This window comes from Sinisalibacter aestuarii (genome assembly GCF_027923545.1).
GTDB classification, from domain to species: domain Bacteria; phylum Pseudomonadota; class Alphaproteobacteria; order Rhodobacterales; family Rhodobacteraceae; genus Sinisalibacter; species Sinisalibacter aestuarii.
The window spans coordinates 54,828-110,809 of sequence record NZ_BROH01000016.1; the positions used below are offsets into that span (position 1 = coordinate 54,828).

Consider the following 55,982-nt stretch of genomic DNA (forward strand, 5'->3'; position numbering starts at 1 on the left):
CATCAGCAGGATCACGGTGAGCAGGCCAAAGGATCCTTCGATCAGTTGGCGCATTCTGAGCGGCAGCGAGTCGAGCAGGATCGTGACCTTGATATGCTCCTGGTGCTTTTCGGAGAAGGCGAAGGCGAGAAGCGTGAGCGCGGGCATCCACCAGTTCTCGGTATATTCCAGCGTGCCGTGCAGCGGTGTGTTGAAAAAGGCGCGCCCGACCACGTCGATCAACACGTTGACGGCGAGCAGCACCAGCGCCGTGGCCGCGCCGAAGGCGAAAATATCGCTCATCCGGTCGATCACGCGCAGGATGGCGGGCAGACGCCCGGCTTGGCCGGGCTCATCGCGATGCTGCGTCTTGGGCATGTGGCGCCTGCTTTCCCACCCGGCAGTTCAGACAAGACTCCGCCCGCCCGGATGCACCGGGCGGGCGGGGGAATGATAGCTTATTTCATCAGTGTCGAGGTGACTTCTTCGTTGTACCTGGCGAAGAAATTCGCGAGGTCGACATCCCGCAGACCGGCGAAGGCCTTGAGGATGGCTTCCGGCGTGCGCTCGGTCACCATGTAGCCGTCGGCTTCCAGCGCCGCGGTCCAGTAGTCGATCCGGGCGAGGTAATCGTCGATCACCTGCTGCGGGTTTTCGACCGCGCCCGGCGCGGTTCCGGCGAGGGCGGCAACGGCCTCGGCGCGCTGGGCGGCGGCGACGGGTTCGATCTCCGACACGTCGTTGGTGTGGATCTCTTCGGCAGCCGCGATCAGATCGCCGGCCTGGGCCTCGATTTCGAGATAACCCATCCAGATCTCATAGGCGGCCTTGGCGTTGGCCTCGGTGATGAAGTTCTGCAATTCCACCGGGAAGCCATCCCAGATGTCCTTGTTCATCACCCAGGTCGACGACTGGAGCTGCGCCATCGTCACCGGCACGAATTCCGGTGCCACGTCTTTCAGGACAAGGCCGTTCACGTACTGGTTGGGGTTGATCACCATGCAGTCGAACACGCCGCGCTGGAGGCCCTCATAGGCTTCGTTCCAGGCGATGGACACCGGCGTCATGCCAAGCGCCTCGACCGTGTCGGACCAGACCGCACCGATGGCGCGGGCGCGTTTGCCCTCCGCATCGGCAAGCGAAGAGATCGGCGTGTTGCAAAGCAGGTTATATGCCGGGGTCGAGGTGCCTTGCAGCACCACCACGTTATGGCGGGCATATTCCTCGGTGAGCGCGGGCAGGGTCAGCACCGTTTCCAGCGCCGTCGCGCCACCGGCGGCCACGTCATGCACCGTCGAGCCGCTGAGCGCCCCGCCGAGGCCGAAGAGCCATGAGCCCACGGGCAGTTCCTGCGGCATGTAGGACGGGATGATCAGGCCGATATCGGCCACCCCGTCGCCCACGCCCTGCAGCGTGTCGAGCGCGTTGAGCAGCGACGACGACCAGTAGTTCTCGAAGGTGATCTTGCCATCGGTGAACGCGGTGATGCTTTCCTCCCACGCCACCATGGCCTTGCCGAAATTGGCCGTCTGGTCGCCCGAGAAATCGGCGAGCTTCAGCGTCATCGGCTCAAGATTTGCCAGCCAGTCGTCCTGCGCGAGCGCGGCGCCCGCGCCGAGCAGGCCGTATGCGGCCACCACTGCGGCCGACGCCGTGGTCAAGCCTAGGTGTTTCGTCATTCTATCCTCCCGCCGGCGGTGCCGGTCCTTTTGTCCGGTCGCGCCTTCCGATGCGCGACAAGCGGAGCCTTAAGTCTCCTACCATATGGGACAATGTTATGACGCATTATCTCAACGCCAATTGTCCTGCGGGCATTTTACTGCAGATTTGAGCGAGAATATCAAGCGTAACCCGGCTTTATTGTCGTGTCTGGCTTGATTTTGGCCTTGCGGCACGGGCTTTCTCGAAAATGAGGGGAGCACTGGCGGAAATATGTTCCATTATGTGGGCATAATTTTCTGCCAGCCGAGTGTGCGAATCTCTCGCGGCCCCTGACAGGCCGCCAGCGCACCGGGCGATGCCGTGCGGGGATCAGGGGGCGGTCAGGAACGGGTCGGATGCAGCGGCGCGCATTGCGGCGTGGTATTCGCCGATCAGTCGTTCGCTCAGCGCCCGCGCGCTGGGCAGATCGTGAATGCCGCCCACACCGTGCCCCGCCGACCAGACCGTTTTCCAGGCCCGCGCCTCGTTCTGCATATCCATCTCGCCATGCGCGGGCAGATTGTCGGGGTCGAGCCCCGCCGCGACCATCGAGGGGCGCAGGAAGTTGGCGTTCACCCCGGAGATGTTCGGCGTATAGAGGATATCGGCGGCGCGGCTGTCGACGATCATGTTTTTATAGGCCGGCTGCACCATCGCCTCCTGCGTGGCGAGGTAGCGCGTGCCGAGATAGGCCATGTCCGCCCCCATGAGGCGGGCGGCGGCGATCTGCGCGCCGGTATTGATCGCGCCGCCAAGCACGATGGTGCCGCCGAATACCTCGCGGATCTCGCTGACCAGCGCGAAGGGGCTGAGCGTGCCGGCATGCCCGCCCGCCCCGGCGGCGACGGCGATGATTCCGTCCACCCCGGCTTCGGCGGCCTTTTCGGCGTGGCGGCGGTTGATCACGTCATGAAATACCAGCCCGCCATAGGCATGCACCGCCTCGACCAGTTCCGCGACCGCCCCGAGCGAAGTGATGATCAGCGGCACCTTGTGGGCGATGGCGGCGTCGAGGTCGGCCTGCAGGCGCGGGTTCGACTTGTGCACGATCAGGTTCACCCCGTAGGGCGCGGCCCCTTCGGTGCGGCGCGCGTCGATTTCGGCCAGCCAGTCGGCGAAGCCTTCGGTGGTGCGTTGATTGAGGGCCGGAAAGGTGCCGATGACACCCGCGTTGCAGGTTTCGACCACGAGGTCGGGCCCGGAGGTGAGAAACATCGGCGAGGCGATGGCGGGCAGCCGCAGGCCTTTGAAGGCGTCAGGAAGGGGCATGGTGAGCCTCGTTCGGCGGGGTGAGTGGCGGCAGGGCGGCGGCGAGCGCCAGGAAGTCGGGGGCCTGGCCGAGCCTGCGCAGAAGATGCGCGCGTTTGACGTAATGATGCGCGGGCGCCTCGGCGGAAAAGCCGATACCGCCATGCACCTGAATGCAGATGCGGGCATTGTCGAGCGCGACCCGGCCCGCGAGACGGCGCAGCGCGGCGGCCTGAAACGCGGCGTCAGCCCGCCCGTCGCGCAGGGCGATCGCGGCCATGTCGAGCTGAGCCGAGACCATTTCGGCGCCGATGGCCATATTGGCGCAATGATGCTTGATCGCCTGAAACGCCCCGATGGGCTTGCCGAATTGCTGGCGCACCATGGCATAATCGACGGCCAGATCGCGCGCCGCCTCGGCGCCGCCAAGAAGCTGGGCCGAGATCAGCACATCCGCCGTGGCGCGCGGCTGCGCCGCATCGCTGGCGGCGATCTCATGCACAGGATCGGTGAAGGAAATGGCAAGGCCGTGGCCGAGTCCGTCCGCCGGAGTCTGCGCCGTATCGGCGATCCGGGCAAGCCGCAGCGTGTCGCCGTCGAAGATCAGGGCAAGCTCCGCCGCCGCGCCGTCGATCAGCATCGCGCGGCCCCGGTTGGGCAGGGCGCAGCAGACGGACATGCTGCCGTCGATGATGGCGTCTGCAATCTCGTCGGGCGCGAGCCGCGCCGCCAGCGCCGCCGCCAGCGCATTGGTCGAGATCAGCGCCCGGCCAAACAGGCTGTGCAGCAGGGCCTCCTCAACCAGCGAAAACCCGGTGCCGCCGCGCTCCTCCGGCAGTGCCAGCGCATAGGCGCCAAACGCGGCGATTTCGGCAAGGTCGTCGGGGCCGCCATCCTGCAGCCGGCTCACCGGGTAGGCGGCCTGCAGCATCGCCTCGGCGGCGTCGAGGATCTGGCGCTGGTCTTCGGTCCGGTTCAGATCGCAGGTCATGGTCACTCCCGCGGCAGGCCGAGGATGCGCTCGGCGATGATGTTGCGCTGAATCTCGGCGGTGCCGCCGGCAATGGTTTCGCTGTAGGCTTCGAGGTAGTCGTAGCTCCAGCGGTTGTCGCACAGGGCGTCGGGGCCGAGAATGTCCATCGCCGTCGCGTAGACGCGCTGGGCCAGCTCACCGAAATGCAGCCGCATCATCGAGCCGTCGAAGGGGGTGGCCGGGTCGCGGAACATTGTCCGGTAGGTCATCGCGCGCAGCGCCGCCGCCTCCGCGCGCAGATCGGCGAGGCGCTCTGCCATCGCGCTGCCCGCAAGCGGGGCGGCCATCGCGATCAGGTCTTCCACCTTGATCGACAGATCGAGCTGCAGCCCCATCGCCGCCGTCCTGCGCTCGAAGCCGAGCGTGGTCATCGCCACGCGCCAGCCCTCGCCCAGCCCGCCAACCACATTGGCGAGCGGGATGCGCACATCGTCATAGAACACCTCGGCGAAATGCGTGGCCCCGGCCATGTTCTCGATCGGGCGCACGGTGATGCCGGGCGTTTTCATGTCGCAGATCACCCATGACAGGCCCTTGTGCCGCTTCGATCCCGGCTCGGTCCGGATCAGCAATTCCTGATAATCGGCGATGTCGGCGAAGCTCGACCAGATCTTCTGGCCGTTCACCACCAGCTCGTCGCCCTCGACCACGGCGGAGGTTTTGAGCGAGGCGAGGTCGGACCCGGTTCCCGGCTCGGAGAAGCCCTGGCACCAGATCACCTCGCCCGCGAGGATCCTGGGCAGGTGAAAGGCCTGCTGCTCCGGCGAGCCGCAGGCGATCAGCGTTGGCCCGGCATGGTTGACGGCAACGAAGCTGCAATCGAGCACCGAGGGCGCGCGGGCCGCCACATATTCCTCATACCAGGTGATGAGCCTTTCGGGCGTCAGCCCTTGTCCGCCGAACGCGGCGGGCCAGGCGATCCCCGACCAGCCACCGGCATGGCAGCGCTTCAGCCAGTCGAGCGCATAGGCGCGCGAGGCCGGTCCATCATGCGGGGCGGGGCCGGCGGGTATGTTTTCGCCGAGCCAGGTGCGCGCCGCCGCGCGGAATTCCTCGTCTTCGCTGGTGAATTCGATCTGCACTTATAGCCCCCGCGCGGTGATGCGGTGCTGACCCTGGCTGTTGTTCAAGCGCATCTGCTGCCCCTCATTCCGGCGGTCCGGGCCGTCGCGGCCCCATCGCGCGGGATCCTGCTGGCGCGGGGCTTTTTCGTCAAGGATTTTACACATATGTTCTACATATTGGGATGTCGATTGCGGCCCATCCGCGACCGGGATTCCCAGGATGCGTATGCGACGATACTTTCTGGAGGATGAAAAATAAGTCATATTTTACGGATGTATCAGAACGTCCTGTGCCGGCATTCAGTTTGGCCTATGGCCTGCGTTCTGTCCCCATTGCTTCTGCATCGCGCTGGGTTTCTCTCGACAATTGTAAAAAAGTTCCATAATTCAGGACAATGAGCCACCGCCCGTCATGGGTGGCCTGCGACCATATTCATCTACCGCCCCCGGTCTTCGCAGGGTAGACCTTGGGCCGACCGACATTTATCAGACCGGGCTTTCGCATGGATGACAACAGCGCAAAACAGGATGGCACCCAGGCAATCCGCCGGGCGGCAACGCTGCTCAAACAGGTGGCGCAGAACGGCGGCACCGGCGTCAAGTTGCGCGATCTGACCGAAACCACGGGCCTGAGCCGCTCCACCGCGCACCGTATCCTGAAGGCGCTGCTCGACGAGCATCTGCTGGAATACAACGATACGTCCAAGCGCTACACGATCGGTCCGCTGGCCTTTGAGCTCAGCCTTGCCTCGGGTCTGCGCGAGCGCGAGATCATGCAATGGGCCCCGGTGATCGACGAGTTCCGCAACCAGACCGGCGCGACGACCTACCTGATGGGTCGCAGCGGTTCGGAATCGGTCTGTCTGCACAAGGCGGAGGGCACGTCCGTCTTGCGGGCGATCCCGGTGCAGCCGGGGCAGCGCCGCCTGCTTGGCGTCGGGGCCGGGGCAACGGCCCTGCTGGCTCAATGCTCGGACGAGGTGATCGAAAGCACGCTGCAGGCCCTGCGCCCCTATCTGGACGAATACCCGAACCTGTCGCCCGAACAGATCCGCCGGAACGTGGCGCGGGTGCGCGAGACCGGGTTTTCCGAAAGCCGCGGATCGGTGGTCGATGGTGTCTATGGCCTCGCGATGGCCTTGCCCGGCACCGGCGAGTCCGCCACCCTCGCGATCTCGGTCGCGGTGCATCAATCCTTTGCGACGGAGGAAAAGATCGCCACCTGGAAGCGGCTGATGACGAGCCTGCGCAAGACCGCCGAAAAAATGCGCGCGGCGCGGATTTAGGGGCGGCGCGGGACGATGAGCCTTACGGATGTGACGGCGGCACCCTGCGATCCGGAGGCGCTCGAACGAGCGATTGCCGCGCTTGAAGCGACCTTTGGCGACAGGCTTTCGCGCAAGCCGGGCATCCGCACCCAGCATGGTCATACCTCCACCTATATGCCGAACCAGCCGCCGGATGCCGTGGTCTTCACCCGTTCGACGGAGGAGGTTCAGGCGGTGGTGCGGATCTGCGCGGCGCATAAGGTGCCGGTGATCCCGTTCGGGGCGGGCACCTCGCTGGAAGGCGGGCTGAACGCGCCGCTGGGTGGCATCAGCGTGGATCTGTCGGGCATGAACCGGATTATCGCGGTGAACGCGGAGGATCTCGATGTGATCGTCGAGCCGGGGGTGACCCGCGAGGATCTCAACGCCTATCTGCGCGATACCGGCCTGTTCTTCCCCATCGACCCCGGCGCCAATGCCTCGATCGGCGGCATGGTCTCGACCCGCGCCTCCGGCACCAATGCCGTCCGCTACGGGACGATGGCCGATAACGTCAGGAACCTTACCGCGGTGCTGGCCGATGGCAGCATCGTCAAGACCGGCCAGCGCGCGCCGAAATCCTCGGCGGGCTACGATCTAACCCATCTGCTGATCGGTGCCGAAGGCACGCTGGGCATCATCACCGAGATCACCCTGCGCCTGCACGGTATCCCGGAGGCGATGGCGGCGGCGATCTGCTCTTTCCCCGGCGTGGGCGCGGCCTGCGAGGCGACGACGCTGTGCCGGCAGGCGGGCATTCCGATTGCGCGGATCGAGCTGATGGATACCGGCTGCGTCCAGGCGGTGAACGCCCATGCCGGGCTGGGCCTGCCGGAACAGCCTCTGCTGTTGCTCGAATTCCACGGCACGCCGGCAGGGGTGGCGGAGCAGGCGGAGTTGTTTGGCGAGCTGGCGGCCCATGTCGGCGGCTCGGGGTTTGACTGGGTGGAGCGCCCCGAGGCGCGCAGCCGGCTGTGGAAGGCGCGCCACGAGCTTTACTTTGCCATGCAAACCATCGTGCCCGGCAAGCGCCCGATCCCCAACGATGCCTGCGTGCCGATCTCGCGCCTGGCCGAATGCGTGACCGAGACCGCCGCCGATATCGCCGCGTCGGGCCTGTTCGGGCCGATCCTGGGCCATGTGGGCGACGGCAACTTTCACGTCGCGCTCTATGTCGACATGGACGATGCCGACGAGATCGCGCGCGCCGAGGCGATGCTAGAGCGCCTGTCCGAGCGCGCCATCGCGATGGATGGCACCTGCACCGGCGAGCATGGGATCGGCCAGGGCAAGCGGCGCTATATGCGGCGCGAACATGGTGCGGGAGTGGATATGATGGCCCGGATCAAGCGCGCGCTCGATCCGGATAACATCCTCAACCCGGGCAAGATCCTGCCCGATTAGGTCTTTTTCGGCACTCGCCCGGAATGGGTGAAGCCGGGGTCGACAAAGCTGCGCTCGGCGGTGAGCGCCTCTTCCGACAGATATTTCGTGGTCGACCAGCCGCCGTCAACGGCGAGCACCTGGCCGTTGATCCAGCCGGAGGCGGGCGAGGAGAGAAAGAAGATCGCTTCCGCCACGTCTTCGGGCAGCCCCATGCGCGGGGCAGGCGTCATCTCGTCATTCATCCGCCGCACGCTGTCCAGCTCGGTGCGCCCCTCGGTCATCGGGGTGCGGATCACGCCTGGCGCGACGGCATTGGAGCGGATACCGGCGGACCCATATTGCGCCGCCATGTGTTTGGTAAGGCCGATCAGCCCGGTCTTGGCCGCCGAATAGGCGCCGCCGCGCAGCCCGCCGAGCAGCCCGTAAGTGGAGCTGACATTGACGATGGTTGCCTCGTCGCCAAAGACCGTCAGCGCCTCGCGGCACATGCGGAAGGGCGCGCGCAGCATCAGGCCGAGATAGTAGTCGAGCGTATCGTCGTCGGTTTCGTGCACCGGCTTTGGAGCGCCGATCCCGGCATTGTTGACAAGGTGGTCGAGCCGGCCAAACCGTTCCATCGCAAGGCCGACCGCACGCGCTGGCGCGTCGTCGGCCATCACGTCGAGCGGCAGCGTGACGAGCGGCGCGGCGAGGCCGGCGCAGGCGGTTTCCATCTCCGAAAGCTTGCCCGGATCGCGCGCTACGCCGATCACGGCGACGCCCGCGCGCAGAAAGGCTTGCGCCGTGGCGAGGCCGAAGCCGGTAGAGGCCCCGGTGATGAGTGCAACCCGCATTTTGTCCTCCCTCCGGATTCATGCGCGAGCGTATCATGGAATCGCTTGACGCGATAATTCTCATATAGTGGAACGAAAAGTCAGACAACTATCCGCCCAGACTGTAGATTATGCCTGTATTTCAAACACGGCAATCCTCATATCTTTTATTTGTTGACAGTTTTTGGGTTGATTTGCAGATTGAGTGGCAATGATCGTGACCGAAAAATTGTCCCAATATGCGGTAAAAGGGGGATCAATTGGAATTTGGCTGGACAGACCGGGAGCGTGCGTTCCGCGCGCGGGTGCGCGACTTTCTGCACCGTGAGCTGCCGGCCGATTTCGACCGGATCGCGCGCCATGGCCCCGGCTCGCGGGAGCAGACCGAATTCAGTCTCGACTTTTGCCCGAAACTCGCTGAAGCCGGGCTTCTGGTGCCGCATTGGCCCGCCGAATGGGGCGGCCATGACGGCACGGTCTGGGAGCATTTCATCCTTGGCGAAGAGATGTGGGCCGCCGGTGAGCCGCGCGGTGCGCAATACATGAATGTCAACTGGATCGGCCCGACGATCATGCGTTACGGCAGCGAGGAACAGCGCCAGCGCTATATCCCGCCGATGGCGGCGGGCAAAGCGATCTGGTGCCAGGGGTTTTCCGAGCCCAATGCCGGGTCGGACCTTGCCGCGCTGCGCACCCGCGCCGAACGCGATGGCGATCACTACGTGATCAACGGCTCGAAGATCTGGACCTCTTACGCCGGGCTCGCCGATACCTGCTTCCTGCTCGCCCGCACGTCGGGCAAGCCCGGTGACCGCTCCGGCATCGCCATCCTGCTCGTGCCGATGGACACGCCCGGCATCGACGTGCGCCCGATCCCGAGCCTGATCGGGCATGGCGACATTCATGAGGTATTCTTTACCGATGTGCGCGTGCCGGTGACCGCCCGGCTGGGCGAGGAGGGGGCTGCGTGGTCGATCATCACCTATTCGCTGGCCAATGAGCGGGTGGGCATTCCGCGCTACGAATTGTCGGCCCGCGCGCTCGACGGCATGGTGCGCGAGTTGAAGGCGCGCGGAGAGTTTGGCGGCGATCACGTGCGCCAGCGCGCCGGACGGGCTGCGGCGGCCTGCGAGGCGGCGCGGATGCTGGTCTATCGCGCGGTCGACACCCGCGCGCGCGGCCAGAAGCTCGGCACCGAGGCGAATATTGCCCGGATCGCGGTGATCAAGGCCGATGCGGCCGTTTCGGATTTCGGCCTCGACTTTCTGCCCGACACCTATTCCGGCGAGGATCATCCGCTGAACCTTGCCCATCACGAGCGGGCCATCGTCGCGGGCATCGCGGCGGGAGCCGCCGAAATCCAGCTTGAGATCGTGGCGCGCCGCCATCTCGAATTGCCGCGCGGGGCCTGACATGCGCTTCGAAGCCAATGAAGATCAGACCACCTTCCTGTCGGTGCTCGACCAGATGATGGCCTCCGACGCCGCACTCTGGCGCCATTCGCCCGACTGGCGGCGCTACGATCTGGCGCCGGAACTTGACGGGATGCTGGAGGAAAACGGGTTTTACGAGGCGATTGCCGAAGAGACGCTGGGCGCGATCGCGGCGGTGGCGCTGATCGACCGGGCCGCGCGCCTGCCGGTCACGCTCGAAGTGGCGGCCTCGTCGATGCTGCACGCCGCTCATGCCCCCGATCTGCCCCGGCCCGTGGCGGTGATCGACGGGCCGCTGGACCGCGCCACGCGCTTCTTGCCGGTGGCGAAATCGGTGATCCATATCGCCGATGGCGGCGTGCGTGCCGCGCTGCTGCCCGAGGGGGCGGTTACGCCGACCGAAAGCATCTTCGCCTACCCGATGGGCGTTCTCTCCGGCGCGGCGCTTGACTGGCAGGCACTGCCGGTCAGCCCGGAGGCGGCGCGCGACCAGTGGCGCATTGCCATTGCCGCCGAGATCACCGGCGCCCTGCAGGGCGCGCTCGATGCGGTGCGCGCCCATGTCGTCGACCGGCGGCAATTCGGCCGGCCGCTGGGCAGTTTCCAGTCGATGCAGCATCGGCTCGCGGAAGACGTGGCGGCCATCGAGGGCGGCTATTGGCTGGTGATGCGGGCGGCGGAAGATTTCGATCCGGTCGCCGTTGCCGCAGCACTTGGATATGTGCAGGACGCGGCCACCGCGATCGTCTATGATTTTCACCAGTTCATGGGGGCGATGGGGATTACGTTGGAACATCCGTTGCACCGCTGGAGCTATCGCCTCCGGCTGTTGAAATCGGCTCTCGGCGGGGCCAGCGGCAATCTCGGCCTGCTCGCCGAGCGCCGCTGGGGTGCGGCATGAGCGCCTTGCCGCAATTCTACGGCCTTGAGCTGAGCCGCCGGGGCCGGCTTCTGGAGATCGCCTTCAACCGGCCCGAGGTGCTGAATGCGATTGATGCCGGGCTGCACGCGATCTTGCCCGAGGCGCTGCACTTCGCGGCGGAAGACCCGCTATCCGATGTGATCCTGCTCACCGGGCGGGGCAAGGCGTTTTCAGCCGGGGGCGATCTCGACCACATGGAAGAGATGATCGCCGACCCGTCGCAATTCGTGGCCGAGGCGCATGACGCCAAGCGCATCGTCTTTGCGCTGCTCGATATCGAAAAGCCCGTGGTGGCCCGGGTCAACGGCGCTGCCGTCGGCCTCGGCGCGACGCTGGCGCTGTTTTGCGATGTGATCTTCGCCGCCGAACAGGCCAAATTCGGCGATCCGCATGTGGGCGTCGGCCTTGTCGCCGGCGATGGCGGGGCGATCATCTGGCCGCAGCTCATCGGCTTCGCGCGGGCCAAGGAATACCTGCTCACCGGCGATCTGCTGACCGCGCCCGAAGCGGCGGCGCTGGGGCTGATCAACCATGCCGTTCCGGCCGGTGAGCTCGATGCCGCCGTCGATGCCTTCTGCGACAAGCTGCTCGCGGGCCGCCAGCAGGCGATCCGCTGGACCAAGGCGGTCACGAATATCGAGCTGCGCCGGATCGCGACGGCGGCGATGGATGCCGGGATCGCCTATGAGACCGCGAGCCAGCGGATGCCCGACCACGCCGAGGCGGTGGCCGCGCTGAAGGCCCGGATCGCGCAAAGCTCGAAGGGCTGACGCGGCGGGGCGGCCGCGCCCCGGATACGGGAGGAATTGGGGCAATGACAGGGCTGGAGGAGAGAGCGCGGCAGCTGCGCGAACGGCACGGCGGGCAGCCGGTCGGCCCCGCGCGCAATCTTGCGCATATCGCCCGGCAACAGGCCGAGGCCGATCCGGATCGTGTGGTGATCATCGACGCGGAGCACCGGCTGACCCGGGCCGGGATGCTCGACAAGGCGCTGCGCCTCGGCGCGGCCCTGCGCCAGCGCGGCATCGGGGCCGGGGCGGCGGTGGCCTTTCAACTGCCGAACTGGTGGGAAGCCTGCGTCATCAACCTTGCCTGCGCGCTTTACGGCTACCGCCTCGTGCCGCTCCTGACGATCTACCGCCGGGCGGAGCTGGACGAGATCCTGCCCGCCTGCGAGGTGGCGGCGGTGTTTATCCCCGAAGCGCTGGGCCGCACGGATTACCCGGCGCTTTATGCCTCTCTGGCCTCGCCGCCCGCCCATATCTTTACCGTGCGGGGCGAGGGAGACCAGTTCGCCGCGCTTCTGCAGGCGGAGCCGGGCGCGCCCGAACCTGCGCCGGACGACGACGCCAAGATGGTGCTGTTCACCTCTGGCAGCACCGGGCACCCGAAAGGTGTGATCCACAGCCATGCCTCGATTGCCGCGATCATCGAGGCGGGGGCGGCGCTGTGGTCGATCGGGCCGGAGGATACGTTCTACGTGCCGTCGCCCATCGGCCATATCGGTGGCTCGATCTACGCCTTCGAATTCCCCTGGATGACCGGCTGCACCACCGTGCTTGCCGAGCGCTGGGATCCCGATCTGGCGGTGCGCGAGATCGAGGCGCATGGCGCCACCTTCATGGCCGGGGCGACGCCCTTTCTCTCCGGCCTGATCGCCGCCGCCGGCCGCGCGGGAACGTCGCTTCCCAGCCTGCGCCGCTTTATCTGCGGCGGCGCCAGCGTGCCGCCCGAGCTGATCCGCAGGGGGCTGGACGCCTTTCCGGGCGCGGTGGTTTCGCGCGCCTATGGCTCATCGGAAATCCCGATCCTCTGCCCCGGCATCCGCAGCCGCGACGAGGCATTCCGGCGTGCCGACACCGATGGCGAAATCGCCGCCGATCTCGTGGTGCTGGATGCGGCGGGCAGGCCGGTGCCGGAGGGGATGCCGGGCGAGATCGCGGCGGCGGCGGACCGGATGTTTCTGGGTTATCTCAACCCTGCCGATGATGTCGGGGCCTTCACCGGGGACGGGCGCTTTCTCATGGGCGATCTCGGGCGCATCGTGGACGGCAAATACATCCAGATCACCGGGCGCACGAAAGACATCATCATCCGCAAGGGCGAAAACATCAGCCCGCTCGAAATTGAGAACGCGCTCGCGCGCCATCCGGCGTTGCGGCAGCAATCGGTGGTGGGCGTGCCCGATCCGGAGCGGGGCGAGATGGTGGTGGCGGTGGTCGTGCCGAAGGAGGGCGCGCGGTTCACCTTCGCCGATATGATCGCCCATCTTGAAGCCCTCGGGATGGCGAAGCAGAAATTTCCCGAGCGGCTGGAAATCGTCGAGGCGCTGCCGATGAACTCGGTCGGCAAGGTGCAGAAACAGGCGTTGCGCGCGACGCTGACACAGACCGGGCAACCGGAGGGCAGGGCATGAGCGCGGCCCCGGTTCTGACAGGTTACGCCGGGGGTGTGGGGTGGATCACCTTCAACCGGCCCGAGGCGATGAATGCGGTCGATGTGCCGATGGCCGTGGCCTTCCGCGACGCGGTGCGCGCGCTGAACGCCACGCCGGGGATCAAAGTGATTGTGCTCACCGGTGCGGGGCGGGCCTTCATGGCGGGCGGCGATCTGGCCTCGTTTCGGCGCACCGACGACAAGCCAGGTTTCGCCCATGAGCTGATCACGCCGATCCATGAGGCGCTGGTGGCGCTGGCCGAAGGCCCGGCGGTGTCCATCGCCTCTGTCGGCGGTGCGGCGGCGGGGGCGGGGATGAGCGTGGCGCTGGCCGCCGATCTGTGCGTCGCGGCCGAGAATGCGAGCTTTACCACCGCCTATGCCGGTGTCGCCGCGCCGGGCGATTGCGGGATCACCTGGGCGCTGCCCGCGATGGTTGGCCCACGCAAGGCGATGGAGTTGATGCTGCTCTCGCCGCGCCTCAGCGCCGCCGAAGCCGCCGCGCTGGGGCTGGTGAACCATGTGGTCGCCGACGATGCGCTGGAAGCGGAAACCGACAGGCTCGCCGCGCGGCTGGCGCGGGGTCCGGCCTTTGCGATGGGGCAGATCAAGGCGCTCATCCGCCGCCCCGCCGCCAGCTATGCCGCCCATCTCGATGCCGAGCGCGCCGGTTTCGCCGCCTGTGCCGGTGAAGCCGATTTCGACGAGGCGCTGGCGGCGTTCTTTGCCCGCCGCGCGCCCGATTTCCGGGCCGAGTGACATGACGGATCGGGCAGGCCCGGCTCAAGCCCGGCAAGCCATTGACGAACAGAGGAGAAATCTGGATGGGTGAAGCATATATCGTTGCCGCGCGGCGCACGGCGGGCGGGCGGCGCAAGGGCCGGCTGCGCGGCTGGCATCCGGCGGCGCTCGCCGCCCGTGTGCTGGAAGATCTCGTCGCGCAAACCGGGATCGACCCGGCGCTGATCGAAGACGTGATCATGGGCTGCGTCAGCCAGGGCGGCGAACAATCCACGCAAGTGGGCCGCAATGCCATCCTCGCCTCGTCGCTGCCCGACAGCATCCCCGCCGTGACCATCGACCGGCAATGCGGCTCGTCGCAGCAGGCCGTGCAATTCGCGGCGCAGGCGGTGATGTCGGGCACGCAGGACATCGTGATCGCGGCGGGTGTCGAGAGCATGACGCGCGTGCCGATGGGCTCGCCGGTGACGCTCTACAAGGAGGCCGGGATTGGCACCGGCCCTTATCCGGACGCGGTTGAGGCGCGCTATGGCACGCGCAACATTTCGCAGTTCATCGGTGCCGAGATGATCGCGGAAAAGCATGGTTTCAGCAAAGAGCGGATGGATGCCTTCGCGCTCGAAAGCCACCGCCGCGCGGCGGCGGCCACACGCGCCGGGGCCTTTCGCGCCGAGATCATCCCGCTGCAGGGGCTCGACGAGACCGGCGATCCGGTGCTTCACGACACCGACGAGGGCATCCGCTACGATGCGACGCCGGAGAGCATTGCCGCCGTCCGGCCGCTGACCGAGAAGAACCTGATCACCGCCGCTACGGCGAGCCAGATGTGCGATGGCGCGTCGGGCGTGATGGTGGTGTCCGAACGGGCGCTCAAGGCGCACGGGCTGGTGCCGCTTGCGCGCATTCACAGCTTTTGCGTCACCGCCGGCGATCCGGTCATCATGCTCGAAGAGCCGTTGCGCGCCACCGATGTGGCGCTTGAGCGAGCCGGCATGTCGCTCGGCGAGATCGACCTGTTCGAGGTCAACGAAGCGTTCGCCTCGGTGCCGATGGCCTGGCTCAAGCATACCGGCGCCGACCCCGACAAGCTCAACGTGAATGGTGGCGCCATCGCGCTTGGCCACCCGCTCGGCGGCACCGGGACCAAGCTGATGTCGACGCTGATCCACACCCTGCGCGCGCGGGGCGAACGCTACGGGATGCAGGCGATGTGCGAAGGCGGCGGCATCGCCAATGTGACCATTCTGGAGGCGTTATAGGCCCAAGACCGTGGCCAGTGGCGTTAGCCCGTGCTCCAGGCGCGCGGCTGGCGCATCCCGGCGATCTTGCAGGCCTGCTTGACGTAACCATAGGGAAACAGATCGAACAGCGCCTGCTTGGCGCCGCTCTTGTCGAGGCCAAGCCGGTCGCCCAGAAATTTCAGCACAAATCGCGCATCGGCGGCGATGCCGTGCTCGTCGAGGTAGTCCCGCATGAAGCCGATGACATGCCAGTGCAGCTCGGTCAGGGCGATGCCCTCGCGGTCTGCCGCGATCTCGGCAAAGTCCCGCGTCCAGTTTTGCGGCTCTGTCAGGTAGCCTGCTTCGTCAATCGCGACACGTCCGGCCGGAAGCGCCAGATAGGAAATGGTATCGGGTCGGGTCCGCATCCTGTTGGGTTCCTTTCTTTTTCTGCCCGCGACCGGCTAACCGGGTGCGGGCGGGTCTTCGCAACATCCCGGTCGCTAATGCATCTCGTCGGCAAGGTGGGTGAGGGCCCAGTCCTCAAGCTCGGCAATGTCGGGCGGCAGCGCCTCGGCCAGACCGCCCGTGAATTCCTGAAATGCCGCGAGGTTGAGCGGCGTCATGCCGACCAGCACCGGAATATCGTGCGCCAGTGCCTCGGCGATCGCCGACCGAAAGCCGCGCCCCTCGGCCTCCTGCTTGCCGAACCTGTTGACGATCAGCATGTCCGCCCCGCGGCTCAGCCGGTCTTCGACGATGCCCACCGCCGTTTCCAGCGCCCCGGGGTCCAGCCGGCAGCCGACCGCGCCGGCGCCGAGATCCTGCGAAATCCGGATCACCGGCCCCTCGGGAAGCACCCTCAGATCGACATCGCAGCGGCAATCATGCGCGCGCTGGATGTTGGCCTGAACCGTGCCGCAGATTCTGAGGCCCCGGCTTTCCAGGTGCCAGGCCAGCTCGGAGAGAAGGCGGTCCGTGTCGCTGTCGTCGGAGCGCAGCGTGTAGGCGATGGGCACGCCGGGCTCCTGCATATGCCGTTCGCGGCGGCGGTCGCTAGCCTGCGTTGCGCCGGGGAGTGCGAGGGATGGCGCCAGGCGTGCCCCGATGTGCCAGATGTCATGTGTCATGGATGTCGTCTCCGTTCCGGTCGAGGCCGCGGCGCGCTTTCATCCGCAGGCGCAGGGTTGAGATATCGTCCGGCGTCAGCCTTGCGCGGGCGAGCGGGATCAGGATCGCGTTTTCGAAGATCAGGTGGCGGTGCAGATGGGCGGCGAAATTGCGCAGCAGGTGCAGGCTGGGCGCGGTCACGCCGGTGTCGCCCGCTTCGAGGGCGTCGAGCGTATCGAGGGCATCGGGCAACAGGTAGAGCGCCGTATCGTGTTCGGCATCCAGACGGGTCCGGAGCCGGCCGATCTCGTCTTCGGGTTCGCACCGGCTCTGCATCAGCGGCAGCAGATCGCCGCCCTCGTCGTCGATCAGGAAAGGCAGTTCGGACCGCACGAAGGCCGAGACCTGGGCGATGATCTCCGGATGCGTTGCGGGGCGGTCGGCGATGTATTCGATCAGGGTGCACATGTTGCGGATCCGCTCATGCTCTTCGACGATGAAGTCGAGCGGGGTATCGAGCAGTCCGGGATCGGTCGGTCCCGGAACCTGATGGGGTGGGGTGGGAGGCGCAAGATCGGCCATGGCATACCCGCCCGTCAGGCGGCCCCGAGATCCGCGCCGGTGATCCGGGCCGTTGCGACCAGATCGTCGACGAATGAGCGTGCGGCCCGCGCCCAGGCGGCCTTTTCCATCGCATCGGATATCTTCTGGCGCACCGCCGTGAAGGGCAGAACCGCGCCCGGCGCGGCGGCGTCCAGCCGGATGATATGCCAGCCGTGGCGGGTGAGCACCGGGTCGGACGTGATCTCGCCCTCCGTCATCCCACGCAAAGCGGCTTCAAATTCGGGCACGGTGTCGCCCGGGCCAAGCTGGCCGAGCGCGCCGCCCGAGCTTTTCGAGCCGCAATCGCTGTGTTCGCGGGCCAGCCGCGCGAAGCCACGCGGGTTGGCGTGGGCCTGTTTGGCCAGGTTTTCTGCATTCAGGGCGGCTTTGGCCGTCGCGGTCTCGTCACGCGGATCGCAGGCCACGAGGATATGCGACACTTCCCAGAGCGGCGGCGCGCGGAACCGCGACGGATCGCGCTCCCATTCGGCGCGGATTGCCGCCTCGCTCGGTGGTTCGACCGAAATTTCGGCTTCGAGAAGGCCCCGGATCAGGGCCTCCTCGTTGGTCTCGATCCGGCCCGGCCCGACCTCGGCGGGGGCGGGTGCGATCCCCCGCCGCCGTGCCTCCTGCAACAGCAGCGTGCGCACCGCCACCGCGTTTGCCGCCTTGCGCCAGGCGATGCCGGGCTTGCCCTTGGGCGCCGCGTGGTTCTGTACTTCCGCCGCGACCGCCGCATGCGGCACGGTTTCGCCATTCACGATGAGATCGGGGAAGAGGGGGGCGGTCATGCCGGTTACTCCGCGGGGTTGGATTTGGCCGATTTGCGCGCCGGCGGCAGCGGCGTTTTGCGGCGCGAGCGCACGATCTGGTAGCCGGGCCGCGCGAACAGGTAGCGCAGCGGCACGAACAGGCCGGAGACGATGTGCACGAGGCGGGTGAACGGGAAGACGAGGAAGATCGTCAGGCCGAGAAACAGATGCAGCTTGAACACCAGCGCCACATCGGTGATGTAGCTTGCCGCATTCGCGTCGAAGGTGACGATGCCCTGGACCCACGACATGAGCTTTACCATTTCGTGCCCGTCGAGATGGCCGAGCGAGACCACCACCGTGGCCAGCCCCAGCACAAGCTGCGCCAGCAACATCACGAGGATCGCGATATCCCAGACGCTGGAGGTCTGGCGGATGCGCGGATCGGTCCAGCGGCGGTGCAGGAGCATCCCGCCGCCCACCAGCGCCATCACCCCGGCCACGCCGCCGAGGCTCACGGCCAGAAGCTGCTTGGCGCTGTGGCTGACCCCCAGCGCATCGAACACCCAGATCGGTGTGAGCAGCCCGATCAGATGGCCGAAGAAGATCACCAGCATCCCGACATGGAACAGGATCGAGCCCAACACGAGCTGTTTGCGGCGCAGGAGTTGCGACGACGAGGTTTTCCAGGTGAACGGGTCGCGTTCATAGCGCGCGACCGTTCCCATGATCCCGACACCGAGGGCGATATAGGGATAGATTCCGTAAAGAAAATAGTGCATCTGGGCCTCCTTCACGCGCCGGGGCTGTCCGGGGCGGGGTTGATGGCGTGATCCATGCGGGCAAGCATGTCGCGACCGACCGGGCATCCGGCATTGGGGTCGGGACCGAAGCGCACCTCGCTTTCCTCCCAGACCTCGTCGAGAGCGGCGAGGTCGTTCGGGTCGATTTCCGGCTGTTCGAGCAACTCGGCCACCGCGTCGCGATCGGCGCGGGTTCCGGCAAGCTGCAAAAGAGCGGCGAACACGGCACCATATGTGCTTTCTCTGCGAGAAAGCCGCGCTTCGAGGGCCTCGAAGATATGGGCCGCGTCCGCCAAGGTTTCCTGTACGTCTGCGAAGGGACGCGTCGACAGGAATTCGAGCAGCACCGGCAGGTGGTCGGGCAGTTCCGAGGTGGCGGGCTCGAAGCCCGCCTCCCGGTAGGTTTCAACGAGCGACACCATCGCGCCGCCCCGGTCGCGGCTCTCGCCATGCACATGTTCGAACAGGTTGAGCGACAGGGTCCGGGACCGGTCGAACAGCGCGACGTAGCGCTCTTCGAGGTCGTAGATATCGTCGGAGGCGAGTTCGCCCACCAGCGGCAGCAGATCGTGGCGCACCGCGGCGGTGATCCTGGGTTCGGCGGCCAGCACGCCGCCGATGTCGAGCATCGCCGCCTGAAGCTCCCGCGTCGGGTAGCTCAGGATCAGCGACAGGGCTTTCAGCGTCCGGTCCATCAGCGCAACTCCTCGGGCATTTTCAACGGTTTCTTCGAGCCGCCGAACAGCGAGCCGGTCGAAATCCCGGTCGAGCAGGCATTGCCATCGGTAAAGCTGCAGCCGCCCCGGAGATCGTAGGCATCCTCGACTTGTTCGCGGTGGGTGGTCGGGATCACGAAGCGGTCTTCGTAATTGGCCAGCGCCATGATCCGGTACATGTCTTCGATCACCCGGCCCGACAGACCGACGCGGGCGGCAATCCCTTCGTCGATCACGCCGTCGACGGTTTTCGCCCGCATATAGGCGCGCATCGCCAGCATCCGCTCAAGCGCGTGCGCCACCGGCTCCTCGTCACCCGCCGTGAGCATATTGGCGAGATATTTCAGCGGGATGCGCAGATTTCGCACGTCCGGCATCGCGCCGTCCATGCCGATCGCGCCGGCTTCGGCGGCGTTCTGGATCGGGCTGAGCGGCGGGATATACCACACCATCGGCAGGGTCCGGTATTCCGGATGCAGCGGGAAGGCGACCTTCCATTCCATCGCCATTTTCCAGATCGGGCTGTCCTTCGCGGCCTTGAGCCAGTCTTCCGGAATGCCGTCGGCGCGCGCGGCCTCGATCACGCCCGGGTCGTTGGGGTCGAGGAACACGCCAAGCTGGGCGTCGTAAAGGTCGGTCGTCTCGGGGGCGTTGGCCGCCTCCTCGATCTTGTCGGCGTCATAGAGGATCACGCCGATATAGCGGATGCGGCCAACGCAGGTTTCCGAGCAGACCGTGGGGTTGCCGCTTTCGATCCGCGGATAGCACAAGGTGCATTTTTCCGACTTGCCGGTCGACCAGTTGTAATAGACCTTCTTGTAGGGGCAGCCGGAGACGCACATCCGCCAGCCACGGCACTTTTCCTGGTCGATCAGAACGATGCCGTCTTCGTCGCGCTTGTAGATCGCGCCCGAGGGGCAGGAGGCGGCGCAGGCGGGGTTCAGGCAATGCTCGCAGAGCCGGGGGAGATACATCATGAAGGTGTTCTCGTATTCCCCGTAGATCTCCTTCTGCACGCCCTCGAAATTGTAGTCTTGCGACCTTTTCGAGAATTCACCCCCCAGAATCTCCTCCCAGTTCGGCCCTTTCTCGATCTTCTCGATCCGCTCGCCGGTGATCTTCGAGCGCGGCCGGGCGGTCGGGAAGGCCTCCATCTCGGGGGCCGATTTGAGGTGGTCGTAATCGAAGTCGAACGGCTCGTAGTAATCGTCGATCTCCGGCAGGTCGGGATTGGCGAAGATATTGGCGAGGATGCGCCACTTCGCGCCCTGCTTGGGCTGGAGCTTGCCGGATTTCGTCCGCTCCCAGCCGCCATTCCAGCGTGCCTGGTTCTCCCAATCGGTCGGATAGCCGGTGCCGGGCTTGGTTTCGACGTTGTTGAACCAGGCGTATTCGACGCCGTCGCGGCTGGTCCAGACGTTCTTGCAGGTGACGGAGCAGGTGTGGCACCCGATGCATTTATCGAGGTTCAGCACCATGCCGATCTGTGCGCGCACTCTCATTCTGCGGCCTCCTTCGAGGTGGCTTCACGGTCGAGCCAGTCGACCTTTTTCATTTTCCTGACGACGACGAATTCATCCCGGTTCGCCCCCACGGTGCCGTAATAGTTGAAGCCGTAGGATTGCTGGGCATAGCCGCCAATCATGTGGGTGGGCTTGAGAACGGTGCGGGTCACCGAGTTGTGGATACCGCCACGCTTGCCGGTCTTTTCCGAGCCGGGCGTGTTCACGATCTTCTCTTGCGCGTGATACATGAACGTGGTGCCGTCCTTGATCCGCTGGCTCACCACCGCCCGCGCCGTGAGGGCGCCGTTGGTGTTGTAGAGTTCCACCCAGTCGTTATCGACGATCCCGGCCTTCTTCGCGTCGTTCTCGGAGATCCAGATCACCGGGCCGCCGCGGTTGAGCGTCAGCATCAGAAGGTTGTCGGTATAGGTCGAGTGGATGCCCCATTTCTGGTGCGGGGTGATGAAGTTCAGCGTGAGCGTGTCCGCCGCATCGCGCACCTCGGGGGTGATGGTCTTCAGATCCACCGGCGGGCGGTAGGACATGAAGCCCTCGCCGAAGGCGCGCATCCACAGGTGATCCTGATAGAGCTGCTGGCGCCCGGTGAGCGTGCGCCACGGGATCAGCTCGTGGACATTGGTGTAGCCCGCATTATAGCAGACCTTCTCGCTTTCGAGCCCCGACCATGTGGGCGACGAGATGATCTTGCGCGGCTGCGCGGCGATATCGCGGAAGCGGATCTTTTCGTCTTCCTTCGGCAGCGCCAGATGGGTGTGGTCGCGGCCGGTGGCCTTGCCCAATGCCTCCCATGCTTTCACCGCCACCTCGCCGTTGGTTTCCGGCGCCAGCATCAGCACAACCTCGGTCGCGTCGATATCGGTGACGATCTTGGCGCAGCCCTTGGCCGGGCCGTCTTCCCAGACGCCGTTGAGGTCGCGCAGGTTCTGCACCTCGTGCCCGGTTTGCCACGAGATGCCCTTGCCGCCATTGCCGAGCTTGTCCAGCAGCGGCCCGAGTGCGACGAAGCGGTCGTAGATCGCGGTATAGTCCCGCTCCACGGCGATATAGTTCGGCGCGGTCTTGCCCGGGATCAGCTCGCATTCGCCGGCTTTCCAGTCCTTCACCTGATCCTGGGCGATCTCGCCCGGCGTGTCGTGCAGGATCGGCAGCGCGACGATATCGGTCTCCCGGCCGAGGATCTCCGGCGCCACCTCCTGGAATTTCTTCGCGATCGCCTTGAAGATTTCCCAATCCGACTTCGACTCGTAAGCCGGATCAACCGCCGCCTGCAGCGGATGGATGAACGGGTGCATGTCGGAGGTGTTGAGATCGTTCTTTTCGTACCAGCTCGCGGTCGGCAGAACGATGTCGGAATAGACCGCCGTGGTCGACATCCGGAAGTCGATCGTGGTGAGCAGGTCGAGCTTGCCGCGCGGCGCCTCGTCGTGCCAGGCCGCTTCCTTCGGAAGCTGGCGGCCCTCTTCGCCAAGGTCTTTGCCCATCACGCCATTGTCGGTGCCGAGCAGGTGCTTGAGAAAATACTCATGCCCCTTGCCCGACGAGCCGAGCAGGTTCGACCGCCACACGAAGAGGTTGCGCGGCCAGTTTTCCGGTGCGTCGGGGTCTTCGCAGGACATTTCCAGTGCGCCAGACTTGAGCTGTTCGGCGATGTAGGGCGCTACCTCCGTGCCCGCCGCCTTCGCGGCTTTCGCCACGTCCAGCGGGTTGGTCTTGAGCTGCGGCGCCGATGGCAGCCAACCCATCCGCTCGGCGCGGATGTTGTAGTCGATCATGCTCACGTCCCAGTCGCCCTCGGGGGCGGTGGGCGAGAGGATTTCGCCCGAGGTGAGCGTCTCGTAACGCCACTGGTCGGTATGGGCATACCACGCGCTGGTCGAGTTCATGTGGCGGGGCGGGCGGCCCCAGTCGAGCGCGAAGGCGAGCGGCAGCCAGCCGGTTTGCGGGCGCAGCTTTTCCTGCCCCACATAGTGGGCCCAGCCGCCGCCGGACTGCCCCACCGCACCGCACATCACCAGCATGTTGATGACGCCACGGTAGTTCATGTCCATGTGGTACCAGTGGTTCATCGCCGCGCCGATGATGATCATCGACTTGCCGTTGGTCTTCTCGGCGTTCTGCGCGAATTCGCGTGCGACATGGACGATCTTGTCGGCCGATACGCCGGTGATCTTCTCGGCCCAGGCCGGCGTTCCGGGGATGTCGTCGGCGTAATCCGCCGTCACCCAGTCGCCGCCAAGGCCCCGGTCGAGGCCGTAATTGGCGCAGAACAGGTCAAACACCGTGGCGACGGCGATTTCGCCATCGGCGGTCTGCACCTTCTTCACCGGGATGTTGCGGGTGAGCACGTCGGGATGGTCGGCATCTGTCGCGAAAGCGGGCGTCGCATCGCCGCCGAAATAGGGGAAATCGACCCCGACCACGTCGTCATGGTCTTCGTCGAGGATCAGCGACATTTTCAGCCGGGTCTCGGCCTCCTTGGCGCGCTCTTCGAGGTTCCATTCGCCCTGCTCGCCCCAGCGGTAGCCGATCGAGCCGTTCGGCGCGACGATGCCGCCGGAAATCTCGTCGATGGCGACGGTCTTCCATTCGGGGTTGTTGTCTTCGCCCAGCTTGCCGTCGAGATCGTCGGCGCGCAGGAACCGGCCCGGCACCAGCTTGCCGTCTTTCTCTTCGAGCTTCACCAGCATCGGGAAGTCGGAATATTTGCGGGTGTAGTCCTCGAAATACTCCACCTGCCGGTCGAGGTGGAACTCGCGCAGGATGACATGGCCAAAGGCCATCGCCAGCGCGGCATCGGTGCCCTGCTTCACGTTGAGCCAGACATCACCGAACTTGGCGGCTTCGGAATAGTCGGGCGAGATCACCGCCGACTTGGTGCCGCGATAGCGCGCCTCGGTGTAGAAATGGGCATCGGGCGTGCGCGTCTGCGGCACGTTCGAACCCCAGATCAGCAGATAGCCGGCATTGTACCAGTCGGCCGATTCCGGCACGTCGGTCTGTTCGCCCCAGGTCATCGGGCTGGCGGGCGGCAAATCGCAGTACCAGTCGTAGAACGACATGCAGGTGCCGCCCAGAAGGCTGAGATAGCGGGTGCCGGCGGCGTAGGAGATCATCGACATCGCCGGGATCGGCGAGAAGCCGAAGATACGGTCGGGGCCGTATTGGCGGACCGTATAGGCGTTGGCGGCGGCGACGATCTCGGTCGCCTCGTCCCAGGAGGCGCGCACGAAGCCGCCCTTGCCCCGGGTCTCGACGTAAGAGGCGCGCAGGATCGGATCGGACTGGATCGCGGTCCAGGCCTCGATCGGGGTTTTCGTCCTGCGCATCTCGCGCCAGATCTTCATCAGCCGGCCCCGCACCAGCGGGTTCTTCACCCGGTTGGCGGAGTAGAGATACCAGCTATAGGAGGCCCCCCGGGCACAGCCGCGCGGCTCGTGATTGGGCAGATCGGCGCGGGTGCGCGGATAATCCGTCTGCTGGGTTTCCCAGGTGACGATGCCCGACTTCACGTAGATTTTCCACGAGCATGACCCGGTGCAGTTCACCCCATGGGTCGAGCGCACGATCTTATCGTGGCGCCAGCGGTTTCTGTAGGTGTCTTCCCAGTCACGGCTCTCGCGGGTGACCTGGCCGTGACCGTTGGAAAACCGCTCCAGCTCCTTGGGCTGGAGGAAGTTCAGTCTGTCGAGCAGGTGGCTCATGTGGTTTCTCCTGTGGCGTGGATCCGGGGCAGCGGTCGCCGCCCCGGATCGAAGCAGGGTTTCAGACGGGTTTGGGGCTGAGGGCGGCGGGCTTGCCGGCGCGCTCCAGATCGTAGAGCAGGCCACCGCGGCGGGTGTAGAAGGCCCAGGTGATCACCAGGCAGATCGCGTAGAAGATCAGGAAGCCCCAGAGCGCCCCGACCGGCGACCCGGTCATCGCGATGGAGGTGCCGTAGGCCTTCGGGATGAAGAAGGCGCCATAGGCGGCGATCGCGCTGGTAAAGGCGATGATCGCGGCGCTCTCACGCTCCGACTGGCGGCGCAGCGCCTGGCCTTCCAGTTCGGGCATCAGCCGGGGCACTTCGCGGCCCATGATCGCGGGGATCATCTGGAAGGTGGAGGCGTTGCCGACCCCGGTGAGGAAGAACAGCGCCATGAAGGCCGCGAAGAAGCCTGCAAAGCTGCCCGCGCCGAGCGACGCGATCACCCCGAACACCGCGATCAGCATTCCCGCGAAGGTCCAGAACGTGACCCGTCCGCCGCCGAAGCGGTCGCTGACCCAGCCGGTGCCCGCCCGCGACAGCGCGCCGACGAGGGGGCCGAGGAACACATATTGCAGCGCGTTCACTTCCGGGAAAGCGAGCTTGGTCAGCAGCGGGAAGCCGGCGGAGTAGCCGATGAAGCTGCCGAAGGTTCCGGTATAGAGGATGCACATCAGCCAGTTATGCGTGCGGCTGAAGATGATCGCCTGCTCGCGGAAGCTGGCCTTGGCGTCGGCGATGTCGTTCATGCCGAGCCAGGCGGCGGCCGTGGCCAGCAGGATGAAGGGCACCCAGACGAAGCCCGCATTCTGCATCCAGAGCTCGCCACCGTCCGACAGGGTCTGCGGTGCGCCACCCAGCGCGCCGAACACGCCGGCGGTGATGACGATCGGCACCAGGAACTGCATGACCGAGACGCCGAGGTTGCCCAGCCCTGCGTTCAGCGCCAGCGCGTTGCCCTTTTCGGCTTTCGGGAAGAAGTAGGCGATATTGGCCATCGACGAGGCGAAGTTTCCGCCGCCGAAGCCGCACAGCAGCGCGAGTGTGAGGAAGATCAGGTAGGGCGTGTCCGGGTTCTGGACCGCGTATCCGATCCCCATGGCGGGCAGCAGCAGCGACGCGGTGGAGAGTGTCGTCCACAGCCGGCCCCCGAAGATCGGCACCATGAAGCTGTAGAAGATCCTCAGCGTCGCCCCCGACAGGCCCGGCAGCGCCGCCAGCCAGAAGAGCTGGCCCGTGGTGAAGTCGAACCCGATGGCGGGCAGGCGGGCGACAACCATCGACCAGACCATCCAGACCGAGAAGGCCAGAAGAAGTGCCGGGATCGAGATCCACAGGTTGCGGCGGGCGACCTTGCGGCCCTTTTCCGCCCAGAACGCCTCGTCCTCAGGTTGCCAGTGATCCAGCACGCGCGGCATTTCCGTCCGGCCGGGGATGTGGACTTCCTGCAGTTCCGGCACCGTCGGCAGGCTGTCGAGTTCGCGGCTGAGGGCAGAGCGTTCCATCGCCCGCACCGACAGGTGCATCCAGGTCAGCATGATCGCGACCAGCGCGAAGAGGATGACGAAGCAGGATGTGTAGATGCCGGTCAGGTCCAGCGCGGCGCCGAAGATGATCGGCATGACGAAGCCGCCGAGACCGCCGATCATGCCGACAAGGCCGCCGACGGCGCCGACATGGTGCGGGTAGTAGACGGGGACGTGCTTGTAGACCGCCGCCTTGCCGAGGCTCATGAAGAAGCCCAGCCCGAACAGGATGGCGATGAAGGGCCAGAAATCCAGCTCGGTCGAGAAGGCGATCGCGCCGTCCTTGCCTTGAACGATGTAATCGGTTGGCGGGTAGGACAGCATGAACAGGAAGAGAAGCGAGAAGCCGAAGGTCCAGTAGAGCACCGTGCGCGCCCCGAACTTGTCGGACAGATGGCCGCCATAGGCCCGGAACAGCGAGGCCGAGAGGCTGAAGGAGGCCGCCGCCATGCCGGCGGTTTTCACGTCGACGCCGTAGACGTCGATCAGATAATGCGGCAGCCAGAGCGCGAGCGCGACGAAGCCGCCGAATGTGAAGAAGTAGTAGAGCGAAAACCGCCAGACCTGGAGGTTTTTCAACGGCGCGAATTGCTCGGCGAGGGAGGGCGCGCGCATCGACTTCGCCCGCCGCTCGACCAGAGCGGGATCGTCCTTGGCGAAGATGAAGAACGCGATGCCAATGAGCGCGAGAGCGGCCGCCCAGACATAGGCGACCCCGTGCCAGCCGTAGGCGACCATGACGAAGGGCGCGACGAACTTGGTCACCGCCGCGCCGACATTGCCGGCGCCGAAGATGCCGAGGGCGGCGCCCTGATGGCCGGCGTCATACCACCGGCTGACATAGGCGACGCCGATGATGAACGACCCGCCCGCGAGACCGATGCCAAGGGCGGCGACGAGGTACATGGTATAGGTGCTGGCAAGGGTCAGCATCCAGGTGGCCAGTGCCGTGAGCAGCATCTGCGCGGAGAAGACGATGCGGCCGCCGTATTTCTCGGTCCATACACCGAGGAAAAGGCGCGTCACCGAACCGGTCAGGATGGGCGTGGCGACGAGCAGGCCGAACTGGGCCTCGCTCAGTCCCAGTTCCTGTTTGATCCTGACGCCGATGATCGAAAAGATCGTCCAGACCGCGAAGCAGGCAGTGAATGCAAAAGTGCTGAGCCCCAGGGCGCGGTTCTGGTCCGACCGTGTGACTCCGTCGAGCGTATGCATAGGCTTGTCCCCAAATCTTGGTTTTGCGCGTGTCTCTCGTCGTTGGACGGCTTGAGAGAGCGATGGGCGATGCCCGGCGCGATCAACTTGATCGAGGTCAAAAACGACAACTTTTTGTTGCAAAATAAATAATTTAGCGAATTTCGTCATGCCAGGGGTGGGGCGGTGTCAAATGGTCGCGCCGACTGCGTCAATCAGATATTTGACATTGCCGAACAATTGGCTTGATATTTGTCAACCGCAACACCCCCGGTGAGATATGCCCGAATCCTACTACCCTGAATTGCGCCGGCTGGACCTTTTCGCACGCATGGAGGATGCGCGTTTCGACGATCTCATGCGCGCTTCCTATGTCCAGAATTTTCCGCCGCAGGTTGAACTCATCACCGAGGGCGATCCCAGTGACTTTCTGCATGTGGTCCTGAGCGGGTCGGTCGAGCTGTTTTCGCGCTGGAACGGGCGCGAGACCAGCATACAGGTGGTCTGCCCCGTGACCACCTTCATCCTGGCCGCGACGATCAAGCTGGCGCCCTACCTGATGTCGGCCCGCACGCTGGAGAAGAGCCGTATCGTGCTTCTGCCGAGCCAGGATGTGCGCCGGGTCTTCGCGGAGGACGCCGAATTCGCCCGCGCCATCGTTACGGAACTGGCCCAATGCTACCGTGTCATGGTCAAATCGCAGAAAGACCTGAAGCTGCGCACCTCGCTCGAACGGCTTGCGAACTACCTGCTGCGCCAGCAGATCCGCGCAGACGGCGCCGCGGTCTTCGAGCTGACCCTTGAGAAACGCCGGCTCGCCTCGTTTCTGGGCATGACGCCGGAGAATCTGAGCCGGGCCTTCAAGGGGCTGCAGCCCTACGGTGTCGAGGTCGACGGCAACCGGATATCCATCCACAATCGTGTGGACCTGGAAGGCTTCGCAAAGCCCAACCCGCTCATTGACGATTACACGACGTAACGGGCAGCCACCTGCCCACGGCAAGCGTGGACATGGGACGGGCGCGATGCTTAACTGATGCCAGCGGCGGGAGGGAGCTGTGACGCGCGACATTCCAACCAGCATCGACGAGACCATCGCATTGTTGCAGGGGCAGGATTACGTCTGCGGCCGCGATCTCGGCACTGTCGCCTTTCTCGCGCTCAAGCTCGGCAAGCCGCTGTTTCTCGAAGGCGAAGCAGGCGTGGGCAAGACCGAGATTGCCAAGGCGCTCGCCACGGCGCTCGGGCGGCGGCTGATCCGGCTGCAATGCTATGAGGGGCTCGATGCCTCCAGCGCCATCTACGAGTGGAACTTTTCGGCCCAGATGATCGCCATCCGCACCGCCGAGGCCACCCATATGGCCGACCGCGACGCGCTGCAGGACGAGCTTTTCACCGGCGATTTCCTGATCAAACGGCCCTTGTTGCAGGCGCTGGAGCCGCATCCCGAAGGGCCGCCGGTGCTGCTGATCGACGAGGTCGACCGGACCGATGAGCCGTTCGAGGCCTTCCTGCTGGAAGCGCTGAGCGATTTTCAGGTGACGATCCCGGAAATCGGCACGATCCGGGCGGAGGAGCCGCCGATCGTCATCCTCACCTCGAACCGCACCCGCGAGGTGCATGACGCGCTGAAGCGGCGCTGCCTCTACCATTGGGTCGACTACCCGGATTTCGAGACTGAAGTGGCGATCCTGCGCGCCCGCATTCCCGATTGCGCCGAAGCGCTCTCGCGCGAGGTGGTGGCCTTCGTCAGCCGGCTGCGTGGCGAAGATCTGTTCAAGAAGCCCGGCGTGGCCGAGGCGATTGACTGGGCGCAATGCCTGATCGCGCTCGACGTGCTCTCGCTCGATGCCGAACTGGTCAGCAACACGCTGGGCGCGCTGCTCAAGTATCAGGATGATATCGCCCGGATCGCCGGGTCGGAGGCGGCGCGCATTCTTGAGGAGGCACGCCTTGGCCTCGCCGCGGAGTGACCCCACGCCGGGGCGGCTGGCCGAGAACGTGACGCATTTCGTCCATGCCCTGCGCCGCGCCGGGGTGAAGGTGGGTAGTTCGCAACTGCACACGGCGCTGGAGGCGGTGCAGGCCGCCGGCTTCACCCGGCGCGACGATTTCTACTGGGTGCTGCGCGCAACCCTGATCACCCGGCCCGAGCAGTTCGAGACCTTTCACCAGGTCTTCCGCATGTTCTGGCGCACGCCCGATTACATCGAGAAGATGATGGAGATCATGCTGCCCGTCTTGCAGACGCTGGCGCCCGACCGGGGGCTGCCCAAGGCGGCGGAACGGCGCGCGCGTGAGGCGCTGGAGGAGAGCGACGGCGCCGGCGAGCCGCCCGCCGAGCGGCAGGAGCGGCAGGAGCTGGAGATGGATGCGCGGCTAAGCTGGTCGCAGGCCGAGGTGATCCGGGCCAAGGATTTCGAGCAGATGTCGGCCGAGGAAATCGCCCGCGCCAGCACCGCGATCCGGAGCCTCGCGCTGCCCGCCCCGCCGCTCAGAACGCGCCGCATGGTGGCCGCTGCGCACGGCGCGCGGCCCGATATGCGCGCGATGCTGCGCCGCTCGCTGCGCCGTGGCGGCGAGGTCGACCGGCTGATGCATCACCGCCCCGGCACACGCCCGCCCGGCCTTGTGGTGTTGTGCGACGTATCGGGGTCGATGTCGGTCTATAGCCGGATGATGATGCATTTCCTCCACGCGCTGACATGGACGCCCAATTCAGGCTGGGGGCGGGTGCACGCCTTCACCTTCGGTACACGGCTGACCAACATCACCCGCGCGCTCGCGCACAAGGATGTGGACGAAGCGCTTGAGGCGCTGGGCCGCGAGGTGTCGGACTGGGAGGGCGGCACGCGGATCGGCGAGGCGCTGCACAGCTTCAACCGCGACTGGTCGCGCCGGGTGCTGGGGCAGGGGGCGGTGGTGATGCTGATCACCGACGGGCTGGAGCGCGGCGATCCCGACCAGCTTGGGCGCGAGGCCGAGCGCCTGGCGCTTTCCTGCCGCCGGCTGATCTGGCTGAACCCGCTGTTGCGCTGGGAGGCGTTCGAGCCGAAGGCGGGCGGCATCCGGGCGCTCTTGCCGCATGTCGACAGCTTTCATGCCTGCCATTCGCTCGACAGCATCGCCGATCTGACCCGCGCCCTCGCCACGGGCGGGGGAATGCGGCCGGCGCGCTAGGCGCGTGTTGCATCGAATCGGATAGCCGCGTTTTATCGTCTCATGTGCTGATTTGTCGCGATGGAGGGAGGCCGCGTGGACATCACGGGCGAATACAGGATCGCGGCGCCGCGCGTGACGGTCTGGGAGGCTCTCAACGACGAGAACGTGCTCAAGGCATGTTTGCCCGGCTGCGAAGAGATCGCCCGCACCTCGCAGACCACACTGACCGCCAAGCTGGTGCAGAAGATCGGGCCGGTGAAGGCCAAGTTTGACAGTGCGATCGAGCTGTCCGACATCGTGCCGCCGGAAAGTTACAGGATTCAGGGCGAGGGGCAGGGCGGCGTGGCCGGCTTCGCCAAGGGCGCCGCGAATGTGACGCTGGAGGAGGACGGCGACGAGACGATCCTGCGCTATAGCGCGCATGCCCAGGTCGGCGGCAAGCTGGCCCGGCTCGGCAGCCGGCTGATCGACGCCACCGCCAAGAAGGTGGCGGGCCAGTTCTTCGACAATTTCCACAGCTATCTGCACCCTCAGGAGGGTGCCGCACCGCCGGAGGGCTGATCGCACCGGCGGCGGTGTCAATGAACGCGGGCGACAGACCCGCTCACAGGGAGGAATGTTATGACCGAAGTAACCATGACGGTGAACGGCAGGAAGGTCCGGCGCGATGTGCCGGACGAGACCTTGCTGTCGGAATTCCTGCGCGAGAGCCTGCGCCTCACCGGCACCCATGTCGGCTGCGACACCACGCAATGCGGCGCCTGCGTCGTGCATGTGAACGGCGCGGCGGTGAAATCCTGCTCGGCGCTCGCGGTGGCGCTCGACGGCGCCGAGGTCACCACCATCGAGGGGCTGGCGCCGAATGGCGAGCTGCACCCGATGCAGAAGGCGTTCAACGACAATCACGGGCTGCAATGCGGCTTCTGCACGCCGGGCATGATCATGACCAGCGTCGATATGGTCGAAAAGGCCAAGGCAGCGGGCAAGACGCTGACCGAGGCGGAAATCCGTCACGGGCTCGAAGGCAATATCTGCCGCTGCACCGGCTATCATAACATCGTCAAGGCCGTGGCTCAGGCCGCGCAAGAGATGTGAGCGGGAGGAGGATGACATGAACGTAGGAATCGGAGCCCGCGTCAAACGCAAGGAAGACAAGCGCTTCATCACCGGCAAGGGCAAGTATACCGACGATGTGCGGGTGGAAAATCAGGCCTATGCGGCCTTTGTCCGCTCGCCGCACGCCCATGCGAAGGTGAAGGGCATCGACAAGTCGGCGGCGCTGGCGATGGAGGGCGTGATCGACGTGCTCGATGGCGGCCAGCTGACCGGCGACGGTATCGGCAACATCATCTGCGGCTGGGCCGTCACCTCGAAGGACGGCAGCCCGATGAATATGGGGCCGTGGTCGGCGCTGGCCACCGACCGGGTGCGCTATGTCGGCGACGCGGTGGCGGTGGTCATCGCCGAGAGCCAGGCGCTCGCCCGCATCGCCGCCGAGGCGGTGGAGGTGGAGTACGAGGTGCTGCCCGCCGTCGCCTCCGCCGCGAAGGCGCTGGCCGCAGGCGCGCCGCAGGTTCACGACAACGCCCCCGGCAACCTGATCTTCGACTGGGAGATCGGCGATGCGGCGGCGACCGACGCGGCGCTGGCGGGTGCCGCCCATGTGACCGAGATCAGCCTGACCAACAATCGCCTCAGCCCGAACCCGATGGAACCGCGCTCGGCGGTGGCGATCTACGATGCGGCGGAGGAGCATTACACCCTCTATACCACCAGCCAGAACCCGCATGTGGCCCGGCTGGTGCTGAGCGCCTTCTACAACGTCGCGCCCGAGCACAAGTTGCGGGTGATCGCGCCGGATGTGGGCGGCGGCTTCGGCTCGAAGATCTACATCTATCCCGAGGAGATCACCTGCCTTTGGGCCTCGATGAAAACCGGCCATTCGGTGAAATGGACGGGCGACCGCGCCGAGGCGTTCATGACCGACGCCCACGGGCGCGATCACGTCTCGACCGCGCGGATCGGCTTCGATGCGAACAACCGGATCACCGGCTTCAAGGTCGACACGATTGCCAATTTCGGCGCCTATATGTCGCTGTTTTCTTCGGCGGTGCCGACCTACCTTTACGCCACGCTGCTCTCGGGCCAGTACGACATCGCCAATATTCACGCCAATGTGCGCGCGGTCTACACCAACACCGTGCCGGTCGATGCCTATCGCGGCGCCGGGCGGCCCGAGGCGTGCTACCTCGTCGAGCGGATCATGGAAACGGCGGCCCGCGAGCTGGGGGTGGACCCGGCGGAGCTGCGCCGGATCAACTTCATCCGCGCCTTTCCGCACCAGACGCCGGTGATCATGAATTACGATATCGGCGATTTCGAAGCCAATCTCGATCAGGCGATGGCGGCTGCCGATGTGGCGGGCTTTGCCGCCCGCAAGGCCGAAGCGGCGGGGCGCGGCAAGCTGCGGGGGCTTGGCTACAGCTCCTATATCGAAGCCTGCGGCATCGCCCCATCGGCGGCGGTGGGCTCGCTCGGCGCGGGTGTTGGCCTGTGGGAGAGCGCCGAGGTCCGGGTGAACCCGGTGGGCACCATCGAGATTCTCACCGGCTCGCATTCACACGGCCAGGGCCATGAGACGACCTTTGCCCAGATCGTCGCCGAACGCTTCGGCCTGCCGATCGAGAACGTTGCCATCGTGCATGGCGACACCGACAAGGTCCAATTCGGCATGGGCACCTACGGGTCGCGCTCCGGCGCGGTCGGCATGTCGGCCATCGTCAAGGCGATGGACAAGGTCGAGGCCAAGGTGAAGAAGATCGCCGCCCATGTGCTGGAAGCCAGCGAAGACGATATCGTCATCGAGGGCGGCGAGGTGAAGGTGGCGGGCACCGACAAGGCGATGGGCTGGCACGAGGTCGGTCTGGCCGCCTATACCGCCCACAACCTGCCGCCCGAAATGGAGCCGGGGCTGAAGGAAAGCGCCTTCTACGATCCGGCCAACTTCACCTTCCCGGCAGGCACCTATATCTGCGAAGTCGAGGTCGATCCCGAGACGGGCACGGTCGAGATCGTGCAATTCACCGCCTCGGACGATTTCGGCACGATCATCAACCCGATGATCGTCGAGGGGCAGGTGCATGGCGGCATCGCCCAGGGGGTCGGTCAGGCACTGCTCGAACAGGTGGTCTATGACGACGACGCGCAGCTCATCACCGGCAGCTTCATGGACTACGCCATGCCGCGCGCCGACGATCTGCCGTCCTACAACGTCAACCATGCAAGCACGATCTGCCCCAACAACCCGCTGGGGATGAAGGGCTGCGGCGAGGCCGGGGCCATCGGCTCGCCGCCCGCCGTGATCAACGCGATCACCGACGCCATCGGCAACAACAATCTCGCCATGCCCGCGACGCCGCTCGCCGTGTGGAAAGCTATCCAGGCGGCCGGATAAGGGAGGACCAGCCATGTATCCGCTGAAATACCACAAGCCGGCCGCACTGGCCGATGCCATCGCTGCCCTCGGTGCGGGCGAAGAAGCCAAGGTGCTCGCCGGCGGGCAGACCCTGCTTGCGACGATGAAACAGCACCTCGCGGCCCCCACCGATCTTGTCGACATTCGTGGGCTGTCGCTCTCGGGGATCAGTGCTGCGGGCGGAGACGTTACCGTCGGGGCCACCACCACCCATGCGGAGGTGGCGGCGAGCGGCGAGGTGCATCCCGCCGTTGCCGTGCTGGCCGCCGGGATCGGCGATCCGCTGGTGCGCAACATGGGCACGATTGGTGGCTCCATCGCCAATAACGACCCGGCGGCGGATTATCCGGCGGCGGTGCTCGGCATGGGCGCCACCGTGGTGACCAATACTCGTGAGATCGCGGCAGACGACTACTTCGGGGGTCTGTTCACCACCGCGCTGGAGGAGGGGGAGATCATCACAGCCGTGCGGTTCCCCAATGTCGAGCGCGCGGGTTACGCCAAGTTCAAACAGCCCGCCTCACGCTTCTGCCTCGTCGGTGTCTTCGTCGCCAAAACGGCGGATGGCGCGCGGGTGGCGGTGACCGGTGCGGGCGAGGACGGGGTGTTCCGCCACGAGGGGCTGGAAGCCGCGCTTTCGGCCAACTGGTCGCCCGAAGCGGTGGAGGCGGTCACGGTCTCGCCGGATGGCCTCATGTCCGACATTCACGGCGATGCCGAATACCGCGCCAATCTGATCAAGGTCATGGCCCGGCGCGCGGTCGCCGTGAGCTGAGCGCCTGAGAGACACACCGCGCCCGCATCACCGGTGCGGGCGCGGTATGCTTGCGCCACCCGGCCGACGCGGTGCGCCGGTTGTCGACGCGCGATAGAAAGGGGAGAACATGACCAGCCACATCCGGCTTGAGATCACGCCCGCGGCGGCGATGGGGTTGGTGCAGGGCGCCCTCGACCACGCCCGCGCAAATGGCTGGGAGGTGGCGGTGGCGGTCGTCGATCCTTACGGCTACCTCGTCGCCTTTGGCCGGAGCGACAATGCCTCGCCGCCGGTGGGCGAGTTTGCCATCGACAAAGCCTACACCGCCGGCACCTTGCGACGATCGTCCAAATCCTTCGGTGAGCGTATGGCCTCCAGCCCGAGGCTCAGCCTTGGCCTGGGCAGCCGGCCACGCCTCATGGCCTGGGGCGGCGGCGTTGCGGTGGTTGAGGGCGAGACCTGTATCGGCGGGCTCGGCGTGTCGGGCGCGCAGGAGCACGAGGATATTGCCTGCGCTGAGGCGGCGCTGCGCGCCTTGGGGCTGGGCGCCGGTTAGCGTCGGGGCGGGATCACAGCTCGACGCAGACCAGCCGCAGGATCGTTTCGATGTTGAAGCGCAGCCGTTCGTCGAGCGCGTCGGCGGCCATCAGATCGCGCTGAAACACGATTGAGCCGGTGAACCGGTTGGTGAGGTAGTAATACCCGATGGCGGCAATGGTGATGTTGAGCTGAACCGGGTCGATGCCGGGGCGAAAGGCGCCTTCGGCGGTGCCGCGCTCAAGCAGCCGGGCGACCATGTCGACAAAACGGCGGCTGACCTTCTCGATCATCTGCGACTTCTTCAGGTGCCGCGCCTTGTGCAGGTTCTCGCTGTTCACCAGCGTGATGAATTCGGGGTTCTTGAGGTAGTAAGTCCAGGTGAACCGCACCAGCTTTTCCAGCGCCTCGCGCGGCGGGATGTTGTTGAGTTCGAGTTTCTGCTCGGCGGTCCTGATATCTATATAGGCCTCTTCGAGCACGATCTGGAACAGATCTTCCTTGTTGCCGAAGTAGTGGTAGATCATCCGCTTGTTGGCTTTCGCCCGGTCGGCGATGACGTCGACCCGCGCGCCGGCAAGCCCGTTCTTGGCGAATTCCTTTTTCGCGGCGGCCAGAATGCGTGCCTTGGTTGCCTCGGCATCGCGCTGTTTTGCTGGTTTGTCCAAAATCCGGCCTCACTTGGTTATCGTCACTGTGCCCGCGGAGTTCTAGCCGATTGGCAGGGGCGTGGTCAAAATCAGAGTTTTGCCGGCTCATCGCGCCAGCCTCACGACGAATACTGCCATAGGGCTTGACGATTCGGCAAACAAGGAAGTAACTAGTTAGTGCGTTAGTCTGCGGAGGTGCAGACTTGCTTCAACAAGAATGCGCCGATTTGCCGGGGGGCGAGTGCCCTGCGCGAATATCGACCCGGCACCTTGAAACGGGAGGACCTACATGTCGTTTATCAAGAAGCATATTGAACAGGAGAAGCTGAACCGGCGGAATTTTCTGTTCGCATCCGCCGCCGGTCTGGGCAGTTTTGCTGCGGCCGGGATGTTCGGACCCGGCATGGCCCGCGCGGCAATCACCGATCCGACGATTGCCTGGAGCTACCGCAACCGCACCAACCCGTACTGGAATGAAATCGTATCGGGCGGCGAGGCCTTCGTGCAGAGCCTCGGCATGTCGAAGGACGCGCTGACCCACCTGATCAACGAAGGCTCTTCGGAGAAAGCGCTTGCCGATGTGAAGGCGCTTCTGGCGCGCACCAACGGCCAGCTCGCGCTCGCCATCGACACCAACGATGCGCCGAACTGCCGCCCCGTGGTCGAGGCCGTGGCCGAGGCGGGCGGCTATGTCTCGACGATCTGGAACAAGACCGACGATCTGCACCCGTGGGACTTTGGCGACAACTATGTCAGCCACATGACCTGGTCGGACGAAAAGCCCGCCGAGGAAACCGCGCGCATCCTGCTCGAAGCGATGGGCGGCAAGGGCGGGGTGGTCCATCTGGGCGGCATCGCGTCGAACAACCCGGCCATCGAGCGCCTGCAGGGCCTCAGGAACGCGCTTGTGGATTATCCCGATGTCGAGCTTCTGGCCGCCGAGCCGGCCGACTGGGACACCCAGAAGGCCAATCAGGTCATGTCGGGTTTCCTCACCCGCTTCGGCGACGAGATCACGGGCGTGCATTGTGCCAACGATACCATCGCCTATGGTGTGATCGAGGCGCTGCGGGCCGAGGGCATCGAGGATATGCCGATCGTGTCCTATGACGGCAACCCGCAGGCTGTGCAACTGGTGGCCGAGCGCAAGATCCTCGCGACGGTGTTCACCAACCCGCACTGGGGTGGGGGCATCACCGCGTCGCTGGCCTATCACGCCGCGACGGGTGCGTTCAAACCCTCCGAGGAGCCGAACGAGCACCGCGAGTTCTACGGGCCGACGATCATGGTCACGCCCGAAGATGCGGCCGAGTTCAAAGCCAGCTACCTCGACAGCGTGCCGAGCTATGACTGGGCCGATTTCTGGGGGCCGACCAACGGCCAGATCCAGTATAAGTAATGGATAACAAAGTGCGCGGCTGCCAAGGTGGCCGCGCACCCGTCTGACAATTCCGCCATTCAAGCCTGGGAGGAGCGTGTGAACGGTATCCTGAAACGGGAGGCCCTCGTGAAGTGGGCCCCGCTGATCGTTCTGCTGGTCCTGATCCTGTTGTTCACCGTGCTGGAGCCGCGCTTCTTTTCGGTGCGCAACCTCGCACGGATCGCAATCTCGTCGACCCCGGCCCTGATGGTCGCTCTGGGGGTGACCTTCATCATCATCATGGGCTCAATCGACCTGTCGATGGAGGGAACGGTCTCGGTAACCGCCGTGGTCTTCGCCTTCGCCTTTCTGGCCTTGGGCGGTACGGTTCTGAGCTGGGCCTGGCTGGCGCTACCGCTGGCTATTCTGGTTGGTGCCGTCGTCGGTTTCATCAACGGGCTCGTGCACGTCAAGCTCAGGATCCCCTCGTTCATGGCATCGCTCGCGATGGGGTTTGTCGGCACCGGGTTTGCCCTGCTGCTCACCGGCGGCGATCGCATCCGGGTGGAAGACGAGGTGTTTCGCGGCCTGCTGACGGAGCGGTGGCTGGGCTTTCCCGTCATGGTCTATGTGGCGGCCTTGTTCCTGCTCATCGGCTGGTTCATCCAGGCCAAGACGACGCTTGGCCGCAACTTCTATGCGGTCGGCGGCGGCGAGGAGCTTGCTCATGCCTCGGGGCTGAACGTCAACCGTGTGCGCATCCTGGGCTTTACCCTTGCCGGCATGTTCTACGCCGTCGGCGCGCTGATGGCGGTGGGGCGGATCGGCATCGCCGAAACCGCGACGGGCAACAACTTCATGTTCATGTCGATCACCTCGGTGGTTGTCGGCGGCACCGCGCTCTGGGGCGGGATCGGCGGGGTCTGGAACACGCTGGTGGGGGTGCTGATCGTCAATGTGATCGGCAACGGCATGGTGGTGATCGGGCTGCCCGGCTACGTCCAGGACGCCGTGCTCGGCCTTCTGGTGATCGTCGCGGTGGTGCTGTCGACCGACCGCAAATCCATCAGCTTCGTGAAATAGGGGCGGGTCATGTACAAGCTGAACAAGGTCGACAAGAAATTCCCCGGCGTCCACGCGCTGAAGGCGGTAGATTTCACCATTGGCCGGGGCGAGATCGTGGGGCTGGTCGGCGAGAACGGTGCCGGCAAGTCTACCCTGATGAAAGTGATCTACGGTGCCTACCAGCCGGATGGCGGCACCATCACCATCGACGGCACCGCCGTGCGGTTCGCCAACCCGCGCCAGGCGATGGCGCATGGCATCGGCATGGTGTTCCAGGAGCAATCGCTGATCACCAACCTCACGGTGATGGAAAACATCTTTCTCGGCTTCGAGAAGCAATTCGTGAAATTCGGGGTGATCGACTGGAAGGCGATGGCCGAGGCGGCGCGGCGCCAGCTCGCCAAGGTCAAACTCGATATCGACCCCGCGACGGTCACCTCCAACCTATCCTTCGCGCAGCGCCAGCTTGTCGAGCTTGCCAAGGTGCTCACGCTGGAAGAGCGGATCGACGGCGATCTGGTGATCCTGCTCGATGAACCCACCAGCGTGCTTGCGCGCGAAGAGGTGGAGCTTTTGTTCAGGCTGGTGCGTGAACTGACCAGCCGGGCGTCGTTCATCTTCGTCAGTCACCGGATGGACGAGGTGCTGGAACTGTCGGACCGGATCTACGTGATGAAGGACGGCGCCGTTGTCGACGTGGTAACCCACGACGAGGCGAATATCGACAAGATCCAGCACAAGATGGTCGGGCGCGACGTCGACAAGGAATATTACCGCGAGCAATTGCAGAAGCCCTATGATGCCGAACGGGTTCTCGTCGGGTTCGACAAGGTCTCGGTGCCCGGCAAATACAGCGACGTGAGCTTCGATCTTCACCCCGGCGAGGTGCTTTGCCTCGTCGGCACCGAAGGATCGGGCCGCGAATGCATCCTGCGCACGATCTTCGGGCTGGAAAAGCCGAGCGCCGGCACGGTCCGGATGAAGGGTGGCGTGCAGACGACCTTCAAGGCGCGCCGCGCGGTCGAAAATGGCGTTGGCTACGTGCCGCGCGAGCGCAAGGTCGAGGGCATCGTCGGCGGCATGAACGTTTACGAAAACATGACGCTCAGCCAGATGAAGAACTACGCCTCCGGCGGCATCCTGCGGATCCGCGAGGAGAAAGAGCTGGCGCGCAAATGGGTCGACCGGCTCGCGATCAAGACACCCTCGGTGTTCAAGGATTGCGGCGGGCTCTCGGGCGGCAACCAGCAGAAGGTGGTGCTGGCCAAGTGGCGCTCGGGCGGGTCCGACATCATCCTGCTCGATCACCCGACCCGCGGCCTCGACATCGGCGCCAAGGAAGACGTCTACGACATGATCCGCGAGATGTGCGACGCGGGCGCCGGCATCATTCTCGTGGCGGACACGCTGGAAGAGGCGATTGGCCTCAGCCACACGATCCTCGTTCTCAAGGATGGCGAAGTGCAGAAAAGCTTCCGCGGCGAGCCGGGGAACAAGCCCTCGCTGTTCGACCTTGTCCACTACATGACCTGAGGCAGAGACATGAGCCTAGACCGCATCAAACCGCATCTGCCCTGGATCACGCTCCTTGTGCTCGTGGCCATTGTCGGGGGTGCCGACAGCAACTTTCTCAAGCCCCATAACCTGATTTCGATGGTGGCGGACATCATGCCGCTCTTCATCATGGCGCTGGGCATGACCTTTGCGATCTATATCGGCGGGATCGACCTTTCGGCGCAATCCGTCGCCAATATGACCACGGTTATCGCGACGGTGGCGCTGCCGACGCTCGGGATTTCCGCCGCAGTCGTCTGCGTCGTTGCCGGGCTGGCCTTCGGCATGGTGTCGGGGTTCATCACCACGCGGCTGTTGGTGCCGTCCTTCGTTTCGACGCTGGCGGTGGGCGGCGTGGCCTATTCGCTGGCGCAATACCTCTCCGGCCAGCGTGCGCTCTATATGGATGCGACGCTGCGCGACGGCTCGTTCGGCTGGATGGTGGGCAAGAGCTTCGGGATCCCGCATGAGATTTTCGTCGGCGGCGTCCTGTTGCTGGCGATGCTGTTCCTGCAGACCCGCACAACCTTCGGCCGGGCGCTGAAGGCGGTGGGCGCGGGCGAGCTTGCCGCCGTCGCCTCGGGCCTCAACGTGACGCGGATCAAGGTCATGGCCTTCGCCCTGTCGGGGATGCTGGCCGCCATTGCCGGGCTGTTGTTCTCGGTCAAGCTGTCCGGCGGTTCGCCGACGCTCGCCAACGGCTTTCTGCTGCCCGCAATCGTCGCGGTGCTGGTAGGTGGCACGCCTCTGACCGGCGGTGTTGGCGGCGTCGTCAACACGCTGATCGGCACGCTCATCGTCGCGGTCATCCGCTCGTCGATGCTGTATTTCGAGATCGACGCGACGATGCAGCAGATGGTGTTCGGCATCATCCTGATCGCGGCCATCGCGATGACCATCGATCGGTCGAAACTGAGGATCGTGAAATAGGATCGCGTCAATGGCCAATATGATGAAAGCGGCGGTCCTCGTCGAGCCGGGCCGGTTTGAGATCGAAGAGCGCCCGGTGCCCGAACCTGGCCGGGGCGAGGTGCTCATCCGGATCTCGCGGGTCGGAATCTGCGGCACCGATATCCACATCTTCAGGGGCCACTACGCTGCCGGGAACCTGCCGATGGTGCCGGGCCACGAATTTACCGGAACCATCGCCGCGCTCGGGCCGGATGTGAGCGGCCTCGATCTCGGCGCCAGCGTGGTGGTCGACATGAATATCGGCTGCGGAACCTGCTACTGGTGCCGGCGCAACGAGGTTCTGAACTGCCCCGATATGCAACAGATGGGGATCACGATGGACGGGGCCTTCGCCGAATACATGGCGGTGCCCGCCCGCCTTGTCATCCCCGCGCCCGCCGATGTGCCGGGCGAGGTGCTGGCCCTGACCGAGCCGCTGGCCTGTGTGGTGCGCGCGGCGCGCAAGGCGCGGATCACCTTTGGTCAGTCGGTCGTGGTGCTCGGGGCCGGGCCGATCGGCAATCTGCATGTACAGCTTCTGCGCACCATCGGGGCGGCTCCGATTATCGTCTTCGACATATCCCGCGACCGGGTCGATATGGCGCTGGAGGCGGGCGCGGATTATGGCGCCACCGGGATGGAGGAGCTTGGCGGGATCGTGCACCGGGCGACGGGCGGGCGCGGCGCCGATGTGGTGATCGAAAGCGTTGGTCTGCCTGCGCTCTACGAGGCGGCGGCGGGGCTGATGCGCAAGGGCGGGCATCTCGCCGCCTTTGGCCTCACCGGGCCCGATGCGACCCTTCCCGTCAATATCCTCGATACAATCCTGCAGGAAAACTCGATCAAAGGGTCGGTCGCGGGGATGGGCGAGGATATGCATGACGCGCTGACGCTGCTTGTGCATGGCCGCATCCGCACCGAGCGTTTTACCGGCGCGGCCTACGGTCTGACTGATATCCAGGCCGCGTTCGACACCCTGCCCAACCGCCCGCGCGACCTCAAGACGCAGATCGTCATCGGTTGACATCGCAGCGGATATGTAACCAAATAGTTACCAATGCCCCGGCGGGGCCAGCACCGGAGTAGGATATGGATCAGATCAGCACCAGACTTTCGCCCCCGGAGGCGCCCCGCGAATTTGGATTTTTCATGAATGGCGCCTGGGTGCCCGCGGGGGATCGGGAGCTGTTCGACCGCCAGTCGCCGGCACATGGCGTGCCGGTGACGCGGGTGCCGAAATGCACGGTTGAGGATCTCGACGCTGCCGTCGATGCGGCGCGGCGCGCCTTCGACGACCGCCGCTGGTCGGGGCTGAACGGGCAGGCGCGCGCGGCTGTGCTTCTGCGCACCGGCGCGCTGATCCGCGAGCGCGCCGACGAGATCGCCTATTTCGAAACACTCGAAAACGGCAAGCCGATCAGCCAGGCCCGCGCCGAGGTGCTGGGCTGCGCCGACATGTTCGAATATGCGAGCGGCCTTGCGCGCAGCCTGCATGGCGACAGTTTCAACAATCTCGGCGACGGGCTTTTCGGGCTCGTCACCCGTGAGCCGGTGGGCGTTGTCGGGTTGATCACGCCGTGGAACTTTCCCTTCCTGATCCTGTGCGAGCGGGTGCCCTATATCCTCGCCTCGGGCTGCACCATCGTGGCCAAGCCCTCGGAAGTGACCAGCGCCACCACGCTGATCCTTGCCGAAATCCTCAGCGATGCGGGGCTGCCGGACGGTTGCATGAATGTGGTGACCGGCGCGGGCAGCTCCATCGGTCAGGCGCTGATCGAGCATCCACGGGTCGATATGCTCTCCTTCACCGGCTCCACGGCGGTGGGGCGCCGGGTGGTCGAGGCGGCGGGGAAATCGAATTTCAAGAAGCTCGGGCTGGAGCTGGGCGGCAAGAACCCCCAGATCGTCTTCGCCGATGCCGACCTTGAAGATGCGGCCGACGGCGTGGCCTTCGGCATCGGGTTCAACACCGGCCAATGCTGCGTGTCGGGGTCGCGGCTGATTGTCGAGCGGTCGGTTGCCGATGACTTCGCCCGGATGGTGCAGGCCAAGTTCGACAAGGTACGGGTGGGCGATCCGCTCGACGAGGCGACGCAGATCGGCGCGATCACCACCGAGGCGCAGAACGCGACGATCATGTCCTATATCGAGCGGGGGCAGGCCGAAGGCGCGCGGCTGATTTGCGGCGGCGCGCAGCTCGATATGGGGCGCGGCCAGTTCATCGTGCCGACCCTGTTCGGCGACGTGACCCGCGACATGTCGATCGCGCGGGAGGAGATCTTCGGACCCGTGCTTACCATCATGCCCTTCGACACGATCGAGGAGGCCATTGAGATCGCCAACGACACCGATTACGGCCTCGCCGCCAGCGTCTGGACCAAGAATATCGACAAGGCGCTGACGGTCACGCGGCAGGTGCAGGCGGGCCGGTTCTGGGTCAATACCACGCTTGCGGGCGGGCCGGAGCTTCCGCTCGGCGGATTCAGGCAATCCGGCTGGGGGCGCGAAGCCGGGATCTATGGCGTGGAGGAATACACCCAGGTGAAATCGGTGCACATTGAGATCGGCAAGCGTGACCACTGGGTGAAGTGATGGCAGATCAGGGCTACGACTACGTTATCGTCGGCGGCGGCTCGTCCGGCTGCGTGCTGGCCAACCGCCTGACCGAAGACAGCGCCGTGAAGGTGCTGCTTCTTGAGGCCGGGGGCAAGGACAGCCACCCCTATATCCACATGCCGGTGGGGTTCTCGAAACTCACCGCCGGGCCGCGCACCTGGGGCTTCAACACGGTGCCGCAGAAACATGCCAACAACCGCGAAATTCCCTATGCGCAGGGGCGGGTGCTGGGGGGCGGCAGCTCGATCAACGCCGAGGTGTTCACCCGTGGCCATCCCAGCGATTACGACCGCTGGGCAAACGAGGAGGGCGCCGAGGGCTGGGCCTTCAGGGATATTCAGAAATATTTCATCCGCTCCGAGGGCAACACCATTCTGGCGGGCGACTGGCACGGCACCGAGGGCCCGCTGGGCGTATCCAACCTGCAAAATCCGCAGCGGATGACGCGCGCCTTCATCCGCGCCTGCCAGGAGTTGGGCATTCCCTACAATCCCGATTTCAACGGCCCGGTCCAGAAGGGCTGCGGCGCCTATCAGGTGAATGTGGTGAACGGGCGGCGCTGCTCGGCCGCCGTGGGCTATCTGCGGCCGGCGATGACGCGCCCCAACCTGACGGTGCAGACCGGGGCATTGGTCAGGCGGATCGTGTTCGAGGGCAGCCGTGCGGTTGGTGTGGAATATTCGACGGGCGCAAGCGCCACGATCGCGCGCGCCTCGAACGAGGTTCTGATTACCTCCGGGGCGATCGGCTCGCCGAAGCTGATGATGCTCTCCGGCATCGGCCCCGCCGCGCATCTGCGCGCGCTGGGCATCGAGGTGGTGCATGATCTGCCGGGGGTGGGCGAAAATCTGACTGACCATTTCGGCATCGACATCGTGGCCGAGCTGACCGGGCATCAGAGCCTCGACAAGTATCAGAAAGTCCACTGGATGATGTGGGCCGGGCTGCAATACGCTCTGTTCCGCACCGGGCCGGTGACCTCGAACGTGGTCGAGGGCGGTGTGTTCTGGGATCGCAACCCCGACAACCCGGTGCCCGATCTGCAGTTCCATTTCCTCGCCGGGGCGGGGGCGGAAGAAGGGGTGCCGAGCGTGTCGCCCGGATCGTCCGGGATCACGCTGAACTCCTACACGCTGCGGCCGAAGGCGCGTGGCACCGTTCGGCTGCGCTCGGCCAATCCGGCGGATGCGCCGCTGGTCGATCCCAACTTCCTCGGCCATCCCGACGATCTGAAGACCTCGGCCGAAGGAGTGCGCCTGTCGGTCGAGATGTTCCGCCAGAACAGCCTTCAGAAATATATCCGCGCGATCCGCTTCCCCGACGAGCGGGTGAAAACGCAGGCGGATTTCGAGGCATACGCCCGCCAATACGGGCGCACCTCCTATCACCCGACCTGCACCTGCAAGATGGGGGTGGACGAAATGGCGGTGGTCGATCCGCAGTTGCGGGTGCATGGCATCGAGGGGCTGCGCATTTGCGACAGTTCGGTCATGCCGAGCCTCGTGGGGTCGAACACCAATGCGCCGACGATCATGATCGGCGAAAAGGCCGCCGATATGATCCGCGGCAACCGCTAGCAGGATATCCTCCAGACTGGCCGGGGCGGCTTCGTGCCGCCCCTTTCTTTTTTCAGTCGAAATCCGGTGCGTAGGGCACGAGATCCTTGCCGACGATACGGTAATTGTTGGCTGTCATCTCGTCGATCCGGGCCATGTCCACTGAGCTCAGGGTAAAGTCCATCACATCGAAATTGGCCGCGATATTCTCGCGCCTGGTCGACATTGTGTTGATGCTCACGCCTTTCTGAAGGATCCAGCGCAGCACCACCTGTCCCGCGGTCTTGCCGTACTCGGCCCCGATCTCGGCGAAGATCGGAAATTTGAACACCTCGCCGCGCGCAACCGAGCTGTAGGACGCGAGCGGGATGCCGGTTTCATAGGCCGCGGCGAGCAGCTTGTCCTGGTTGAGCAGGGGGTGGAATTCGACCTGGTTGGTCACCAGTGGCGCATCGACGATTGCGCGTGCGTCACGCATCATCTGCGCGGTGTAGTTCGACACGCCGATATGCCTGGCCAGTCCCTTCTCGCGGGCCTGCTGCAAAAGCTTCAGAGATTGCGCGATGTCGCCACCCGGTGTCGGCCAGTGCAGCAGCAGAACGTCGACATAGTCGAGCTGCAAATCCCTCAGGCTCTGCTCGACCGACGGGAGAAAGGCCGCTTCGCCGAAATTGGCGATATCCACCTTGGTGGTCACGCACAACTCGTCCCGCGCGATGCCGGTTGCTTTCAGCGCCGCGCCGGTCTCGGCCTCGTTGCCATACATCTGTGCCGTGTCATAGGCGCGGTAGCCGATTTCGGCGGCGGTGAGAATCGCCTCGTGCAGAACCGACCCCGTGAGGGGAAAGGTTCCGAAGCTGCGCTGATAGGTCTTTTGGAAATAGATGCTCATATGTGTCCCTCCGTGCTGATTATTTTGTAACCAATAGGTTACTTTAAGGGAAGAGAAAACAAACTCCCTTGAACATTGTCAGGGTTCCCGGCATATACTACAAATAACCAGTTAGTTACTAATCGGGAGGTGTCATGTCGAAGGTGCGAACAGCCTCGGAAGCCGTCCGGGCGATCAGGGACGGCGATATCGTTGCGGTGAATTCTTCCAGCGGCCTGTGCTGCCCCGATGCCGTGCTCGCGGCGCTTGGCGCGCGGTTCGAGCAGGAGCGTGCGCCGCGCAATATCACCACGATCCACCCGATCGCGGCGGGTGACATGTTTGGCACGCTGGGCGTGGATCACATCGCCAAGCCCGGCCTTCTGGCGCGCATCATCGGTGGGTCTTATCCGTCCGGGCCCACCAATGCCGAGCCGCCCCTGATCTGGCAAATGGTCACCGCCAACCAGCTCAAAGCCTATAATGTGCCGTCCGGTATTGTCTTCGACATGCTGCGCGAGGCCGCGTCGAAGCGGCCGGGGGTGCTGACGAAGGTTGGTATGCAAACCTTTGTCGATCCCGATCTTGACGGCTGCGCCATGAACGACGCGGCGCGGGCCGAGCCGATCGTGCGCAAGCTCGATTTCGAGGGTGAGGAATGGCTGTATTTCAAGGCGCTGGCCCCCAATGTCGCGATCATTCGCGGCACCACGGCGGATGAGCGCGGCAATCTCAGCTTCGAGCATGAGGGCGCCTATCTCGGCGCGATGGAGATGGCGCTTGCCGCGCGCAACAATGGCGGGATCGTCATCGCCCAGGCCAAGCGCGTGGGCCAGAACGGGTCGATCCGTCCGCATGACGTGCGCGTGCCCGGCATCCTCGTCGATATCGTGGTTGAGGCGCCTGACCAGCTGCAGACGACCCAGACCGAATATGACCCCGCGATCTCGGGCGAGCTGATCCGGCCCATATCGAGCTTTTCGATCCCCGAATTCGGCGTCGGCAAGGTGATCGCCCGCCGGGTGGCGCAGGAATTGCGCGATGGCTGGGCGGTCAATATCGGCTTCGGCATCTCGGCCAATGTGCCGCGCATATTGGTCGAGGAAGGGCTGCACGGAGCGGTGACATGGATGATCGAGCAAGGCGCGGTCGGCGGCGTGCCGCTGCTCGGGTTCCAGTTCGGCTGTTCGGCCAATGCCGAAGCCTTTGTCGCCTCGCCGCACCAGTTTTGCTACTTCCAGGCCGGCGCCTTCGATGCCTCGTTGCTGTCCTTCCTCGAAATCGGCAAAGACGGGTCGGTCAACGTCTCGCGCCTGGCCTCGGTGCCGCACCGCACCGCCGGGGCGGGGGGCTTTGTCGATATCACCACCCGGGCCCGCAAGATCGTATTTTCCGGCAATTTCAATGCGGGTGCGAAGATGCATGTCGAGGATGGGCGGATGGTGATCGAGCGTGAAGGAAAGGTGGCGAAGTTCGTCGATGAGGTCGATCACGTGTCTTTCTCGGGCACCCGCGCCACCGCGCAGGGGCAAGACGTGTCATACGTCACCGAACGCTGCGTGGTGCGCCTGATCGGTGGCCGGCTGGTGGTGACCGAGATCGCCCCGGGGCTGGATATTCGCCGCGACGTGCTCGACCAGGCGGCGACAGAGCTGGCCGTGGCCGACGATCTGCGGCTGATGGACGAGCGGCTGTTTCGCCCAGAACCGATGCAGCTCCGGCTTGCCGAAAGATGACGGGGGCGGCGGGGTTCTCGCTCGAGGTCGAGGGCGGCATCGGCCTGTTGCGCATCGCGCGGCCCGAAAAGCGCAACGCGCTGGATGCGGGCATGGTCGAGGCGCTGGCCAGCCTGTGCCGCGAGATCGAGCGGCGCGAGGATATCGGGCTCGTCATCCTGACCGGGCAGGGCAAGGCGTTTTGTGCCGGTGGCGATATTGCGGCATGGAGCGCCGAAACCCCCGATGCCTTCGCGCGGCACTGGGTGCGCGACGGCCATGACGCCTTTGACTGGCTCGCCCGTTTGCGCCAGCCGGTGATCGCGGTTCTGAACGGTCATGCGCTGGGCGGCGGGCTGGAGCTTGCCGCCTGTGCCGATATCCGCATCGCCGAGGCGCATGTGAAGATCGGTCAGCCGGAAGCCGGCATCGGCATCATCGCCGGCTGGTCCGGCACCCAGCGCGCGGTGCACCGCTTCGGTGCGCAACGGGTCCGCCGGATGGCGCTGTTCGGCGAGGTGCTCGACGCCGAACAGGCCTGTCGGGCCGGTATCGTCGATCATGTGGTGGCCACCGGCGACGGGCTGCGGGCGGCGCGGGAGATGGCTCAAACCGTGCTCGCGCGCGGGCCGCTGGCCACGGAACTGACCAAGATGCTCATCAATGCTGCGGAGGGCGAGGAACGTGGCCGCGTGCTCGAATCCTTCGCCGGGCGTATTACTGCGGCCAGCGCCGAGCTGCGCGAGGGCGTTGCCGCCTTTACCGAAAAACGTGCGCCCGATTTCCGGGCGAAAGGAGATAGCCAATGATCCGCCACCTCGTGCACCTGCGTTTCGCCGCCGATGTGACAGCCGCCGACAAGGCTGCGCTCTATGCGCGCCTTGCTGGCCTCAGCGGCCATATCGAGGGCATTCTCGACTTTCAGCATCGCGAGAACATCTCGGTCGAGACCCCGCTCGTGCGCGGTTTCCTCGACATGTTCTGGTTCGATTTCAGCGCCGTGGCGGTGCGCGACGCCTATCTGGAAGACGCGACGCATCAGGCCATTGGCGCCGATATCGTCGCCCGGCTCGATGGCGGGGCGGATGGAGTTTTCGTCTGCGATATCGCGCTTTGATGCATCGTGCCGAGCGTGAGATCCTGACCGGGCTCTTTGAGGCTGCGGTCTCGGCAGCCGATCCGCTGACGGCGTTGCGCCCGCATCTGCCGCCGCCGCCTGCGGGACGGCTTGTCGTGGTTGGCGCGGGCAAGGGCGCGGCCCAGCTCGCCGCTGCCTTCGAAACACTGTGGGACGGGCCGGTCGCGGGTGTGGTCGTCACCCGTTACGGCTACGGCGCCCCGACGCGCCGCATCCGTGTGCTGGAAGCCGCACACCCCGTGCCCGACGCGGCGGGGCTGGCCGCCAGCGCAGCACTTGTCGAGGCGGTCTCCGGCCTCGGCCCGGACGATCTGGTGGTGGCGCTGATCTGCGGCGGCGGCTCGGCGCTTCTGCCGTCGCCGCCGGACGGGCTCACGCTGGAGGACGAACAGGCCCTCAACGCCGCGCTGCTGGCCTCCGGTGCGCCGATCGGGGTGATGAACGCGATCCGCAAGCATGTGAGCGGGATCAAGGGCGGGCGGCTTGCCGCGGCGGCCAGTCCGGCCCGGGTGCTGACGCTGGTGGTTTCCGATGTGCCCGGCGACGATCCGGCCGAGGTGGCTTCGGGGCCGACAGTGCCCTCCGATGTGACGCCCGCGGAGATGCTCGCCATGATCCGGCACCGGGCCATTGCCTTGCCTCCCGCGATCCTGGAATTTCTGCACTCCGCGCCCGATGCGCCGCGGCCCGATGATCCGGCCTTCGCGCGCAACGAAACCCGCGTGATCGCCTCGGCGCGGCTGTCGCTGGAGGCGGCGGCGGCCCTGGCGGAAGAGGCCGGAATCCGCGCCGTGATCCTGTCGGACGCGATCGAGGGCGAGGCGCGCGATGTGGGCCTGGTTCATGCCGCCCTTGCGCGTGAGGTGGCGCGCCGCGACCGGCCATTCGCCCGCCCGGTCGTGCTTCTTTCGGGCGGCGAGACCACGGTAACCCTGCGCAACACCGGCGGGCGCGGCGGGCGCAATACCGAGTTTCTCCTCTCCTTCGCCGAGGCGATTGACGGGGTCGGGGGGATTGCCGCGCTGGCGGCGGATACCGATGGCATCGACGGCTCCGAAAGCAATGCAGGGGCGTTTGCCGATGGCACCAGTGCGGCACGGATGCGGGCCGCGGGTGTCGACCCGGTCGCGGCGCTGCAGGGCAACGATGCCTGGGGCGCCTTCGACGCGGTCGAAGATCTGTTCGCGCCGGGGCCGACCGGCACCAATGTCAACGATTTCCGGGCCATCCTCCTGCGCTGAGCCGCTGCGCCACCGCTCAGCGACAGATCATCAGCCGGTTCACCCCCGTTTGCACGATCTCGCCGCGCTGGTTGGTAACCTCGAAATCGAGGGTCGCCACGCCACGGTCGGGTTTCGAGCTTGAGGGGGTCAGCGCGCGCACCGTGATGGCCGCGCCGATGGTGTCGCCCGCCAGAACAGGCGCACGAAACTGCCAGTCCCAGCCGAGCGAGGCGATGGCGTCGAATTGTGCCGGGGCCGCGTTCTTGAGCCCGTCGACCAGCGACAGCACGAGCAACCCATGCGCGACCCGGTCGGCAAACCCGTATCGCCGCGCCGCATCGGCATCCATGTGGATGGCAAACCGGTCACCGCTGAGGGCGGCAAAAGCGTCGATGTCAGCGATGCTCACCGTGCGCGTGCCGGTGACGATCCGGTCGCCGGGCCGCAAGCGGGCCAGACCGTAGCGGCCCGGCCCGAGCACCCGGGCGCCGGTGTCGGTCACGAGGTCGGAGCGTCTTCGCGCAGCAGGCCCTTCGATTTGAGATCGGCCCAGAACTCCGGCGGGATCGGATGGCTGAACCAGTCGAGGTTCTGCTGCAATTGGGCCACCGTGCGGGTGCCGGCCATGAAGGTCGGCACGGCCGGGTGGGCGACGACGAATTGCAGCGCCGCCGCCGGCAGCGGCACGCCATATTCGGCGCAGACCGCTTCGATCTTGCGGACCTTTTCCATGATCCCGGCGGGGGCGGGCGCGTAGTTGTATTTTGCGCCCTCCTTGGCCCCGGTTGCGAGAATGCCGGAATTGAAGCCGCCGCCCACGACCACCGCCGCGCCGCGCGCTTCGCACATCGGCAGGAAGGTATCGAGCGAATCCTGCTCCAGAAGCGTGTAGCGTCCGGCGAGCAGGAAACAGTCGAAATCGCGCCGCTCCAGCGCGTTCTGGCAGACCTCCCATTCGTTCACGCCCACGCCGATGGCTTTGACCACGCCCTGATCGCGCAAATCGCTGAGCGCGCGCCAGGCGCCGTCCATGGCCTGTTCGAACACCTCGGCCTGCTCGTCGCCGCGTGTGAACCGGTCGATGTCGTGGATGAAGCAGATATCCATGCGTTCAAGGTTGAGCCGTTGCAGACTGTCTTCAAACGAGCGCATCACCCCGTCATAGCTGTAGTCGAAATGCATGGTGAAGCGGCCGGCATTGGTCCATGGCTCATAGTCGATATCTTGCTTGCGGGCGGGTTTGAGTATCCGGCCCACCTTGGACGAGAGCACGAAATCGTCGCGGTTCTTCCAGCGCAGCGAGTGGCCGGTGCGCAGCTCGGCAAGCCCGTGGCCATACATCGGCGCGGTGTCGAAATACCGCACGCCCTGATCCCAGGCCTCCTGGATCATCGCGTCCGATGTGCCTTCGTCGATCTCGCGAAAGATGTTTCCGATCGGCGCGGTGCCGAAACCAAAGGCGGTGACCTCCAGATCGACACGCCCGAATTTCACTTTGGCATCGGGTTTCATGGAAACCTCCCTGATGTAACTATTTGGTTATTTAATGTCAGGCGCCCGCCCGATGCAACCCCCGTTTCGTTCGCGGCTTGACGGCATGGCAGATTCGCCCGTAAGAAGTAACCAGATAGTTACCGGAGGCGGAAGATGTTCCTTTCTGATACGCATCTGCAGGTGCGCGACATGGCACGGCAATTCGCCGACGAGGTGATCCGCCCGGTGGCCGAGGCGCTGGATCGCGAGGAACGGTTCCCTGCGGAAATCTACGAGCAGATGGCCGGGCTCGGCCTGTTCGGCATCGGGGTTCCCGAGGCGATGGGCGGCCCGGGCTTCGACACAGTGACCTATGCCGTGGTGATGGAGGAGTTGTCGCGCGGGTATGCCTCGGTGGCCGATCAGTGCGGACTTGTCGAACTGATCTCGACCCTGCTCGTCCAGCACGGAACCGAGGCGCAGCGTGGCCGCTGGCTGGCCGATATCCTCGCCGCGAAGACGCTCGTTGCCTATTGCATCACAGAGCCGGAGGCCGGCACCGATGTGTCGGGTATCCGGACAAATGCGGTGCGCGACGGCAACGGATGGGTGCTGAACGGCGGCAAGATCTGGATCCACAATGCGCCGGTTGCCGATGTGGGCTTCGTGCTTGCCCGCACCGATCCGGAGGCAGGCCATCGCGGCATGTCGATCTTCATTGTCGATCTCCACGCGGCGGGCGTTACCCGCGGGCCGAAGGAGCACAAGATGGGCCAGCGCGCCAGCCAGGTGGGCGCGCTCAATTTCGACGATGTGCGCCTGCCTGCCGATGCGCTGCTCGGCGTTGAGGGGCGGGGCTTCCACATGATGATGAGCGTGCTCGACAAGGGCCGTGTCGGCATCGCCTCGCTCGCTGTCGGGATTGCCCAGGCCGGGCTTGAAGCGGCGGTCGACTACGCCCGGCAACGCAAGCAGTTCAAAAAGCCGATTGCCGAATTCCAGGGCGTGCAATGGCTGCTGGCCGATATCGCCAAGGATGTCGAAGCGGCCCGCCTGCTGGTGCTGAACGCCGCGCATAAGATCGACAGCGGCGCCGACGCCACGCGCTATTGCTCGATGGCCAAATGCTTTGCCGGCGATATGGCGGTGCAGCGTTCGGCGGATGCGGTGCAGGTGTTTGGCGGTTCGGGCTATATCCGGGGCTTCGAAGTAGAGCGGCTTTACCGCGATGCCAAGATCACCCAGATCTACGAAGGCACGAACCAGATCCAGCGCATGATCATTGCCCGCGAACTTCTTGCAAAGGGAGCGCAAGCATGAGCCGCCCGGTTGCTCTCGTCACCGGGTCGAGCCGTGGCATCGGCCTCGCCTGCGCCGTTGCGCTGGCGCGCGAGGGGTTCGCCGTCGCGGTGAACGGCCCGGCGGATGACGAGGAGCTTGCCCGCGCCGTCGAGGCGGTGCGCGCCGAAGGCGTGCCGGTGATCGCCGCGCCGTTCGACGTGACCGACCTTGACGAACATGATGCGGTTCTGGGCCGGATCGAGGCCGCGCTCGGCCCGCTCACGACGCTGGTGAACAATGCGGGCGTCGGCGTGATGAGCCGGGGCGACCCGCTTGAGGTGTCCGCCGCGAGCTATGACCGATGCCTTGAAGTGAACACCAAGGCGATGTTCTTTCTCATTCAGACTTTCGCCCGCCGCCTGCTCGCGCGCGACCGCGACCCGGCGCTGTTTCACGCGGTGGTCAACGTCACCTCGTCCAATGCCGGCGCCGTGGCCGAGCCGCGCTCGGAATACTGCGTCTCCAAGGCTGCCGCCGCGATGGTGTCGAAGGCATGGGCGGTGCGGCTGGGGCGCGAAAACATCGCCGTCTACGACGTTCAGCCCGGCCTGATCGCCACGGAAATGACCGCGCCCGTCATCGCCCAGTATGAAGAACGCGCCAGGGCGGGGCTCACGCTCATCCCGCGCATCGGCCAGCCCGAAGACATGGGCGCAATCGTCGCCACGCTGGCCACGGGCAGACTTCCCTACACGACCGGGCAGGTCATCTCGGCCGATGCCGGGCTATTGGTGCCGCGTTACTGAGGACACACCAGATGAAAATCGCACTTCCCGATACCGAGGGTCGCCTCGTCGATTACAGGCTCAGCGGCATCGTGGTGCCCGAAGCCCGGTTGCCCGCGAACCCTGCGCGCATTGTCTATTCCGCCGCCCATGTGGTGGCGGACCCGTTCACCGCCAACGATCCCACCGGCCCCGCGACCGTGGACTGGGAGGCGACGATGGCCTTCCGCCACCACCTTGCCGGCCTCGGTCTCGGCATCGCCGAGGCGATGGATACGGCGCAGCGCGGCATGGGCCTCGACTGGCCGGGCGCGCTGGAGCTGATCCGCCGGACCCGTGCGGACCTGCCCGATGCGCTCGTGGCCAATGGCTGCGGCACCGATCACCTCGATCCGGCGGCGGCGCGTTCGGTCGATGACGTGAAGCGCGCCTATATGGAACAGCTCGGCGCGATCCAGGCGCTCGACGCCCGCGTGATCCTGATGGCGAGCCGCGCGATGGCGCGGGTGGCCACCTCGCCCGCCGATTATGTCAGGCTCTATGGCGAACTGCTCGATGCCTGCGACCATCCGGCGATCCTGCATTGGCTGGGCGAGATGTTCGATCCGGCGCTCGCGGGCTACTGGGGTGCCGACAGGTTTGAAGATGCGCTCGAAACGGTGGTCGGGATCATCGAGGCCAATGCCGCCAAGGTGGATGGCATCAAGATATCGCTTTTAGACAAGGATAAGGAAGTTATCCTGCGAAATCGGCTGCCAAAAAGCGTGAAAATGTATACTGGCGACGATTTCAACTACCCCGAGCTGATCGCGGGGGACGGCGTGGGTTATTCGCATGCGCTGCTCGGCATCTTCGACCCGCTCGCACCCGCTGCCGCCCATGCCGTCGATCTGCTGGGCAAGGGCGATGCGGCGGGTTTCCGGGCGGTGCTCGATCCGACCGTGCCGCTCGCCCGGCTGATCTTCCGCGCCCCGACGCAATACTACAAGACCGGGGTCGTGTTCCTCGCCTGGCTCAACGGGTTTCAGGATCATTTCGTGATGCTGAACGGGGCGCAGGCGCTGCGGCCCTTGCCCTATTTCACCGAGGTCTTCCGCCTCGCCGATGGCTGTGGGCTCCTGCGCGATCCCGATCTGGCCATCGCCCGGATGAAACGCCTGCTCGCGGTCTACGGCGTGGTCTGATGCGCGATTTCTCCACCGATCATTCCGCGCTGGCCCTCAATACCGCGACGCTGGGGCACAATCTCGATGGCTTTGGCGCTGGCTGGTCGCCGGAACGGGTGATCGACGCCTGCGCCGCGCGTGGCTTTGGCGGGATCGTGTTCTGGCGGCGCGAGCTTGGCGACCGGGCCTCTGAAATCGGCGAGCGCGTCCGGGCCGCCGGCATGCAGGTCGCGGGGCTGTGCCGCACGCCCTATCTCACCGGCTCCGAGGCGGGGAGCGAGGATGACGCGAAGGCGGCAATCGACATGGCCGCGGCCCTCGGTGCGCCGGTGCTCACCATCGTCACCGGTGGCACCGAGCCGGGCACCAAGGGCCTTGCCGAAAGCCGCAAGCGGCTTGCCGACCGGGTGGCGGCGCTCGCGCCATACGCTGCCGCCCGTGGGGTCAGGCTCGCACTTGAGCCGCTCAACCCGATGTTCGGCGGCAACCGCACCTGCCTGATGACGGTGCGCGATGCGCTCTCGGTCTGCGATGCGGTCGGGGCCGGAAATGTCGGGGTTGCGGTCGATGTCTACCATGTCTGGTGGGACAGCACGCTGGCCGAGAGCCTCGCCGCCGCGCGGGGCCGGATTTTCGGCTATCACCTCTGTGACTGGCTGGAAAACACCCGCGACATGCTGCTCGACCGGGGCATGATGGGCGATGGCGTGGCCGATCTGAAGGCGATCCGTGGCGCGGTCGAGGCGGCGGGCTATGACGGGCTTTGCGAGGTCGAGGTGTTTTCCGCCGCCGATTGGTGGCAGCGCCCGCCGGAGCAGGTGCTCGACGCCGTGGTGGCGCGATTCCGGGCCCATTGCTGAAATCCGAAGGAGACAGCCAATGAAGATATTGGTCCCTGTAAAGCGGGTTATCGACTACAACGTGAAGGTTCGTGTGAAGGCGGACGGGAGCGGGGTCGATCTTGCGAATGTGAAGATGTCGATGAACCCGTTCGACGAGATCGCGGTGGAAGAGGCGATCCGGCTGAAGGAAGCGGGCAAGGCCGATGAGGTCGTGCTGGTGTCGATCGGCGTGAAACAGGCGCAGGAGACGATCCGCAACGGTCTGGCGATGGGGGCGGACCGGGGCATTCTGGTGGTGGCTGCCGAGGATGTGCATACCGATATCGAGCCGCTGGCGGTGGCGAAGATCCTGAAAGCCATCGTCGATGAGGAACAGCCCGGGCTTGTGATCATGGGCAAGCAGGCGATCGACAACGACATGAACGCGACGGGGCAGATGCTGGCGGCGCTGCTCGGCTGGGGTCAGGCGACCTTTGCCAGTGAGCTTGCCGTCGAGGGCGACAGCGCCGTTGTGACGCGCGAGGTGGATGGCGGGTTGCAGACCATCAAGG

General features: G+C 65.4%; 51 protein-coding genes (1 of these 51 only partly in view). 32 read left to right on the forward strand and 19 right to left on the reverse strand.

The genetic code is table 11. The annotated features are described in order from the left end of the window. The 5 genes from QMG28_RS19335 to QMG28_RS19355 all read right to left on the reverse strand — a co-directional run. On the reverse strand, nucleotides 1–357 hold the 5' portion of the coding sequence (locus QMG28_RS19335; protein WP_281843879.1) for a TRAP transporter small permease subunit. Its footprint begins 216 nt before the window's first position; only the first 357 of its 573 coding nucleotides appear in the window; it begins with the start codon at nucleotides 355–357; its stop codon lies beyond the left edge, outside the window. 80 nt (nucleotides 358–437) lie between these two features. Next, nucleotides 438–1,658 carry a C4-dicarboxylate TRAP transporter substrate-binding protein gene (locus QMG28_RS19340; protein WP_281843880.1) on the reverse strand — a complete coding sequence of 407 codons (1,221 nt, stop codon included), beginning with the start codon at nucleotides 1,656–1,658 and terminating at the stop codon, nucleotides 438–440. A gap of 352 nt (nucleotides 1,659–2,010) precedes the next feature. Next, a complete protein-coding gene (locus tag QMG28_RS19345) occupies nucleotides 2,011–2,949 on the reverse strand; it encodes an NAD(P)H-dependent flavin oxidoreductase (RefSeq protein WP_281843881.1) in 939 nt (312 codons plus the stop codon). Further along, nucleotides 2,936–3,919, reverse strand: coding sequence for an acyl-CoA dehydrogenase family protein (locus tag QMG28_RS19350; protein WP_281843882.1), 984 nt, complete (start codon nucleotides 3,917–3,919; stop codon nucleotides 2,936–2,938). Before QMG28_RS19350 ends, QMG28_RS19345 begins: the two co-directional genes overlap by 14 nt. Nucleotides 3,920–3,921: 2 nt before the next feature. Next, entirely contained in the window at nucleotides 3,922–5,043 is a 1,122-nt protein-coding gene (locus QMG28_RS19355; RefSeq protein ID WP_281843883.1) for an acyl-CoA dehydrogenase family protein, read from the reverse strand. Nucleotides 5,044–5,528: 485 nt separating this feature from the next. Between QMG28_RS19355 and QMG28_RS19360 the strand changes: the two genes are divergently transcribed. Both QMG28_RS19360 and QMG28_RS19365 read left to right on the forward strand, forming a co-directional pair. Then, on the forward strand, nucleotides 5,529–6,311 hold the full coding sequence (locus QMG28_RS19360) for an IclR family transcriptional regulator (protein WP_281843884.1): 783 nt from the start codon (nucleotides 5,529–5,531) through the stop codon (nucleotides 6,309–6,311). Between the two features lie 15 nt (nucleotides 6,312–6,326). Continuing rightward, the gene (locus QMG28_RS19365) at nucleotides 6,327–7,736 is read left to right on the forward strand and encodes an FAD-binding oxidoreductase (RefSeq protein WP_281843885.1); all 1,410 of its coding nucleotides are present in this window, start codon (nucleotides 6,327–6,329) and stop codon (nucleotides 7,734–7,736) included. Here the strand turns inward: QMG28_RS19365 and QMG28_RS19370 are convergent. Further along, a complete protein-coding gene (locus tag QMG28_RS19370; RefSeq protein WP_281843886.1) occupies nucleotides 7,733–8,551 on the reverse strand; it encodes an SDR family NAD(P)-dependent oxidoreductase in 819 nt (272 codons plus the stop codon). The genes QMG28_RS19365 and QMG28_RS19370 overlap by 4 nt on opposite strands. Before the next feature lie 239 nt (nucleotides 8,552–8,790). Here QMG28_RS19370 and QMG28_RS19375 point away from each other — a divergent pair, with 239 nt between their 5' ends. The 6 genes from QMG28_RS19375 to QMG28_RS19400 all read left to right on the forward strand — a co-directional run bounded on the left by QMG28_RS19375 (nucleotide 8,791) and on the right by QMG28_RS19400 (nucleotide 15,321). Continuing rightward, nucleotides 8,791–9,942, forward strand: a complete 1,152-nt coding sequence (locus tag QMG28_RS19375) for an acyl-CoA dehydrogenase family protein (RefSeq protein WP_281843887.1) — start codon at nucleotides 8,791–8,793, stop codon at nucleotides 9,940–9,942. A gap of 1 nt (nucleotide 9,943) precedes the next feature. Further along, nucleotides 9,944–10,864, forward strand: coding sequence for an acyl-CoA dehydrogenase family protein (locus QMG28_RS19380; protein WP_281843888.1), 921 nt, complete (start codon nucleotides 9,944–9,946; stop codon nucleotides 10,862–10,864). Then, nucleotides 10,861–11,655 (forward strand): enoyl-CoA hydratase/isomerase family protein, encoded by a 795-nt coding sequence (locus QMG28_RS19385; RefSeq protein ID WP_281843889.1) that lies wholly within the window; start codon nucleotides 10,861–10,863, stop codon nucleotides 11,653–11,655. The genes QMG28_RS19380 and QMG28_RS19385 overlap by 4 nt, the downstream gene beginning before the upstream one ends. Before the next feature lie 44 nt (nucleotides 11,656–11,699). After that, nucleotides 11,700–13,301 carry an AMP-binding protein gene (locus tag QMG28_RS19390; RefSeq protein ID WP_281843890.1) on the forward strand — a complete coding sequence of 534 codons (1,602 nt, stop codon included), beginning with the start codon at nucleotides 11,700–11,702 and terminating at the stop codon, nucleotides 13,299–13,301. Next, nucleotides 13,298–14,080 carry an enoyl-CoA hydratase-related protein gene (locus QMG28_RS19395; protein ID WP_281843891.1) on the forward strand — a complete coding sequence of 261 codons (783 nt, stop codon included), beginning with the start codon at nucleotides 13,298–13,300 and terminating at the stop codon, nucleotides 14,078–14,080. Before QMG28_RS19390 ends, QMG28_RS19395 begins: the two co-directional genes overlap by 4 nt. Before the next feature lie 65 nt (nucleotides 14,081–14,145). After that, a complete protein-coding gene (locus QMG28_RS19400) occupies nucleotides 14,146–15,321 on the forward strand; it encodes an acetyl-CoA C-acetyltransferase (protein ID WP_281843892.1) in 1,176 nt (391 codons plus the stop codon). A gap of 23 nt (nucleotides 15,322–15,344) precedes the next feature. Here QMG28_RS19400 and QMG28_RS19405 read toward each other — a convergent pair whose 3' ends face one another. From QMG28_RS19405 to QMG28_RS19445, 9 genes are all read right to left on the reverse strand, one after another. Beyond that, nucleotides 15,345–15,710 carry a TusE/DsrC/DsvC family sulfur relay protein gene (locus QMG28_RS19405; protein ID WP_281843893.1) on the reverse strand — a complete coding sequence of 122 codons (366 nt, stop codon included), beginning with the start codon at nucleotides 15,708–15,710 and terminating at the stop codon, nucleotides 15,345–15,347. Between the two features lie 75 nt (nucleotides 15,711–15,785). Beyond that, nucleotides 15,786–16,412, reverse strand: a complete 627-nt coding sequence (locus QMG28_RS19410) for a DUF2478 domain-containing protein (protein WP_281843894.1) — start codon at nucleotides 16,410–16,412, stop codon at nucleotides 15,786–15,788. Next, complete coding sequence (locus QMG28_RS19415) at nucleotides 16,402–16,974, reverse strand: hemerythrin domain-containing protein (RefSeq protein WP_281843895.1); 573 nt, start codon at nucleotides 16,972–16,974, stop codon at nucleotides 16,402–16,404. Before QMG28_RS19415 ends, QMG28_RS19410 begins: the two co-directional genes overlap by 11 nt. 14 nt (nucleotides 16,975–16,988) lie before the next feature. After that, on the reverse strand, nucleotides 16,989–17,786 hold the full coding sequence (locus tag QMG28_RS19420; RefSeq protein ID WP_281843896.1) for a peptidylprolyl isomerase: 798 nt from the start codon (nucleotides 17,784–17,786) through the stop codon (nucleotides 16,989–16,991). A gap of 5 nt (nucleotides 17,787–17,791) precedes the next feature. Further along, nucleotides 17,792–18,529 (reverse strand): respiratory nitrate reductase subunit gamma, encoded by a 738-nt coding sequence (narI, locus tag QMG28_RS19425; RefSeq protein ID WP_281843897.1) that lies wholly within the window; start codon nucleotides 18,527–18,529, stop codon nucleotides 17,792–17,794. Between the two features lie 11 nt (nucleotides 18,530–18,540). After that, nucleotides 18,541–19,245: a nitrate reductase molybdenum cofactor assembly chaperone gene (gene narJ, locus QMG28_RS19430; protein ID WP_281843898.1), complete on the reverse strand. Its 705-nt coding sequence runs from the start codon at nucleotides 19,243–19,245 to the stop codon at nucleotides 18,541–18,543. Continuing rightward, complete coding sequence (narH, locus tag QMG28_RS19435; RefSeq protein WP_281843899.1) at nucleotides 19,245–20,768, reverse strand: nitrate reductase subunit beta; 1,524 nt, start codon at nucleotides 20,766–20,768, stop codon at nucleotides 19,245–19,247. Before narH ends, narJ begins: the two co-directional genes overlap by 1 nt. Beyond that, on the reverse strand, nucleotides 20,765–24,493 hold the full coding sequence (locus tag QMG28_RS19440; protein ID WP_281843900.1) for a nitrate reductase subunit alpha: 3,729 nt from the start codon (nucleotides 24,491–24,493) through the stop codon (nucleotides 20,765–20,767). Before QMG28_RS19440 ends, narH begins: the two co-directional genes overlap by 4 nt. A 61-nt stretch (nucleotides 24,494–24,554) precedes the next feature. Beyond that, a complete protein-coding gene (locus QMG28_RS19445) occupies nucleotides 24,555–27,275 on the reverse strand; it encodes a nitrate/nitrite transporter (protein WP_281843901.1) in 2,721 nt (906 codons plus the stop codon). Between the two features lie 259 nt (nucleotides 27,276–27,534). Here QMG28_RS19445 and QMG28_RS19450 point away from each other — a divergent pair, with 259 nt between their 5' ends. From QMG28_RS19450 to QMG28_RS19485, 8 genes are all read left to right on the forward strand, one after another. After that, nucleotides 27,535–28,233 (forward strand): cyclic nucleotide-binding domain-containing protein, encoded by a 699-nt coding sequence (locus tag QMG28_RS19450; protein WP_281843902.1) that lies wholly within the window; start codon nucleotides 27,535–27,537, stop codon nucleotides 28,231–28,233. A gap of 79 nt (nucleotides 28,234–28,312) precedes the next feature. Then, nucleotides 28,313–29,227 (forward strand): AAA family ATPase, encoded by a 915-nt coding sequence (locus QMG28_RS19455; protein WP_281843903.1) that lies wholly within the window; start codon nucleotides 28,313–28,315, stop codon nucleotides 29,225–29,227. Beyond that, complete coding sequence (locus tag QMG28_RS19460) at nucleotides 29,208–30,434, forward strand: vWA domain-containing protein (RefSeq protein ID WP_281843904.1); 1,227 nt, start codon at nucleotides 29,208–29,210, stop codon at nucleotides 30,432–30,434. Before QMG28_RS19455 ends, QMG28_RS19460 begins: the two co-directional genes overlap by 20 nt. A 75-nt stretch (nucleotides 30,435–30,509) precedes the next feature. Next, a complete protein-coding gene (locus QMG28_RS19465) occupies nucleotides 30,510–30,977 on the forward strand; it encodes an SRPBCC family protein (RefSeq protein ID WP_281843905.1) in 468 nt (155 codons plus the stop codon). 60 nt (nucleotides 30,978–31,037) lie between these two features. Next, nucleotides 31,038–31,511, forward strand: coding sequence for a (2Fe-2S)-binding protein (locus QMG28_RS19470; protein WP_281843906.1), 474 nt, complete (start codon nucleotides 31,038–31,040; stop codon nucleotides 31,509–31,511). A 16-nt stretch (nucleotides 31,512–31,527) separates the two neighbouring features. Beyond that, on the forward strand, nucleotides 31,528–33,870 hold the full coding sequence (locus QMG28_RS19475) for a xanthine dehydrogenase family protein molybdopterin-binding subunit (RefSeq protein ID WP_281843907.1): 2,343 nt from the start codon (nucleotides 31,528–31,530) through the stop codon (nucleotides 33,868–33,870). A 13-nt stretch (nucleotides 33,871–33,883) separates the two neighbouring features. After that, entirely contained in the window at nucleotides 33,884–34,666 is a 783-nt protein-coding gene (locus tag QMG28_RS19480; RefSeq protein WP_281843908.1) for an FAD binding domain-containing protein, read from the forward strand. Between the two features lie 109 nt (nucleotides 34,667–34,775). Continuing rightward, on the forward strand, nucleotides 34,776–35,204 hold the full coding sequence (locus QMG28_RS19485) for a GlcG/HbpS family heme-binding protein (protein WP_281843909.1): 429 nt from the start codon (nucleotides 34,776–34,778) through the stop codon (nucleotides 35,202–35,204). 13 nt (nucleotides 35,205–35,217) lie between these two features. Here QMG28_RS19485 and QMG28_RS19490 read toward each other — a convergent pair whose 3' ends face one another. Then, complete coding sequence (locus QMG28_RS19490) at nucleotides 35,218–35,853, reverse strand: TetR/AcrR family transcriptional regulator (protein ID WP_281843910.1); 636 nt, start codon at nucleotides 35,851–35,853, stop codon at nucleotides 35,218–35,220. 271 nt (nucleotides 35,854–36,124) lie between these two features. Between QMG28_RS19490 and QMG28_RS19495 the strand changes: the two genes are divergently transcribed. The 7 genes from QMG28_RS19495 to QMG28_RS19525 all read left to right on the forward strand — a co-directional run bounded on the left by QMG28_RS19495 (nucleotide 36,125) and on the right by QMG28_RS19525 (nucleotide 44,958). Next, entirely contained in the window at nucleotides 36,125–37,234 is a 1,110-nt protein-coding gene (locus QMG28_RS19495) for a sugar ABC transporter substrate-binding protein (RefSeq protein ID WP_281843911.1), read from the forward strand. A gap of 108 nt (nucleotides 37,235–37,342) precedes the next feature. Next, nucleotides 37,343–38,278 (forward strand): ABC transporter permease, encoded by a 936-nt coding sequence (locus QMG28_RS19500; RefSeq protein WP_281843912.1) that lies wholly within the window; start codon nucleotides 37,343–37,345, stop codon nucleotides 38,276–38,278. 9 nt (nucleotides 38,279–38,287) lie between these two features. Beyond that, nucleotides 38,288–39,793, forward strand: a complete 1,506-nt coding sequence (locus tag QMG28_RS19505; protein WP_281843913.1) for a sugar ABC transporter ATP-binding protein — start codon at nucleotides 38,288–38,290, stop codon at nucleotides 39,791–39,793. A 9-nt stretch (nucleotides 39,794–39,802) separates the two neighbouring features. Beyond that, nucleotides 39,803–40,744 (forward strand): ABC transporter permease, encoded by a 942-nt coding sequence (locus tag QMG28_RS19510; RefSeq protein ID WP_281843914.1) that lies wholly within the window; start codon nucleotides 39,803–39,805, stop codon nucleotides 40,742–40,744. A gap of 10 nt (nucleotides 40,745–40,754) precedes the next feature. Next, nucleotides 40,755–41,789 (forward strand): zinc-dependent alcohol dehydrogenase, encoded by a 1,035-nt coding sequence (locus QMG28_RS19515; RefSeq protein ID WP_281843915.1) that lies wholly within the window; start codon nucleotides 40,755–40,757, stop codon nucleotides 41,787–41,789. A gap of 125 nt (nucleotides 41,790–41,914) precedes the next feature. Further along, nucleotides 41,915–43,357, forward strand: coding sequence for an aldehyde dehydrogenase family protein (locus QMG28_RS19520; protein ID WP_281843916.1), 1,443 nt, complete (start codon nucleotides 41,915–41,917; stop codon nucleotides 43,355–43,357). Then, on the forward strand, nucleotides 43,357–44,958 hold the full coding sequence (locus tag QMG28_RS19525; protein WP_281843917.1) for a GMC family oxidoreductase: 1,602 nt from the start codon (nucleotides 43,357–43,359) through the stop codon (nucleotides 44,956–44,958). Before QMG28_RS19520 ends, QMG28_RS19525 begins: the two co-directional genes overlap by 1 nt. A gap of 52 nt (nucleotides 44,959–45,010) precedes the next feature. Here QMG28_RS19525 and QMG28_RS19530 read toward each other — a convergent pair whose 3' ends face one another. After that, nucleotides 45,011–45,829: an aldo/keto reductase gene (locus QMG28_RS19530; protein ID WP_281843918.1), complete on the reverse strand. Its 819-nt coding sequence runs from the start codon at nucleotides 45,827–45,829 to the stop codon at nucleotides 45,011–45,013. A 134-nt stretch (nucleotides 45,830–45,963) separates the two neighbouring features. Between QMG28_RS19530 and QMG28_RS19535 the strand changes: the two genes are divergently transcribed. The 4 genes from QMG28_RS19535 to QMG28_RS19550 are packed head-to-tail and all read left to right on the forward strand — an operon-like array spanning nucleotide 45,964 to nucleotide 49,902. Continuing rightward, a complete protein-coding gene (locus QMG28_RS19535) occupies nucleotides 45,964–47,544 on the forward strand; it encodes an acyl CoA:acetate/3-ketoacid CoA transferase (protein WP_281843919.1) in 1,581 nt (526 codons plus the stop codon). Next, nucleotides 47,541–48,332: an enoyl-CoA hydratase/isomerase family protein gene (locus tag QMG28_RS19540; protein WP_281843920.1), complete on the forward strand. Its 792-nt coding sequence runs from the start codon at nucleotides 47,541–47,543 to the stop codon at nucleotides 48,330–48,332. Before QMG28_RS19535 ends, QMG28_RS19540 begins: the two co-directional genes overlap by 4 nt. After that, nucleotides 48,329–48,640, forward strand: a complete 312-nt coding sequence (locus QMG28_RS19545; protein WP_281843921.1) for a Dabb family protein — start codon at nucleotides 48,329–48,331, stop codon at nucleotides 48,638–48,640. The genes QMG28_RS19540 and QMG28_RS19545 overlap by 4 nt, the downstream gene beginning before the upstream one ends. Then, nucleotides 48,640–49,902, forward strand: a complete 1,263-nt coding sequence (locus tag QMG28_RS19550) for a glycerate kinase type-2 family protein (protein WP_281843922.1) — start codon at nucleotides 48,640–48,642, stop codon at nucleotides 49,900–49,902. Before QMG28_RS19545 ends, QMG28_RS19550 begins: the two co-directional genes overlap by 1 nt. A 16-nt stretch (nucleotides 49,903–49,918) precedes the next feature. Here QMG28_RS19550 and QMG28_RS19555 read toward each other — a convergent pair whose 3' ends face one another. Both QMG28_RS19555 and QMG28_RS19560 read right to left on the reverse strand, forming a co-directional pair. Continuing rightward, nucleotides 49,919–50,386: a MaoC family dehydratase gene (locus QMG28_RS19555; RefSeq protein WP_281843923.1), complete on the reverse strand. Its 468-nt coding sequence runs from the start codon at nucleotides 50,384–50,386 to the stop codon at nucleotides 49,919–49,921. Beyond that, complete coding sequence (locus QMG28_RS19560) at nucleotides 50,383–51,396, reverse strand: aldo/keto reductase (RefSeq protein WP_281843924.1); 1,014 nt, start codon at nucleotides 51,394–51,396, stop codon at nucleotides 50,383–50,385. Before QMG28_RS19560 ends, QMG28_RS19555 begins: the two co-directional genes overlap by 4 nt. 135 nt (nucleotides 51,397–51,531) lie before the next feature. Here QMG28_RS19560 and QMG28_RS19565 point away from each other — a divergent pair, with 135 nt between their 5' ends. The 5 genes from QMG28_RS19565 to QMG28_RS19585 all read left to right on the forward strand — a co-directional run. Next, the gene (locus tag QMG28_RS19565) at nucleotides 51,532–52,677 is read left to right on the forward strand and encodes an acyl-CoA dehydrogenase family protein (protein WP_281843925.1); all 1,146 of its coding nucleotides are present in this window, start codon (nucleotides 51,532–51,534) and stop codon (nucleotides 52,675–52,677) included. Continuing rightward, entirely contained in the window at nucleotides 52,674–53,444 is a 771-nt protein-coding gene (locus QMG28_RS19570; protein WP_281843926.1) for a 3-ketoacyl-ACP reductase, read from the forward strand. The genes QMG28_RS19565 and QMG28_RS19570 overlap by 4 nt, the downstream gene beginning before the upstream one ends. An 11-nt stretch (nucleotides 53,445–53,455) precedes the next feature. Continuing rightward, nucleotides 53,456–54,607, forward strand: coding sequence for a dihydrodipicolinate synthase family protein (locus tag QMG28_RS19575; RefSeq protein WP_281843927.1), 1,152 nt, complete (start codon nucleotides 53,456–53,458; stop codon nucleotides 54,605–54,607). After that, entirely contained in the window at nucleotides 54,607–55,449 is an 843-nt protein-coding gene (locus QMG28_RS19580; RefSeq protein WP_281843928.1) for a sugar phosphate isomerase/epimerase family protein, read from the forward strand. The genes QMG28_RS19575 and QMG28_RS19580 overlap by 1 nt, the downstream gene beginning before the upstream one ends. Nucleotides 55,450–55,468: 19 nt before the next feature. Further along, nucleotides 55,469–55,982, forward strand: a 514-nt coding sequence (locus QMG28_RS19585; RefSeq protein ID WP_281843929.1) for an electron transfer flavoprotein subunit beta/FixA family protein, incomplete at its 3' end; no start/stop codon positions are given.

What these genes read in the sequence shown, in the direction of transcription:
- QMG28_RS19340 (WP_281843880.1), bottom strand. Translation starts at nt 1,658, where the DNA reads ATGACGAAACACCTAGGCTTGACCACGGCGTCGGCCGCAGTGGTGGCC.
- QMG28_RS19345 (WP_281843881.1), bottom strand. Translation starts at nt 2,949, where the DNA reads ATGCCCCTTCCTGACGCCTTCAAAGGCCTGCGGCTGCCCGCCATCGCC.
- QMG28_RS19350 (WP_281843882.1), bottom strand. Translation starts at nt 3,919, where the DNA reads ATGACCTGCGATCTGAACCGGACCGAAGACCAGCGCCAGATCCTCGAC.
- QMG28_RS19360 (WP_281843884.1), top strand. Translation starts at nt 5,529, where the DNA reads ATGGATGACAACAGCGCAAAACAGGATGGCACCCAGGCAATCCGCCGG.
- QMG28_RS19365 (WP_281843885.1), top strand. Translation starts at nt 6,327, where the DNA reads ATGAGCCTTACGGATGTGACGGCGGCACCCTGCGATCCGGAGGCGCTC.
- QMG28_RS19370 (WP_281843886.1), bottom strand. Translation starts at nt 8,551, where the DNA reads ATGCGGGTTGCACTCATCACCGGGGCCTCTACCGGCTTCGGCCTCGCC.
- QMG28_RS19380 (WP_281843888.1), top strand. Translation starts at nt 9,944, where the DNA reads ATGCGCTTCGAAGCCAATGAAGATCAGACCACCTTCCTGTCGGTGCTC.
- QMG28_RS19385 (WP_281843889.1), top strand. Translation starts at nt 10,861, where the DNA reads ATGAGCGCCTTGCCGCAATTCTACGGCCTTGAGCTGAGCCGCCGGGGC.
- QMG28_RS19390 (WP_281843890.1), top strand. Translation starts at nt 11,700, where the DNA reads ATGACAGGGCTGGAGGAGAGAGCGCGGCAGCTGCGCGAACGGCACGGC.
- QMG28_RS19395 (WP_281843891.1), top strand. Translation starts at nt 13,298, where the DNA reads ATGAGCGCGGCCCCGGTTCTGACAGGTTACGCCGGGGGTGTGGGGTGG.
- QMG28_RS19400 (WP_281843892.1), top strand. Translation starts at nt 14,146, where the DNA reads ATGGGTGAAGCATATATCGTTGCCGCGCGGCGCACGGCGGGCGGGCGG.
- QMG28_RS19405 (WP_281843893.1), bottom strand. Translation starts at nt 15,710, where the DNA reads ATGCGGACCCGACCCGATACCATTTCCTATCTGGCGCTTCCGGCCGGA.
- QMG28_RS19410 (WP_281843894.1), bottom strand. Translation starts at nt 16,412, where the DNA reads ATGACACATGACATCTGGCACATCGGGGCACGCCTGGCGCCATCCCTC.
- QMG28_RS19415 (WP_281843895.1), bottom strand. Translation starts at nt 16,974, where the DNA reads ATGGCCGATCTTGCGCCTCCCACCCCACCCCATCAGGTTCCGGGACCG.
- QMG28_RS19420 (WP_281843896.1), bottom strand. Translation starts at nt 17,786, where the DNA reads ATGACCGCCCCCCTCTTCCCCGATCTCATCGTGAATGGCGAAACCGTG.
- narI (WP_281843897.1), bottom strand. Translation starts at nt 18,529, where the DNA reads ATGCACTATTTTCTTTACGGAATCTATCCCTATATCGCCCTCGGTGTC.
- narJ (WP_281843898.1), bottom strand. Translation starts at nt 19,245, where the DNA reads ATGGACCGGACGCTGAAAGCCCTGTCGCTGATCCTGAGCTACCCGACG.
- narH (WP_281843899.1), bottom strand. Translation starts at nt 20,768, where the DNA reads ATGAGAGTGCGCGCACAGATCGGCATGGTGCTGAACCTCGATAAATGC.
- QMG28_RS19440 (WP_281843900.1), bottom strand. Translation starts at nt 24,493, where the DNA reads ATGAGCCACCTGCTCGACAGACTGAACTTCCTCCAGCCCAAGGAGCTG.
- QMG28_RS19445 (WP_281843901.1), bottom strand. Translation starts at nt 27,275, where the DNA reads ATGCATACGCTCGACGGAGTCACACGGTCGGACCAGAACCGCGCCCTG.
- QMG28_RS19450 (WP_281843902.1), top strand. Translation starts at nt 27,535, where the DNA reads ATGCCCGAATCCTACTACCCTGAATTGCGCCGGCTGGACCTTTTCGCA.
- QMG28_RS19470 (WP_281843906.1), top strand. Translation starts at nt 31,038, where the DNA reads ATGACCGAAGTAACCATGACGGTGAACGGCAGGAAGGTCCGGCGCGAT.
- QMG28_RS19475 (WP_281843907.1), top strand. Translation starts at nt 31,528, where the DNA reads ATGAACGTAGGAATCGGAGCCCGCGTCAAACGCAAGGAAGACAAGCGC.
- QMG28_RS19480 (WP_281843908.1), top strand. Translation starts at nt 33,884, where the DNA reads ATGTATCCGCTGAAATACCACAAGCCGGCCGCACTGGCCGATGCCATC.
- QMG28_RS19485 (WP_281843909.1), top strand. Translation starts at nt 34,776, where the DNA reads ATGACCAGCCACATCCGGCTTGAGATCACGCCCGCGGCGGCGATGGGG.
- QMG28_RS19495 (WP_281843911.1), top strand. Translation starts at nt 36,125, where the DNA reads ATGTCGTTTATCAAGAAGCATATTGAACAGGAGAAGCTGAACCGGCGG.
- QMG28_RS19505 (WP_281843913.1), top strand. Translation starts at nt 38,288, where the DNA reads ATGTACAAGCTGAACAAGGTCGACAAGAAATTCCCCGGCGTCCACGCG.
- QMG28_RS19510 (WP_281843914.1), top strand. Translation starts at nt 39,803, where the DNA reads ATGAGCCTAGACCGCATCAAACCGCATCTGCCCTGGATCACGCTCCTT.
- QMG28_RS19515 (WP_281843915.1), top strand. Translation starts at nt 40,755, where the DNA reads ATGGCCAATATGATGAAAGCGGCGGTCCTCGTCGAGCCGGGCCGGTTT.
- QMG28_RS19520 (WP_281843916.1), top strand. Translation starts at nt 41,915, where the DNA reads ATGAATGGCGCCTGGGTGCCCGCGGGGGATCGGGAGCTGTTCGACCGC.
- QMG28_RS19525 (WP_281843917.1), top strand. Translation starts at nt 43,357, where the DNA reads ATGGCAGATCAGGGCTACGACTACGTTATCGTCGGCGGCGGCTCGTCC.
- QMG28_RS19530 (WP_281843918.1), bottom strand. Translation starts at nt 45,829, where the DNA reads ATGAGCATCTATTTCCAAAAGACCTATCAGCGCAGCTTCGGAACCTTT.
- QMG28_RS19535 (WP_281843919.1), top strand. Translation starts at nt 45,964, where the DNA reads ATGTCGAAGGTGCGAACAGCCTCGGAAGCCGTCCGGGCGATCAGGGAC.
- QMG28_RS19540 (WP_281843920.1), top strand. Translation starts at nt 47,541, where the DNA reads ATGACGGGGGCGGCGGGGTTCTCGCTCGAGGTCGAGGGCGGCATCGGC.
- QMG28_RS19545 (WP_281843921.1), top strand. Translation starts at nt 48,329, where the DNA reads ATGATCCGCCACCTCGTGCACCTGCGTTTCGCCGCCGATGTGACAGCC.
- QMG28_RS19550 (WP_281843922.1), top strand. Translation starts at nt 48,640, where the DNA reads ATGCATCGTGCCGAGCGTGAGATCCTGACCGGGCTCTTTGAGGCTGCG.
- QMG28_RS19560 (WP_281843924.1), bottom strand. Translation starts at nt 51,396, where the DNA reads ATGAAACCCGATGCCAAAGTGAAATTCGGGCGTGTCGATCTGGAGGTC.
- QMG28_RS19565 (WP_281843925.1), top strand. Translation starts at nt 51,532, where the DNA reads ATGTTCCTTTCTGATACGCATCTGCAGGTGCGCGACATGGCACGGCAA.
- QMG28_RS19570 (WP_281843926.1), top strand. Translation starts at nt 52,674, where the DNA reads ATGAGCCGCCCGGTTGCTCTCGTCACCGGGTCGAGCCGTGGCATCGGC.
- QMG28_RS19575 (WP_281843927.1), top strand. Translation starts at nt 53,456, where the DNA reads ATGAAAATCGCACTTCCCGATACCGAGGGTCGCCTCGTCGATTACAGG.
- QMG28_RS19580 (WP_281843928.1), top strand. Translation starts at nt 54,607, where the DNA reads ATGCGCGATTTCTCCACCGATCATTCCGCGCTGGCCCTCAATACCGCG.